Origin of the sequence: Streptomyces sp. NPDC048057 (assembly GCF_040653095.1) — a bacterium.
In the GTDB taxonomy this organism is placed as follows: Bacteria; Actinomycetota; Actinomycetes; order Streptomycetales; family Streptomycetaceae; genus Streptomyces.
Genome location: NZ_JBEZNF010000036.1, coordinates 1 through 57,671 on the forward strand (window position 1 = coordinate 1; position 57,671 = coordinate 57,671).

The window sequence follows — 57,671 nt, forward strand, 5'->3', positions numbered from 1 at the left end:
AAAACGCTCGGCTGGGAAACCCCAGCCGAGCGCCTCGCTAAGCTCCTGGCAACAGCCAGATGATCACTGTGTTGCGACGACCCCTGGAATTCGCCGCACCGGGGCGGGGCCGACCGTCTCCTACCGCTACTTCTTCGCGGACAGCTCGTCCGCGACCAGCTCCGCGATCTGGACGGCGTTCAGCGCGGCGCCCTTGCGCAGGTTGTCGCTGGAGACGAACAGCGCGAGGCCGTGCTCCACGGTGTCGTCGCGCCGGAGCCGACCCACGTACGAAGCGTCCTTGCCCGCCGCCTGGAGGGGGGTGGGGATCTCCGACAGCTCCACGCCCGGCGCCTCGGCCAGCAGCTCGTACGCGCGCTCCACGCTCAGCGGCCCGGCGAAGCGGGCGTTGATCTGGAGGGAGTGGCCGGTGAAGACCGGCACGCGCACGCAGGTGCCGGAGACCTTCAGCTCCGGCAGCTCCAGGATCTTGCGGGACTCGTTGCGGAGCTTCTGCTCCTCGTCCGTCTCGAAGGAGCCGTCGTCGACGACGTTGCCGGCCAGCGGCAGCACGTTGAAGGCGATGGTGCGCTTGTAGACGCCGGGCTCGGGGAAGGCGACCGCCTCGCCGTCGTGGGTGAGGGCCGCCGCCTCCTCCACGGTCTGCTTCACCTGGCCGTCCAGCTCGGCGACGCCGGACAGCCCGGAGCCGGACACGGCCTGGTAGGTGGTGGCGACCAGGGCGGTCAGCCCGGCTTCCTGCGCCAGCGGCTTCAGCACCGGCATCGCGGCCATGGTGGTGCAGTTCGGGTTGGCGATGATGCCCTTGGGGCGGTCCTTGACCGCGTGCGGGTTCACCTCGGAGACCACCAGGGGGACCTCGGGGTCCATCCGCCACGCGGACGAGTTGTCGATCACGACCGGGCCCTGCCCCGCGACCTTCTCCGCCAGCGCGCGCGAGGTGGCGCCACCGGCCGAGAACAGGACGATGTCGAGCCCGCTGTAGTCCGCGAGGGAGGCGTCCTCGACGGTGATCTCCCGGCCCTCCCACGTGATGGTGGAGCCGGCGGAGCGGGCGGATGCGAACAGCCGCAGCTCCTCGACGGGGAACTTCCGCTCCGCGAGGATCCTGCGCATGACCGTGCCCACCTGACCGGTGGCTCCGACGATTCCGACCCTCACGGAAGACTCCTTCGTACGTTCTGATCTGCGAGATCCACGCTGATCCGCTGGCGACGGGTGCCGCTCCATGATGCGTGTCCCCACGGCTGGCTTGTCCAGTCCATTGTCCAAGGGGCGGAATGTGTGACGAGTCGAACGTTTCGGGGGCCCGCCGCGTCCTAGGGGAAACGCGGCACGGGGCGGGCAGGGGGAGGCAGTCATTTGCTGGGCATCGGCAGCACGAGGCGCAGGGCGGACGCGGCGCGGGACGGGGAAGCCGACCCCCTCGCTCCGGCACAGGTCAGCCGGGTGCGCGCGGTCCTCGCGCTCGGCGGGGTGCCCGCGTGCGACCTGGGGGACGGGGTGCAGCAGGTCCGACTGCGGCTGCTGGAGCGCCGGGCCCGCGGGCTGGAGCCACCGGGGGACGTGGGCGCCTGGGCGGCGGTCGTCGCCTCGAACCTCGCCGCCGACTGGCACCGCACCCACAGCCGCCAGGAGCGCATCGGGGCGCGGCTGACCGAGCTGAAGCCGTGGGGGCGTGGCAACGGCGAGGACCCCGAGGCACGGCTGCTCGCCCTCGACGTCGCCGACGGCCTGGAGGCACTGCCGAAGGTGCAGCGGCAGGTGTTGGTGCTGCGGTTCTACGCGGACCTCACCGTGCCGCAGATCGCCCGGGAGCTGGGGGTGCCCGAGGGCACGGTCAAGAGTCGGCTGCACGCGGCGGCGAAGGCGATGCGCGCCCGGCTGCACGAGAGGGAGGTGGTGTGAGATGCGCGACGAGCGACCCGACAAGGGCGGGGAGGGCGCGGACCGTGCGGGGCGGGACGGTGCCACCGCCGCGGACGAGGCGCTGCGGGCGGTCCTGGCGGGGGGCTCGGCCCGGGGGAGCGACCCCGAGTGGGACCTGGCGGCGCGCGACGTGGCGACCCTGCGGGAACAGCTCCATCTGATCGGCGACGCCTTGGCGACGGCGCCGCCCGCGCCGAAGCACGGGGCCGCCGTCGCGCCCCGGCCGCGCCGCGGTCGCCGGGTGCTGGCGCTCGCCGCGTCGGTCGCGGCCCTGACGACCGTCGCGACCCTCGCGGTCGTCGTCCAGTACCGGGTGGCGGTGCCGTCCGACCGGGCCGTGTCCAATGTGCCGGCGGGACAGCGGGCGGCCGAATCCTCCGGAGAAGGGGTCGGGCTCTGCACCCGTCGGGCGGTGGCGGGCCGGGTGGTGCAGGTCGCCGAAGGCACTGAAGTGCCGAAGGCGGACGGCGGCGGCTCGGGCAGGTTCAACCTCATGGTCACGCTCGCCGTCGACCGTCATCTGACGCCTCGGGAAGGGCCGGACCAGGTGGTGCTGAAGGTGGTGGGAACGGCGGACGCCTACCCGGCCGGCCGCCGGCTGGTGGTGGTGGCCACCGCGGACGGGCGCACCGTCTCCCTGACGCCCGACAGTCCCCAAGGGCGGTCCCTGGCCGTGGAGGAGGCCATCGCGCGCGCACACGAGTGCTGATGCGAGTGACCGCGGTCGGGCCCCATGGACACGGGGGACACGGGGGACACGGGGGACACCGGGGAACGGGGGAGGGGCGGGCGCCCGCATCGGGTGCCCGCCCCTCGTTGACTCACTGCTGCGCAGTGACGGCCGTCGTTACGGAACGACCTTCCCGATCACGACGCTGCCGGCGCCCGCCGCGGTGCCGCGCGCGTTCACCAGCCGCACCTCACCGAAGAACTGCCGTCCCTCGGGAGCCGGACCGGCCACCACGACCTCCGCGCTGACCTGCGCGGACTCACCGCTGCCGAGCTTGACCGGCTTGTTCGGGTCGACCTTCAGCTCACCGAGCGACGGGGCGAAGAACACGTCCCGGTAGTCGTACTCGGTGCCGCCCGCGGCCACGGCGTAGCCGTCGACCACGATCCTGTAGGTGCCCGCCGCGGGCTTGACCAGGGTGACGGCCTCCTCGGAGTCCGCGTCAGCGGCCTGGCCGACGCGCACGCCGGCCTCGTTGTAGACCGACAGGTCCAGGTCGGCGCCGCGGTCGGAGGTGTTGCCGATCGCGATGTCCAGCCGCTCGACACCGGCACCGACGGTCACCGTGGTCTCGTGCGACTCGCCCTGCTTGATGGTGGGACGGGTCACCTTCGCCGAGCCCAGGGCGCCGCCGGCCAGCTTGCCGTCGACGGGCGCGACCTTGTTGGTGACCTTCCAGTCGACCGGGGCCGGGGTGCCGACCTTCACCTCGGGGAGCGTGGTGATCGCCGGGTCGAAGTCCGCACCCAGCAGCGTCACGTCCAGCTCGTACGGGTTGTCCAGCAGCGGCGAGGTGCGCCGCGACTCGACCTCGATCTCCCACACGCCCGGCGTCGGGTCCGCGTAGGACCGCAGGTCGGGACGGCAGGTGTTGGTCGGGCTCTCGTAGTTCGGGTAGCAGAAGATGGTGGCGCTGTCCTCCATCTGCACCCCGTACGGGTGGATGCTGATGAAGCGCGTCTGGCTGCCCTTCGCCAGTCCGCCGAGCGCGACCTCCAGGCTCTTCGCGCCCGCGGGCACGTTGATGAAGTACGAGGTCGAGCTGTTGCGCTGGACGGAGCCGGCTGCGGAGAACGCGTGCGAGGGGGCCGCCAGCGGCGTGGAGACGACGACGGTCGACATGATCTGCTTGTCGACGCCCTCGGTGCGCGGGTCGTCCGCCTCCAGGATCGCCGAGTGGACGCCGACGGACTTCGGCCGGGCCTGCACGGTCACGGTCACCGGCTGGTTCAGCGGCAGCCGCACCTTGTCACCGGTGAGGAGGCGGAAGGTGCCGTCGTTGTTCCGCCAGTCCAGCTCGTGCCACACGGAGCCCTTGGGGCCGGTGGTGCGGGTGACGGTGATGTCGTACGTCTTGGACTGGCCGACCTTCAGCCCGCCCTCGCGGTCGTACAGGCCGGTGCCGAAGCCCGGGTCCTTCAGCGCGAAGTCGATCGCGGTGTCCACGGGCGCCTTCACGGCGTACTCGTGGGCGCCGACGCCGTCGGTGATGCTCTCCCACGCCTCGACGGTGTCCATCAGACCGGCGCCCTGCTCGTGCGCCTGCACCCCGGGGATCTTCTTCGCGGTGCTGGTCAGGGCGGTCCGCAGCTTGGCCGGGGTCAGGTCGATGCCGCGCTGCTTGGCGGCGGACAGCAGCAGCGCGCTGGCGCCCGCGACCTGCGGCGAGGACATCGAGGTGCCCTGGAGCATGGAGTAGCCCGGCGGCAGCTGGTAGCCGGACTCCTTCACGGGGCCGCCCGGGGACCAGGTCTGGGTGGTCTGGATCGCCGAGCCGGGGCCGGTGATGGTGGGCGTGAAGCCGCCGTCCTCACGCGGGCCGCGCGAGGAGAAGGGCATCATCTGGTACTTCTTCTTCACCTGCGAGCCGTAGTTCGCGGCCCAGCTCTCCTTGGAGATGGACGCGCCGACGGAGATCGCCTTGGTGGTGACGCCGGGGTCCCCGAGGGTGTTGGTGCCGGGGCCGTCGTTGCCCGCGGAGATCACCAGCTGGACGCCGTAGGTGTCGATCAGCCGGTTGTACAGCTCGGCGCGGGCGTTGTTGCCGTCGTTGAGCGCCGGCAGTCCGCCGATGGAGATGTTGACGATGTCGACGCCCCGGTTGATCACCAGGTCCGCCAGGCCCTCGGTGAGGGCGATGTTGGTGCAGCCGCCGCTCCAGGTGCAGGCCCGGGAGGAGACGATCTTGGCGCCGGGCGCGGCGCCGTTCATCTTCCCGCCGAACAGGCTGTTGGCGGCGGTGATGCCGGCGACGTGGGAGCCGTGCGAACCCTCGATGACGCCGATGGAGGCGTAGTCGGCCTTGGCGCCGGTGTCGGGGTTGTAGACGACGTCCTTGCGGAGCTCGATCACGAAGGGGATCTGCTCGACGACCGGGGTCGCCGGGTCGTCCTTGCCGAAGTAGCCGACCTGGAAGCCGTCCTTGTACGGCTTCATGGCGGTGTCGTTGCCGAAGTCGGCGTCGTTGTCCAGGTCCACGCGGACCGTGCCCTGCGCCGGGTCGTACAGCATCGCCCACACGTCGGTGGTGTCGCCGTCGCGGTTCAGGTCGCCGGCCATGTCGCCGCCGCGGGTGGCGGCCTCGGCGAAGAGGTTGAACTTGTACGTGCCGGCGGGGGCGGTGTAGGCGCGGCCGTTCACGGTGAACGACGGGCCCTTCACCTCCAGCCGCATCTGCCGCCAGGTGCCGTCGCCGTCGTACACCGGGTCGGTCGCGGTGACCCAGTCGACGATCTTGCGCTCGCCGGTGGTGGTCTTCTGCAGCGCGGGGTGGGCGATGTCCACGCCGGAGTCCAGGACGCCGATGGTGACCCCGCGGCCGTCGTACTTCGGGTACTTCTTCACGAAGTCGACGGCGCCCGTCTCGAACGACGGGTTGTACGGGTTCTTCGCGGGCGTGTGCTTGCCCGGCGCCGGGTAGCTCTTGCCCTGCTTGCCGGCGGTGCCCGCGGCCTTGGTGGTGTCGCCCGCCGGGGTCGGGTCGTCCAGCTTCACCTCGTGCTTGAGGTCGATGCCGTGGACGCTGGGGAGCTTGGCGGCGGCCTTGAGGGCGGCCTCCGCCTTCGCGGTGGGCAGGGTGGCCCGCACGTAGCCGAGTGTGTCGTACGCCTTGCCGACGGACGCACCGTCGACGGCGTCCAACTGCTGCGCCACCGGCTCGGTCGAGCCGGGGGCGGTGGCCACCATCACCGTGACGTGCTTCTCGCCCTTGGCCTCGGCCTCGGCGAGCAGCTCGACGTCCGCGGCGCCGAGCTTCTGCTCGGCGGGCTGTACGGCCTTCGCCCCGGCAGCGGGGTCGGGGTCGGCCGCGGTGGTGGCGAACGCCGGTGCCGCACCGGTGGCGACCAGCGCGGTCACCAGCGACGCGGCGGCTGCGATGCGGGCCGCGCGTCTGCGCCCGGGGGTGGAGCGTCCGGATATGGAGCTCTGGGAATCGGGGGTCATCAGCATCCCTGTTGTGAAGGAGGACACGGAGAACGTCAGTCCGGTTTTCGGTGCCGGATGACCGCTCAGCCTTTCGCACGGGGCGGGGTTTTGGGGAGGGGCACCGGTGGATGTGATGTGGTCATGGCATAAACCCGCCACTGCGGGCGATGCGCCATCGGGAACGAGACGTCTGCAAACGGGAGTTAACGACATCGGGGCAGGGCGACGAGCCGGTCCGCGGGATGGCGGTCCACCGCCGCCATCAGCGCGGTGCGCACCACGACGGCCTGCTGGTCAGGGCGGTCGCGCAGCGTGTGCGGGGTGATGTGCACGACCGTGACGCCGAGCTGCTCCAGCCGCTCCCGTCGGCGCATGCACTCAGCGTCCGCGCCCTGGTGCGGCGCCCGGGTGTCCAGCTCCACCGCGACCGCCTGTTCCGGCCAGTACGCGTCCACGGGGCCCAGGCTCGGGCCCTGCGGCAGCCGCAGCTCCACGTTCCACACCGGGTCGGGCAGGCCGTACGCGTGCACCAGCGCGTACAGCCGCTCCTCGGCGAGCAGCCGGCCCTGCGCGAGCAGCGTCTCCACCGCGTCCGCGACGGGCTGGCGGTGCAGCAGCCGCGCCCGCCGCAACTCCCCGACCAGGGCGGCCGGCTCGCAGTGCCCGCCGCCGACGGCCTCCGCGAGCAGGGTCCCCACCGCGCCCTGCTCCGTGGTCTGCGCGACCGCGTCCACGACCGCGCGCACCACCGGGGCGACGGGCAGACCCAGCAGCCACTCCGGCTCGGGCAGCACCTGCGCCCGGACGATCCGCGCGTACCCCGACGACCGCAGCCGGCGGGTGCGCGGCACCAACACGTCGACGTGCTCCACGGAGCGCAGGGGCGGGGCGCCGGCGAAGTCGCGCAGTGCGAGCGCGGCGAGCCCGGTGAGCACGGCCTGCCCGTACGTGCCGTCCCCGCCGTCCGCGCCGGGTCGCGACGCGTACACGAGCGCGCCGCACAGCCGCTCCTCGCTCGTGACCGCGCCCGCGCGCAACAGGTACACCCCCGGCAACAGCACCTGCCGCTCCCCACGAATGCGCAGCGCCCGCAATTCGGCGGCGGTCAGCACGCGTTGGCGGGGGTGGGAGTGGGGCAGGGGCGGGGCAGCGTCGTGTTCCATGCGGTCCCCATTCCCGCGCGCAGCCCCCGCGCTAACCGCTGTTACACCCCTGTGGGCATCCCGCGACCTTTCCCCCGCGGGACCCCTCGCGAATGTGGGCGACCTACCTCCTGCGGAGGAGCGCGGGGAACTGCGCGACCAGCCACGTACGGTGTGCAGCCGACAACGGGCCCGCGGCCCAACGGCGAATAGTCCCGCCGACTTGGCGGCGCCCAGGACCACTCGCCGTAGGACTACCTGCCGTCCGTCACCCACAGACCGTGGATGGTTGGTCGCGCAGTTCCCCGCGCCCCTGGGTAGCCCACCCCGCGCTCCTCCGCAGGAGCCAGGTTGCACGGGCTCGCGGCCCCTGGGTTGCCCACCGCACGCCACTCCGCAGGGGGCGGGGCCCATACGGGGGCCTCGCAGGAGCGCCCCGGCGCGGGCCGGGGCGCAGCAAGGGTCACGCGCCTTCGGAAGGCGCGGCAGCCGCGTCGCAGCGTTGGGCCGACAGCGCGCGCGACAGGTCGTCGTGCGCCTCCAGCACCAGGCGGCGGAGCGCCGGCGCCGCGTCCTTACGCGCCGCCAACCACTCCGTTGCCGCCCGCTCCGCCGCCTCGCCCTGGAGCGACGGGAACAGGCCCGACACCACGTCCATCCCGATCTGGATGGTCCGCTCCCGCCACACCCGCTCGATCGCGTCGAAGTACTTCGGCGCGTACGGCGCGAGCAACTCCCGCTGCCCCGACTGCACGAAGCCCGAGATCGTCGCCTCCACCAGCGCGTTGGACAGCTCGTCCGACTCCACGACCTGCGCCCACGCCTGGTCCTTCACCGCCGCGGACGGCCGGGCCGCCAGACAGCGCACGTGGTGGCGCGTGCCGGACGCGGTGTCGTCCCGCGCCAGCTCCGCCGCGAGCGCCGCCCCGTCGGCGACGCCGTGCGACGCCAGCGGTCCGAGGAACGTCCAGCGCAGCTCCTGGTCGACGTCCAGGCCGTCGATCTTCGCGGTGCCGTCCAGCAGCCCCTTGAGGAGCTGGAGGTCCGCCGCGGAGTCGGCGACGGAGCCGAAGAACCGCGCCCAGGCGAGCTGGTGCTCGCTCCCGGGCTCGGCCAGCCGCAGCTCCCGCAGCGCGCCCTCCGCCAGCAGCCGTCCGCCCTCCGTGCGCCACGTCGGCGCCGCGTAGTGGACCAGCGCGGTGCGCGCCCAGGCGTGCAGCATCTGGAGCACCCCGATGTCGGACTCCCGCCCGGCGAACCGCAGCACCAGGTCGACGAAGTCGCGCGCCGGCATCAGCGCGTCCCGGGTGAGGTTCCACAGCGCCGACCAGCACAGCGCCCGCGCCAGCGGGTCCGTGACGTCGCCCAGGTGGGCGCGGAGCGTGGTCAGCGAGCCCTCGTCGAAACGGATCTTGCAGTACGTCAGGTCCTCGTCGTTGACGAGCACGAACGCCGGCCGCTCCGCGCCCGCCAGCTCCGGCACCGCGGTCCGCGCGCCGTCGACGTCGACCTCGGCCGACGCGTACCGCACCAGCTCCGTGCCCTCGCGCCGGTACAGCCCCACCGCGACCCGGTGCGGCCGGAGCGCCTCCCCGTCCTGGACGACGGCGAGTTCGGTGATCCGGTCGCCGGAGTCGTAGGTGAGCTGCGGGGCGAGCGAGTTCACCCCGGAGGTCTGGAGCCAGGACCGCGACCACGCGGCCAGGTCGCGCCCGGAGGTCTCCGCCAGCGCCGACAACAGGTCGTCGAGGCGGGTGTTGCCGTACGCGTGCCGCTGGAAGTAGCGCCGCGAGCCCTCCAGGAACGCGTCCTCGCCGACGTACGCCACCAGCTGCTTCAGCACGCTGGCGCCCTTGGCGTAGGTGATGCCGTCGAAGTTCAGCTTGGCGTCCTCCAGGTCGCGGATGTCGGCCGTGACCGGGTGCGTGGAGGGGAGCTGGTCGGCCCGGTAGGCCCACGCCTTGCGGTTGTTGGCGAAGGTGGTCCAGCCGTTGGTGAAGCGGGTGGCGCCGACCATCGCGTACGACCCCATGAAGTCGGCGAAGGACTCCTTCAGCCACAGGTCGTCCCACCACACCATGGTGACCAGGTCGCCGAACCACATGTGCGCCATCTCGTGCAGGATGACGTTGGCCCGCCGCTCGTACGCCGCCTGCGTCACCTTGCCGCGGAAGATGAACTCCTCCCGGAAGGTGACGCACCCCGGGTTCTCCATCGCGCCGATGTTGTACTCCGGCACGAACGCCTGGTCGTACTTCCCGAAGGGGTACGGGAAGTCGAAGCGGTCGTGGAAGAAGTCCAGGCCCTGCTTGGTGACGAGGAAGACGTCTCCTGCGTCGAAGTGCCGGGCCAGGCCCTTGCGGCACATCGCGCCCAGCGGGACCTCCAGCACCGTGCCGTCGTCGAACGTCCGGGTGTAGAGGTCGGTCTCGTAGTGGTACGGGCCGGCGACGACGGCGGTGATGTACGTCGAGATCGGCTTCGTCTCGGCGAACCGCCACACCCCGTCCGCGCCCTGCTCCCCGGCGCCGTTGCTCCACGCCGTCCACCCCTCGGGCGCGGTCACCTCGAAGCGGAACGGCGCCTTCAGGTCGGGCTGCTCGAAGTTCGCGAAGACGCGGCGGGCGTCCGCCGGCTCGTACTGGGTGTACAGGTACACCTCGCCGTCCTCGGGGTCGACGAAGCGGTGCAGCCCCTCGCCGGTGCGGCTGTAGGCGCACTGCGCGTCCACCACGAGCACGTTCTCCGCCGCGAGGTCCGCGAGCGCGATGCGCGCGCCGTCGAAGACCTCGGCCGGGTCCAGCGCCACGCCGTTCAGGCTCACCGCGGTCACCCGCGGCGCGATCAGGTCGACGAAGGTGGCGGCCCCCGGCCGGGCGGCGCGGAACCGGATCGTGGTCACCGACCGGAACGTCCGCGGCGCGGCCTTCTCGCGCCCCTCCGCGCCGGGGGCGTCGATCGCGGAACGGACGTCGAGGGCCACCTCGTAGCCGTCGACGGACAGCAGCTCGGCCCGCTCGCGGGCTTCGTCGCGGGACAGATTCTCACCCGGCACGGGCACTCCTTCGTGTCTCATGTGAACGGCACCGATCCTGCCACGGGCGCTGCGCGCCCCGTTCGGCACGTGATCGGGGAATCGGCCGGTGACGGCCGTGGTTGACGGAAACAGACTTTCACGTCCCTGAGGAGACACATGTCCGAGAACGCCAGAACCCCGGTGGACTTCTGGTTCGACCCCCTGTGCCCCTGGGCCTGGATGACCTCCCGCTGGATGCTGGAGGTGGAGAAGGTGCGCGACGTCGAGGTCCGCTGGCACGTGATGAGCCTCAGCGTGCTGAACGAGGACAAGTTGGACCAGCTCCCCGAGGAGTACCGGGAGGCCCTGAAGGACGCCCTCGCGCCGGTCCGGGTCGTCACCGCCGCCCGCGAGCTGCACGGGGACGCGGTCGTCGGCCCCCTCTACACCGCGCTCGGCACCCGCTTCCACAACGAGGGCGCCGGCGCCACCCGGGAGGCCGTCGCCGCCGCCCTCGCGGACGTCGACCTGCCGGCCGACCTCATCGCGTACGCCGACCGGGACACCTACGACGCCGAGCTGCGCGCCTCCCACCGGGAGGGCATCGAGAAGGTCGGCCAGGAGGTCGGCACCCCCGTCATCGCGGTCCCCGGCGCCGACGGCGAGCAGATCGCCTTCTTCGGCCCGGTCGTCACCCCCGCGCCCCAGGGCGAGGCCGCGGCCCGGCTGTGGGACGGCACGCTGCTGGTGGCCGCCACCCCCGGCTTCTACGAGATCAAGCGCACCCGTACGGCGGGCCCGGACTTCTCCAACCTCTGACCCCGGGCCCCGAAACGCCGCACCAACGGAAGGACCCCCGCGAGTCACGTCCTCGCGGGGGTCCTTCTTCTTTACGCCCGCACGTGAAGGGTGAGAAGACGATCACGAGCAGGACGGGCGTGGGCGCCGGGCCGGATCGGGCCGGGCCGGCGCCGTCGGCGTCAGGGGGCGATCAGCGGGGTGCGACTCTTGGCCTCGGCGTAGCGCTTGGCCACGTCCTGCCAGTTCACGACCTTCCACATGGCCTCGATGAAGTCCACCTTCTGGTTCTTGTACTGGAGGTAGAAGGCGTGCTCCCAGGCGTCGAAGACGAGGATCGGCACCGAGCCCTGGCCGACGTTGCCCTGGTGGTCGTAGATCTGCTCGACGATCAGCCGGCCGCTCACCGGCTCGTAGGCGAGGACGCCCCAGCCGGAGCCCTGCGTGGTCGCGGACGCCTTCGTCAGCTGGGCCTTGAAGCCGGCGAACGAGCCGAACGACTCGGCGATCGCGTCCGCCAGCTCGCCCACGCCGTCCTTGTCCAGCGGCTCGCCGCCGCCGTCGCCGGTCATGTTGTGCCAGTAGATGCTGTGCAGGATGTGCCCGGAGAGGTGGAACGCGAGGTTCTTCTCCAGCCCGTTGATCGAGCCCCACGACTCCTTGTCGCGGGCCTCCGCGAGCTGCTCCAGGGTGTCGTTGGCGCCCTTGACATAGGCCGCGTGGTGCTTGTCGTGGTGCAGCTCGATGATCTCCGGGCTGATGACCGGTTCGAGCTCGGCGTAGTCGTAGGGAAGTTCAGGAAGCGTGTAGACGGCCATGTCCGGGGTCCCTCCGGGCTGCTGCTTATTGCACATCTTATGCATCTGCACGTTAGCAGCAGTTATTGCGCCCCAACGGCCCGGCAGGGTCGTGCGTTGGTCCTAGGACCGGGGTCGGTGCGAAGCCCCGGACGCGCCCTGGGTCCGGCCCTCGGCCCACTCCCTACGGGCAGCCGCCGCCAGGTCCGGAAAGTCCGTCACCACCGCGTCCACCCCCATGGCGTAGTGCTGTGCGTACTCCGTGAGGGCTGCGCCGAAGGAGTGCGGGTCCGTTCCACGGCGCAGCTCCGCCGGCAGGTACTGGTTCTCCGCCCGGAAGGTGTACGCGCCCACCCGCAGGCCCGCCGCGTGCGCGTCGGCGAGCAGCGGTGACGGCGCGACGAGCGAGGACTTGTCGGGCCCGATCCACTGCGCGTACGCGGCGATCCGTGCCAGCCCCTCGGGGGTGCGCATCTGCGCGTACGTCTCGTCGTGGCCGTAGGGGCCGCCACCGGTGCCGAGCGCCTGCCACAGCGGCACCCGCAGCCCGGCCGCCGCCACCCGACGCAGGCTCGACGGCTCGAAGGACTGCACCACGCACCCGCCGGCGCCGACCGCGCCGCGCCGCAGGACCCGGACCAACTCGGGCTCCAGGGGCAGGCCGATCGAGCGGAAGTAGGTGGGGTGCTTGGTCTCGGGGAAGACGACGATCCGCCGCCGGTGCATGCGCGACAGGGCCCGCGCCAGGTCCACCACCTCCTGGAACGTCATGATCCGCTGCACCCCGTCGAAGACGGTGTTCCGGTCGCGCACCAGCGGCAGCCGCTCGACCGCGCGCAGGGTGCGCAGCTCGGCGAGGCCGAAGTCCTCGGTGAACCAGCCCGTCACCCGGCGTCCGTCCACCGTCTTGGTGGTGCGCCGGGCGGCGAACTCGGGGCGGCGGGCGACGTCCGTGGTGCCGGAGATCTCGTTCTCGTGCCGGACGACGAGTACCCCGTCGCCGCTCATCACCAGATCGGGCTCGATCCAGTCCGCGCCCGTCTGCACGGCGAGTTCGTACGACGCCCGGGTGTGCTCGGGGCGCCAGCCGGCGGCGCCCCGGTGCCCGATGACCAGCGGCCCGCGGCCGGTGTCGTGGTCCGCCGCCGCGGTGGAGCCGGCGGCGCCGGTGACGGCCGCGCCCGCCGCCAAGGTCACGGCACTGCGTCGCGTCATCCCACCCGCATCACCCATGCCCCCGATGTGCCCGCGGACCGGTGCCGCCATGCGGGTGATGGCGCATCACCCGCATGGCGGCGGGCGGTCGCGGGCCCGGCGTCACACCAGCGCGTGGGCGAGGCGCTCGCCGCGGGCGTAGCGGCCGACCTCCGCCGCGATGAACGCCGCCGCCTTCTGCGCCACCGCCCGGCTCGCCCCGCCCACGTGCGGGGTCAGCACCAGGTTCGGGGTGGAGAACAGCCGGGAGCCCGGCCGCGGCGGCTCCTCCTCGTAGACGTCCAGCGCCGCCGCGGCGAGATGGCCGCTGTCCAGCGCGTCGCACAGGGCGTGGGTGTCGACCAGCCCGCCGCGGGCGGTGTTCACCAGCACCGCGCCGCGCGGCATCAGCGACAGCTCGTGCGGCCCGATCATGCCGCGGGTCTCCGGGGTCAGCCGGGCGTGCAGGGTGAGCACCCGGGAACGGCTGAGCATGGCCTCCAGCGTCGGCGCCCGCACGCCGTGCACGTCGCCGCGGACGTACGGGTCGTACACCTCGACCTGCGCGCCGAACGCGCCCAGCACCCGGGCGACCCGGCTGCCGACCGCCCCGTACCCGAGGACCCCGACGGGCGCGTCCTCCAGTTCGGTGCCGCTGTGTTCGTAGGTGTAGTACGAACCGTCCCAGTGGCCCTTGCCGGTGAGGGAGTTGTGCGCGTCCGGGATGCGGCGCAGCGCGGCCAGCATCACCCCGAGGGTGAACTCCGCGGTCGCCGCCGCGTTGCGGCCGGGCGCACAGCACACCCGCACGCCCCGCTCCCGCGCGGCGGCCACGTTGATGTTGACCGGCCAACTGCGGCAGACCGCGATCATCTTCAGCGCGGGGGCCGCGTCCAGGACGCGTTCGGTGAAGGGCGCCATCTGGGTGACGCAGACCTCCACCCCGTCGAGCGCGGCGATCAGCGCGTCCTCGCTGTCGCTCGCCTCCTCCACCTCCGCGACCCGCCCGAACGGCTCCAGCGGCCAGGGCAACGTCAACTCGGTGAGGTCCAAGGACGCGTCCGTGATGTCGTGCCGCAGGGCCTCGGCGATCAGGGAGTTGCGCACGAAGTGGTCACCGGCAGCCAGAACTCGCATTCGCTCGCCTCCGTGTGTGGGGGCGAGGGGCCGCCGTCCCTGACCCGACTACCCGGCCGCCCGACCTCCGTAGATGGCACAGCAGCTTGCGACCGCGGGCCGGGGGCGTCAATCCCGTGTGCGCGACTTTCTCGTCCACGTCTGCCGGGCGTACCCCGTCGCGGCGAGCGCCAGCGTCAGACCGCCCGTGTAGTAGAGCTGGGTGCGGGTGCCGTCGTCGCGGGCCATCAGGACGAACACGGCCAGCATCCCGGCGAGCGCCACCCAGGTCAGCCCGGGGTACAGCCACATCCGTACCACCAGCCGGGACGGGTCCTCGCGCTCGGTGCGGCGGCGCAGCACCAGCTGCGAGACCGCGATGAAGATCCAGACGACGAGGATGATCGCGCCGACCATGTTGAGCAGCCACATGAAGACGTCGTCGGGCCGCCAGTAGCTGAGCAGCACGCAGCCGAAGCCGAAGACGGAGGAGGCGAGCACCGCGGTGCGCGGCACGCCGTTGTGCGTCTTGCCCATGAACGTCGGGCCCTGGCCGCGGGCGACCAGCGAGCAGGCGATCCGGGACGCGCCGTAGATGTTCGCGTTCATCGCGGAGAGCAGGGCGATGAGCACGACCACGTTCATGATCTCGCCGGCGGCGGGGATGCCGATGTGGTTCAGGGTGGCGACGTACGGGCCCTTCTCGGCGACCTCGGGGGCGTCCCACGGCACCAGCGTCACGATCACCGCCATGGAGCCGATGTAGAAGATCGCGATCCGCCACATCGCGGTGCGCACCGCCTTCGCGACGCCGCGCACCGGGTTCTCCGACTCGGCCGCGGCGATGGTGACGGTCTCCAGACCGCCGTACGCGAAGACGGAGGCGAGCAGGCCGATGATCAACCCGTCGGCACCGTTCGGCAGGAACCCGCCCTCGCCGGTGAGGTTGGCGGTGCCGGGCGCGTCGGTGTCGGGCAGCAGCCCGAAGATCGCGAGCCCGCCGATCACCAGGAAGAGCACGATCGCGGCGACCTTCAAAGCGGCGAACCAGAACTCGAACTCGCCGAAATTGCGGACCGCGGCCAGGTTCGTGGCGCAGAACGCCAGCATGAAGAGGGCGACCCAGGCCCACTCCGGCGTACCGGGCATCCAACCGCTCATGATCTTCGCGGCGCCGATGCCCTCGATGCCGACGGCGACGCAGAGCAGGGTCCAGAACGCCCACCCGCTGGTGAAGCCGGCCCACGGGCCGATCGCGCGTTCCGCGTGGACGGAGAACGAGCCGGACGCCGGGTTCGCCGCGGACATCTCCCCGAGCATCCGCATCACCAACATGACGAGCAGCCCGGAGAGGGCGTACGCCACGACGATGGACGGGCCGGCGGCGGCGATGCCCGCGCCGGAGCCGACGAACAGCCCGGCGCCGATCACCCCGCCGAGGGCGATCATCGACAGATGTCGCTGCTTGAGTCCGTGGGAGAGGACGACGTCGTCCGGGCGGCGCTCGACGGGGCCGCCGGAGCCGGCGGGCTTCGCCGGTTCGGCGGACGCGGAGGTTCGGGACATGGGCGCCCTCTATCGCTAGCGGTCGGAAGGCGCCCAGTGTGAGTGCAGCATCCGCTCAGTGGGAACGGCTGTCCGCTATACGGTCACGAGGCTCACACATGGTGTACACGCGCCTACGGGGCGCCGGGCGTCCGAGCGATCGCTCTCCGTTGGTGGGACCCTACAGACCGGCCGTTGGCGCACCTCCCCATGGAACGGCCCCGGGAACCGTCCCGTGCACGTGACGAGGGTCACGTACGGGGCGGGGTGCGGTGGGGTTGGGGGTGCCCCTTTGTTGATTCCCCATCAACGGCCTTCCTCTGCCTTTGTCGACGCTTGATGGTGTTCCGGTGAAAGCCCGTGGGCTACGGTCGCGTTGTTTGCCTTGTTTCTTTGTTTCCTTCCTGTCCCTTCTCCTTCGTCCCCGCGGAGACCCGATGAGCACTGCCACCGTCACCACACGCCCCCGCGCGGTCCTCGCGGACCTGCTGCCCGCCTCCCGCACCCGCGACGTCCTGCTCGTCGCCGGCGGCGCGGCGCTCACCGGCCTCGCGGCGCAGATCGCGGTGCCGGTGCCAGGCTCGCCCGTCCCGGTCTCCGGCCAGACCTTCGCCGCGCTCCTCGTCGGCACGGCGCTCGGCGCCCGCCGCGGCTTCCTCTCGCTCGCGCTGTACGCGGTGGCGGGCATGGCGGGCATGCCGTGGTTCGCCGAGGGCGAGGCGGGCTGGGGCATGCCGTCGTTCGGCTACATCCTCGGCATGCTCCTCGCGGCGACGGTCGTGGGCGCGCTGGCGCGGCGGGGCGCGGACCGTTCCGTCCTGCGGATGGCCGGGGCGATGGTGGTGGGCTCGGTGATCATCTACGGCATCGGCGTCCCGTACCTCGCGCTGTCCACCGGCATGTCGATGACCCAGGCGGTGGCGGCGGGCCTGACCCCCTTCCTCATCGGCGACGCGCTCAAGGCGGCGCTGGCCATGGGCGCGCTCCCCACTGCGTGGAAGCTCCTCTCCCGCTAGGGCCTGTCTTACGGATCTTGCTGGGCTCGCGTGCCCTGGCACCGTTCCCCCTGGGCCTTCGGCCCGGGAGGTGCCCCCACTCCGCGTTGTCGTCGGTCGCGAATGGCCCCCTGTGCCCTGCGGGCACGGGCGGGGGTGCCCCCACGCGAGGCGGTGGGGGAGTACCCCCTCCGCATTGGCTCTCCCCCTGGGCCTGGCGGCCCGGGTGGGGGTGCCCCCACGCGTAGCCGTGGGGGAGTGCCCCCGTCCTCCGCCTTGCGATCCACGGGACCAGACCCCTCCCCCTACGCCCGGAGGGCGTGGGGGGGACCCCCACCCTGATCCAGCCTGATCCGTAAGACAGGCCCTAGGACCCGCCGCGGCGGTGGGCCGGTCGCGCAGTTCCTCCCCCTGTGCCCTGCGGGCACGGGGGCACCCCCAGCGCCCCTGAGTCCCCACGCCCTACGGGCGTTGGGGACTTGCGGCTTCGGCCGGGAGGGCGACCAGAGGTCACCCGCCGGAGGCGGGACCTCGCGCCCGCAGGGCGTGGGTTCTGGGGGCGCGGGGAACTGCGCGACCGGCCACAGACGGACCGCAGGCGGCGTGCTGGCAGTGGGTGCTGCTCGGGTTTCCGCGGAGAGCGCGGGCCTCGCCTGGACTTTCTGGGCTCAGGCCGGGGAATCGGCACAGGGGGAGGAACTGCGCGACCAGCCCGCCACCGGGCCGCGGGCGGCACACGGCCCGTGCTCCCGCGGCGGGAGGCCGCCGCGCAGGGTCAGAAGACGTCGCCCGCGTCGTAGCGGCGCTTCGTCAGGGACAGCCGCGCCGCGATCTCCGCGTCGTGGAGGCCCGATAGCTCGTCGCCGCCGCCGAAGGAGAAGTTGGCCGCCCGGCCCAGCACCTGCTCGCCGAGGAGGGCGAAGGCCTCGCGGTGGAGGGCGCGGACGCGGGGGACGTCCACCTCCGGGGTGAGGGCGGACAGCATCCGGACGGCATACGCCGCCGAGCGGTACGGGACCGAGTCCGGTCCGCCGCCGCCCGCGGCTCCGCGGGCCAGCGCGCCGCCCAAGTGGCTGATCTGGGTCACCGACCACACCGGCTGCCCCGGCCCCGTCGCCTTCAGCACTCGCACCGCCGTGTCCGCGTCCAGGTCCCGCACCATCGCGTTGTCGCCGTAGTACGCGTGGGGCTGGTCCGGCTCCGCGTACACCGTCGCGTTCTCCGCGTACGGAAGCTCCCGCAGGGTGTCCTCCACCACCGGCGCCGCCGCCCGCAGCGGGGCGACCAGCCGCGCCCCCGCGGCGGCGTCGCCTGCGTACGCCACCGAGACCGACGCGACGTACCGGCCCCGCAGGTGCTCCGGGAGGCCGGGCGCGTCGGGGTAGACCATCACCGCGAACCCGGACGCCATCTCGTCGGGCACGCCGCGGGTCCACTCCAGATACGCCCGCACCGCCGCCTCCACGGACTCCTCGCCGTACCGCAGGTACCCCCCGTACAGCAGGGAGACGGGGAAGAGGTCGATCTCCATCGCGGTGACCACGCCCAGCCGGACCACGTTGCCCCCGCCCAGCAGCGCCCGCCACAGGTCGCCGTCCGGGCCCTCGGGGGTGAGCCGTCGCAGTGCGCCGTCGGCCGTCACGACTTCCAACGCCCGCACGTGGTCCGAGGCGTAACCGAACCGTCGGCCCAGCAGCCCGATCCCGCCGCCGAGGACGTACGAGACCGCGCCGACGCCCGGCGAGGAGCCGCTGAGCGGTGCGAGCCCGTGCGGGGACGCCGCCGCCACGACCTGCGCCCAGCGCACCCCCGCGCCGATGCGGGCGGTCCGGGCCGCGGGGTCGATGTGCACCTCGTCCATCCGGTGCGTGGTGATCAGCAGCCCGCCCTCCCGCGCGCCGGGCATCCCGTGTCCGGTGGCCTGCACGGACACGGACAGGCCGCGGCCGGCCGCGTACGTCACCGCCCGCCGCACCTCGTCGGCGTCCGCCGCGCCGACCACCAGCTCCGGGCGCTGGCGGAAGCCCGTCTGGAAGCCGGACGCCTCCTCTTCGTAACCGGGGTCCGCGGGGGTGTGGACGACCCGGGCGACTTGCTGGATGTCGTTCATGTGCTCCATGCGCCGCAGCCTGCCCGGTATACCTGACAAGGAGCGTCAAGTTTCCCGGCGGCCCCGCGAACGGCCTTCCCGGCCTTCCGGCCGCCCGACGCCGCCGCGCCCGCGCACCCGTGCCACACTTCCGTCCATGCGCGTGTACCTCGGTTCCGACCATGCCGGATACGAACTCAAGAACCACCTCGTCGAGTGGCTGAAGGCCAACGGGCACGAGCCCGTCGACTGCGGTCCCCACATCTACGACGCCCTCGACGACTACCCGCCCTTCTGCCTGCGCGCCGCCGAGCGCACCGCGGCCGACGCCGACTCCCTCGGCGTCGTCATCGGCGGCTCCGGCAACGGCGAGCAGATCGCCGCGAACAAGGTCAAGGGCGTCCGGGCCGCGCTGGCGTGGAGCGAGCAGACCGCGGCGCTGGGCCGGGAGCACAACGACGCGAACGTGATCGCCGTCGGCGGCCGGATGCACAGCCTGGAGGAGGCCACCCGCTTCGTGGAGATCTTCCTCGACACCCCGTACTCCGGCGAGGAGCGGCACACCCGCCGCATCGAGATGCTGAGCCGCTACGAGTCGACGGGCGAGCTGCCGCCGATCCCCGAGGGCCACCCCCAGCCCTGACCCCCGCGCCCGCCCCCGTCCCCGTCCCCACGCACGTCACCAGCGCCCCCGCCTCCCGTCCGCACCGGGAGCGGGGGCGCGGCACACCCCAGGAGTCCCCGTGCCCGAAGGGCATACGATCCACCGGCTCGCCGCCGACCACCGCGCGCGCTTCGTCGGCCGCACCGTCGCCGTCCGGAGCCCGCAGGGCAGGTTCGCCGACTCCGCGGCCCTGTTGGACGGTCGGGAGCTGGAGGAGGCGGAGGCGCACGGCAAGCACCTCTTCCTCGGGTTCGGGCCGCTCGGCTGGGTCCACATCCACCTCGGGCTCTTCGGCAAGGTGGGCTTCGGTGCGACCCCGGCCCCGCCGGCCACCGACACGGTCCGGCTGCGACTGGCCTCCGCCGGCGCGTACATGGACCTGCGCGGCCCGACGACCTGCGCGCTGATCACGGACGCCGAGAAGGACGCGATACACGACCGGCTGGGTCCCGACCCGCTGCGGGCGGCCGACGACCCGGGCCGCGCCTGGGCGAGGATCAGCCGCTCGCGCACCACGGTCGCCGCGCTGCTGCTGGACCAGAAGGTCATCGCGGGCGTCGGGAACGTGTACCGCGCGGAGGTGCTGTTCCGGCACGGCATTGACCCGTACCTCCCCGGCCGGGACCTCACACGCGCGCAGTGGGACGCCGTCTGGACCGATCTGGTGGAGCTGATGCGCGAGGGCGTGCGGAACAACCGCATCGACACCGTGCGCCCGGAGCACACGCCGGAGGCGATGGGACGCCCGCCGAGGGTCGACGACCACGGGGGCGAGGTGTACGTGTACCGGCGCGCGAACCTCCCGTGCCACGTCTGCGACGCCGAGATCCGCACGGCGGACCTCGCTGCCCGCAACCTCTTCTGGTGCCCGCGCTGCCAGCCCCGCGCGGCCGGCAGTCACTGACGCGCGGACGGACCCGGGGCCCCGGGCGTCGCCCCGAGGGGGCGCCCGAACCCGCGCATCCGCCCTGCGCCCGTCCCGTACCTCAGCAGTCGCAGACGGACCACGCGTTTCCTCCGGTCACACCCACCCCGGCGGAGGTCCTGTCATATGCCATGATGACCGGACGATATGTCGACAGTGCGATCCGATTTCGACTGCATTGTCTGAGGGATCCCCCTGCACGAAACATCGATGGATCGATAGGGTCACACGTCAATGGCCCACGGCAGCGCAGCAGATTCGCTCAGGGCCCGGATGCGCAAGACCGTGCACCGGGTCCGCATCGCGCTGCGCAAGTCCATGGTCGACTACTTCCGTGGCGACGGCTCCGACACCCTCGCCCTCGCCGGACTCTTCCTCACCGTCCCCCTGCTGACCTGGGGCACGACCTGGAACTCCGAGTGGATCTCGCCCGCCGCCCTCGTCCTGCCCATCGTGGCGGGCGCGCTGTTGTTGCGGCCCGCGAGCCTGCTCGGGCTGTACGCGGCCTGCGCGGCCGGGTTGATCGTGGAGACCTTCACCCTCGGCCCGTACGCGGACGGCCCCGCCCGGGTCACCCCGGGCACCGTCCTCGTGGTCGCCTCCTGCGGCTTCTTCGGGTTGCTGATCGCGCAGTTCCGGGCCCGTGTCGGGGTGCCCTGGCGGCGCGGCGGCACCATGCTCTTCGACCTGCGCGAACGCATCCGGGTCCAGAGCGCCCTGCCCCGGCTGCCCAAGGGCTGGCACCGGGAGATGGCGCTGCGCCCGGCCGGCGGCCAGTCCTTCTCCGGCGACTTCGTCGTCGCGGCGCGCACCAACGGCGGCCGGACCCTGGAGGTCGTCCTCACCGACGTCTCCGGCAAGGGCATGGACGCGGCGTCCCGGGCGCTGCTGCTCTCCGGCGCCTTCGGCGGGCTCCTCGGCTCGCTGCCGCCGCACGGCTTCCTGCCCGCCGCCAACGGCTACCTGCTCCGCCAGGACTGGGACGAGGGCTTCGCCACCTCCATCCACCTCGTCCTCGACCTGGACTCGGGGGACTACGAACTCTTCTCCGCCGGACACCTGCCCGCGCTCCAACTGAACGCCGGCAGCGGCCTGTGGGAGGAGAAGGGCGCCGAAGGCCCCCTCCTCGGGGTGTACGAAGGGGCGCAGTTCGACCCGGTGAAGGGTGCGCTGCGCCCCGGCGACGTCCTGATGCTCTTCACGGACGGCCTGGTGGAGGCGTCGGACCGGGACCTGAGCGAGGGCATGGACCGGCTCACCGGCGAGGCCGACCGGTACGTGCACTCCGGCTTCGAGGGCGCCGCCTGGCACCTGATCGAGGCGGTCGCCAAGGACGTCAACGACGACCGCGCGCTACTGCTGCTCTGCCGCGGGGTCTGACGGCTCCCGCGCCGTTCAGGCCGTACGCCTGCGGTACAGCGCGGCGACCGCCGACACCCACACCATCGCGGGGATCGCCCCGACCGCCAGGGTGAGCGAACCGCCCGTGCCCCCGGTCATCGCCCAGCCGTTGCCGAGCACCAGGGCCGTGGCGGCGATCCGGGAGGCGACCGCGGGCCCGCGCTCGCCGGCGCGGGAGAAGTGCCGGGCGAGGACGAAGTTCGCGGCGATCAGCGCGACGAAGGAGAGGGACCCGGCCGCCAAGTGCCCGTAGCTGGCGCCCGACAGCGACTCCGGCGGTCCGGCGGGCGTACCGGCGAAGCCGTCCCCCGGGTCGACGACGAACACTCCGGCGAGGACGGTGCAGACGCCGTTGACCCACATCAGCCGGGGGGCCCAAGTGCCGCCGGCCCGGCCGCGCATGACCCGGCGCAGCCCGGTCGCGCCGAGGACCGTCAGCACGCCGGCGACGACGAAGTTGGCTATCTGGAGCCAGCCGAGGGAGCCGTTGCTGAGCATGCTCAGCGGATGGCGGGTGAGGTCGTAGCCGTCGCGGGTCGCGGCCTGGGCCAACGACACGACCGCCCACAGCGGGGCGGCGACGGCCCCGGCGGCGAGCAACGCCCGGGTGGCGGAGGCGGAGTGAGGGCGGGCGGCGGGGACGGCGGACGTGGTGGCGTGAGCGGTGGTCATGGTCGGGGTGCCCTTCGGTTCGCGTTCGGCTGGGTGGTTCCGCCGATGCGTCGTGCGGGCATGTGACAGGGAACGGTGGCCGTTCCCTGTCACATAGGCTTTTCGACGTCTGGGCAGAGCGAGGCGAACGGGTCGCCGAGCACCACAGGAGAGAGCGAGACCCCGATGCGCTACATGATGCTGACCAAGGCCACGGACACCACCCCCGCCGCCGACGAGAAGATGTTCGCGGAGATGTCCGCCTTCATCGAAGAGCTGACCGCGTCCGGCGCGCTGCTGGCCACGGGGGGCCTCGCGCCCGGCGGCACCCTCGTCAGCTCCGTCGGCGGCGAGATCACCGTCACCGACGGCCCGTTCACCGAGGCCAAGGAAGCGGTCGTCGGCTTCGCGCTGGTCGAGGCGCGCAGCAAGGAGGAGGCGGTCGAACTCGCCCGCCGCTTCCGCCGCATCGTCGGTGACGGCGAGAGCATCATCCAGCAGGTCTTCACCGGCTGACCCCCACCGGACCGCGGGCCCCGTCCGTGCGTCGTGCCCGCGGCCGCGTGGGTCCCCGCCGGCCCGGTGGGAACTGCGCGAACAGCCACGGACGGGGCGCGGGCGGCACGCATGCGCAACACCCCGCGGCGGGAGGTCGCCAGGAGCACCGGGCGCGGGGCGCGCCGCCACCCCACTCACCCAGCCTGGTCCGCAGGACAGGCCCGAGCCCACGAGGACGCGCACCGTGCTGGACGTCCGACGCACCGTCGACGCGGTCTGGAAGCAGGAGTCCGCCCGGATCGTCGCCGGACTCACGCGACTGGTCCGCGACGTCGGCCTGGCCGAGGAGTTCGCCCAGGACGCCCTCGTGTCCGCGCTGGAGACGTGGCCGCGGTCGGGCGTCCCGGAGAATCCGGGCGCCTGGCTGACGGCCGTCGCCAAGCGGCGCGCGGTCGACGAGATCCGGCGCGCGCGGACCCGGGAGCGGGCCGCGGACCTGCTGGCGCACGAGGCCCGCGAGGAGGTCCGGCAACAGACCGACGGCGACGGCGTTTTCGACGCGCACGACGACCCCGATCCGTACGACGTCCCCGACGGTACCGCCCCGCCGGACGAAGGCGCGGGCCGGGACGACGTCCTGCGGCTGATGTTCGTCTCCTGCCACCCCGTCCTGTCCACCGACGCCCGCGTCGCCCTCACCCTGCGCCTGCTCGGCGGGCTGACGGCCGCCGAGATCGCCCGCGCCTTCCTCACCACCGAGACGACGGTCGCCCGGCGCATCGCCGCCGCCAAGCGCACCCTCGCCAGCGAGCACGTCCCCTTCGAGCTGCCCGACGCCACGGCGCTGGCCGACCGGCTCTCGGCCGTCCTGGAGGTCGTGTACCTGATCTTCAACGAGGGATACGCGGCCACCGGCGGCGACGACCTGATGCGCCCCGGCCTCACCCTCGAAGCCCTCCGACTCGGCCGGCTCCTCGCCCGGTTGGCGCCCGCGGAGCCCGAAGTCCACGGCCTGGTCGCGCTGATGGAGATCCAGGAGTCCCGCTCGGCCGCCCGCACCGGACCCGCCGGCGAACCCGTCCCGCTGCACGAGCAGAACCGCGGATGCTGGGACCGTCTGCTGATCCGCCGCGGGTTCGCCGCCATGCTGCAAGCCCGCGACGTCGCCCGGGCCCGGGGCGGTGCGCCGCCCGGCCCGTACGTCCTCCAGGCCGCCATCGCGATCACCCACGCCCAGGCGCCCACCGCGGCCGACACCGACTGGGCGGGCATCGCGGGTCTTTACGAGGCGCTGGAGCGGCTGGTGCCCACCCCGGTCGTCCGGTTGAACAGGGCCGTCGCCGTCGGGCACGCCCTCGGTCCGGAGGCCGGTCTCGCCCTCGTGGCCGACCTCGACGCCGACCCCGCCCTGCGCGACTACCACCTGCTGCCGGGCGTCCGCGGCGATCTGCTCGTCCGCATCGGACGGTACGAAGAGGCCCGGCTGGACTTCGAACGGGCCGCCGGGCTGACGGCGAACGCGGCCGAGCGCGCGTTCCTGCGCCGCAGGGCGGACGCCGCCGCCCTCGCGTCCGCCCACACCGGACGGCCCGAGCCGCGTGCGGACGGGCCAGCCCTCGGTGCTGCCGCGGCCGAGTTCCTCGCCCGTGACGGCCTCGACCCCGCCAGCGTCCGCTCGTACGGCCAGACGCTGGGCCGGCTGCGCCGCTCGCTGGGGGACGCGTTCCCGCTGGCGGCGCTGACCGCGGAGACCGTCGACCGGGTGTTCACCACCGCGTGGGCGCAGGCCGCGCCCGCCACGTGGAACCGCCACCGCTCGGCGTTCCGCTCCTTCGCCTCCTGGGCCGGGCTCGCCCCGGCGGTGGCCGCGGGCCCCGGGCGGCGCGCCGGGACGCCGACGCCGACCCGCCCGCTCGCCCCGGCCGACCTCGACGCCCTCTTCGCCCGCGACGGCGTACCGCTGCGGGAACGCACCCTGTGGCGGCTGTTGTACGAGTCGGGCGCACCGGTCACGGCCGTGCTCGCGCTGAACGTGACGGACCTGGACGCGGACGCCCTGGCGGACCGCAGGGCCAGGGTGGGGGAGCGCTGGATCAGTTGGCGCGCGGGCACCGCTCGACTGCTGCCGGAACTGCTCGCGGGCCGCCGGGGCGGGCCCCTCTTCCGCACCGACCGCCGCCCCGGCCCGGCCCGGCGCCGTGAGTCGGCCGCGGACGTCTGCCCGGACTCGGGCCGCGCCCGGCTGAGTTACGAGCGGGCCGAGCACCTCTTCAAGCAGTCGACGAAGTCGCTGGACGCGGACGGCGCGGGGTGGACGCTGCGGCGGCTCAGAGGGGAGTGACGCATCAGAGGCGCGGCAGCGCCGGCGCCGGCACCGTACGCCGGTAGATCTGGCGGGAACCGCCCTCGGGGCCGGGCTCGGTGGGCTCGCCGGGGGTGAAGCCGAGTCCTTCGTAGAAGGTCCGCGCCCCGCTGGTGACGGCGCCGGGGTGGTCCGCGCCGAAGGTGACCACCTCGATGGTGCCCGGACCGGTCACGTACCGCTCGACGGCGTCGGCCATCAGCGCCCGGCCGACGCCCCGGCCGCGGGCCCGCTGGGCGACCACGAGCCAGTCGACGTGGTGGAGCGGGGCGTGGACGTGGTCGAAGAGGAGGCCGCCGAGCACCGTCCCATCGGACGAGGGGTCTTCGGCCACGAGCGCGGTGCCGCGGCGGACGTGTTCGGCGAGGGCCTGGTGGAACCCCGGCTCGTCGACCATCGGGCCGAACCAGTGCTCGACCTCGGCCGCGAGGTCGAGGAGGCCGGACACGTCGTGCTCGTTCGCGCTGCGGATCGTCATCCGCCCAGTCTCGCAGCGTCGACAGGGGCCGGCGCCCACGGCGGCCGGCCCCCCACTGCTTCGGTGCGGCGACATCAGCGCTGCGTCGTCCCTAGCGCCGCTGTGCGTCGCGCCGCGTCAGCACTGTACGGACGACGCGGTGTCGTTCTCGCTCGCGAGCACGTTGACCCGGTAGCGGTTGTACATGATGTGGGAGTTGCCGCCCCGGTAGGCGTCCGTCCACCACCAACAGGTCACGCCGGTGTCGTTGGACCACGACGACATCTTGTCGTTGAAGCCGTAGTCGCCGAGGAAGCCGACGTAATCACCGGCCTTGATGGCGACGCCCCCACCGGTGAAGTTGTAGTCCCGGTAGAGGCAGAGACTGTTGGATGGGCAGTTCGAGCCGGAGAAGTAGGTGACGGCTGCCGCGGCGCGCTCGGTGGCCGTGGGCGCCGCGGGCGTGGCGGCGGAGGGCGTTGCGGCGAGACCCGCGGTGAGCGCGGCGGCGGCGGCGAGCAGAGCGATCGGGCGCATGGTGAAACCTCCTGGTTTGGGCTGGAAGCACCGGGTTCTCCCGGTGTAGTGGGGAGGTTGTCCACGCCCGTACGCCGCCAATCGCGACCCTCACCCGGATGGCGAGGGCGCACGGTGGTGCGGGCGGCAGTGCGCGACGACGACGGAGCGCGGCGGTCCCGTGGCCGGAACTGCCGCGCCCCGTAGCGCTGTTGGGGAAGCCGGCTCAGCCGGCGGTGCCCACCGGCTGTTTCTGCGGCAGCATCCGGGCGAGCAGATGCGAGCGCCCGGCCGCCAGCGGCCCGAGTACCGCCAGGATCAGCACGTATCCCGCGATGAAGGGGGAGAGCCGGTCGTCCAGTCCGGCCGACGCGGCCATCGTGGCGAGGATCAGCGCGAACTCGCCGCGGGCCAGCAGGGTGGTGGAGATGTTCGCGGCGGGTTTCGACCCGAAGTCGTACAGCCGTGCGGCGGCGATGCCGGCCAGCACGTTCATCGCCAGGGTCACGGCGACGGCGGCGAGCACGGGCCACAGGACGGTCGGCAGGTCGCCCGGGTCGATGGAGAGCCCGAAGGCGAAGAAGAAGATCGCGCCGAAGGCGTCCCGCAGGGGGTGGACCAGCTTGCGGATCCGGTCGCCGGAGGTGGTGCTGCCGAGCATCAGGCCGACCATGAACGCGCCGATGGCGTCGGCGACGCCGAACCACTCGGAGACGCCGGCGAGGAAGACGGCCGCGCCGAGGAAGGAGATGACGAGGAGTTCGTCGTCCCGGGTGTTGATCAGCCGGCCGATGACCTTGATGCCGAACCGGGCGACCAGCGCCAGCGCCAGCAGGAAGCCGAACGCCTTGCCCGCGTCCATCACGGCGGCCGAGAGGCTGTCCGCGCCGGAGAGGATGGGCTGGAGCGCGGCCAGGTAGAGGGCGAGGAAGATGTCCTCGACGACGATGATGCCGAGGATCGGCTTGGTCTCCTCGTTGCCGATCCGACCGAGGTCGACGAGGACCTTCGTCACGATCGCGGACGAGGAGATGCCGAGCACACCGGCGAGCACCAGCGCTTCGGAGGTGCCCCAGCCGAGCGCGAAGCCGAAGCCGAGGCCGGCGCCGACGTTCAGCAGCAGGTAGATGCCGCCGGCCATCGCCATGCGGCGGCCACCGGCTTTGAGGTCGTCGAGGTGGAATTCGAGACCCAGGTAGAACAGGAGCAGGACCAGGCCGAGGGCGGAGAGCATCTCCAGCTCGTGCGGGTCCGAGACCAGCACGATGCCGGGGGTGTGCGGCCCCAGGAGGATGCCGGCCAGGATGAAGAGCGGGATCGTGGGGAGACCTATGCGTCCGCCGACGCGGGCGAGAAAGGCGGCTGCCAGGAAGGCGCCGCCCATGGCTATGAGGGTGTCTGCGTGTCCGATGGCTCAATCCTTCGGCTGTTGGGTCGACCGGGCGGCGTCCCATGAAGGACTGCGGACGACTGGGGACGAGTCAAAAGGGTGTGCTGAGTCAAAAGGGCGTCAAGGAACCGTCAGTAATTAGTTTACCAAATGATTGATATCCGCAAGTATGTGGCCGGGGGAGGCCGCTCGGGGGTGGGGTTGTCCCCACCCCCGATCCGCCGGTAGCCGCCATGGCCGCAGGATCCCTGCGATCCGTAGCGTCAACACCGTTGACCTGCACGGACGTGAATGGGGTGGCGGAGAAGATGAAGGACGTCGCAGCGGTGGAACTCCGCGGCGTACGACGCCGGTACGGACGCGGCGCGAGCACGGTGCACGCCCTGCGCGGCATCGACCTGAACCTGCCGCACGGCACCTTCACCGCGGTGATGGGCCCCTCCGGCTCCGGCAAGTCCACCTTCCTCCAGTGCGCGGCCGGACTCGACCGCCCGACCGAGGGGTCCGTACGCCTCGCCGGCACCGAGATCACCGGACTGAACGAGCAGAAGCTGACCGTGCTGCGCCGCACCCGGCTCGGCTTCGTCTTCCAGGCGTTCAACCTGCTGCCGTCCCTCACCGTCGAGCAGAACGTGCTGCTGCCGCTGCGGCTCGCCGGACGCCGCCCGGACCGCGCCCGCGCCGCGGACGTCCTGGCCCGCGTCGGCCTGGCCGACAAGGCGCGCCGCCGCCCGACCGAACTCTCCGGCGGCCAGCAGCAGCGCGTCGCCCTCGCCCGCGCCCTGGTCACCCGACCCGACGTGATCTTCGCCGACGAGCCCACCGGCGCCCTGGACACCACCACCGCGGGCGAAGTGCTCGCCCTGCTGCGCTCCGCCGTGGACGACCTCGGCGCCACCGTCGTCATGGTCACCCACGACCCCGCCGCGGCGGTCCACGCGGACCGGGTCCTCTTCCTCGCCGACGGCGCGATCCACACCAGCCTCGCCGGCGCCGACCCCGCGACGATCGCCGCCCACATGACGGCACTCACCCCGGGCACCGCCCGCACCGGTGCTCCGCACCCCGGCCACGCGACGGCGGCTGCCTGATGTTCGTGCCCAACGGCCTCGCCCGCGCCGCCGTCCGCTTCCGCCCCTCCGCCTTCGCCGGCACCTTCGTCGCCCTGCTGCTCACCGCCGCGATCGTCTCCGCCTGCGGCATCATGCTGGAGACCGGCCTGCGGGTCTCCCTGCCCGCGCAGCGGTACGCGGGCGCGCCCGTCGTCGTCGCGCCCGACCCGCTCGCCCGCATCACCGTCGGCAGCGGAGCCGACCAGTACGACGACACCTCCCACGTCCCCGGCACCCCCCGCCTCGACCGCTCCCTCGTCGAGCGCACCGCCGCCGTGCCGGGCGTCGCCTCCGCCGTCGGCGACGTCACCTATCCCGTACGCGTCGACGGCGCAACGCTCACCGCCCAGGGCTTCGGCACGGCCGGGTTCACCGGGGTCGAACTCACCGCCGGCCGTGCGCCCGGCGCCGACGGCGTGGTCATCGGCGGCCCGGGCGCACGCCCGCGCCCCGGCGACCGGATCACCCTCGAAACCCCCGCGGGGCCGCGCGCCCTCACCGTCTCCGGACGCACCGACACCCCCGGCGCCTGGCTCGCCGACCCGACGGCCGTCGCCCTGTCCGGGCACCCGAAGACGGTTGACGCGATCGCCGTCCAGCCCGCCCCCGGCACCTCCACGGCCCAGGTCAAGAAGCAGCTCGCCGCGGTGTACGGCACGGCCGACGGCGCGCCCCGCGTCCTGACCGGCGACGCCCGGCGCACCGCCGAGGACGCCTCGGTCACCGAGGCCCGCGGCGTGCTCGAAGGCATCGGCGGCTCCTTCGGCGGCGTCGCCACCATGGTCGCGGTCTTCACCGCCTCCGGCACCGTCGCCCTCTCCGTGGGGCTGCGCCGCCGGGAGTTCGCCCTGCTCCGGGCGATCGGTGCCACTCCGCGGCAGATCCGGCGCAGCATCGCCACCGAAGCGATGCTCGTCGCCCCGCTCGCCGGCGCCCTCGGCTGTCTGCCCGGCATCGCCCTCGCCTCCTGGTGGTTCGGCCAGCTCCGCGACCGCGGCGCCGTCCCCGGCGGCCTGGAGCTGACGATCTCCGCGGTGCCGCTCGCCGTCGCCGCCGGCGCCGCCGTCGTCACCGCCCTGATCGCCGGGTACGCCGCCGCCCGCCGCCCCTCGAAGATCGCCCCCGGACAGGCGCTCGCCGACGCCTCCGTGGAGCGCCTGGGCTTCGGCTGGATCCGTACGCCGTTGGGCCTCGGCGCGCTCGCCGGCGGCGTGGTCTTCTCCTCCGTGGCCGCCCGCGAGTCCGGCGAGGACGCGGCGAACGCCGCACTCGGCGTCGTGATGCTCTTCCTGCTCGCGGTCGCCTTCCTCGGCCCTTACCTGGCCAAGGGCTGTGCCGCGCTGGTCGGGCTGCCGCTGCGCGCCGGCGGCGCCGCCGCGTCCCTGGCCGCCGCCAACGCCCTCGCCAACGCACGGCGGATGGCGTCCGCCATCACCCCCATCGCGCTGGCGATGGCCTTCTCGTCCGTCCTGGTCTTCCTGCACACCAGCACCGACCGGGCCACCGAGGACCAACAGCGCGCCGGCGTCCTGGCCGATCTGGTCGTCACCGGCGACGACGGGGGAGTGCTCCCCGCGGACGCCACCGACCGCGCCGCCGCCGTCCCCGGAGTGTCCGCCGCCGTGTCCCTGCTGCGCACCTCCGTGCTGGTGCCGGTCCACTCCGACGGGCTGTACCTGTCCACCGCGACCGCGCAGGGCGTCGACGGCCGCCCCGCCGACCTGGCCCGGGTGCAGGACCTCGGCGTACGGGAGGGCTCGCTGGCAGCCCTCGCCCCCGGCACCGTCGCCGTGGACGCGTCGCTGGCCGACTCGGCGCGCCGGGGCGTCGGCGACGACCTGACGTACCGCCTCCCCGACGGCACCCCGGCCACCGCCCGGATCGTCGCCGTCTACGGACGCGGGCTCGGCCTCTCCCAGGTGACGCTGCCCGCCGCCGCGCTGCGGGAGCACGTCCCCGCCGCGTACCCCACCGAACTGCTGGTGCGGGCCGAGCCGGCCGCGGCCGGCCCCCTCGCGGCCCTGGGCGCCGTCCAGGACCGGGCCGGCTACGCCACGGCTCAGGACCTCGACCGCGAGCTGAACGCCTGGGCGAACACCACCATGGCGGCCGTCCTCGGCGGCTTCGCCGCGGTCGCCGCCGCGAACACGCTGGTGATGACCGTCCTGGACCGCCGCCGCGAGCTGCGGGTGCTGCATCTGATCGGCTCCACCCGCCGCCAGGTGCTGCGGATGGTCCGCTGGGAGGCCCTGCTGGTCACCGGCATCGGCACCGCCCTGGGCACCGCCATCGCCCTGGCCACCCTGATCCCCATGGTCAAGGGCATCACCGGCGGGTCTCCGCACGTGCCGCCGCTGGTGTACGGCTCCTTCGTGGCCGGCGTGGTGCTCCTGGGCCTGGCGGCCACCGCCCTCCCGGCCCGTGCCGCGCTGCCCCGCGGCCCGCGCGCCGTCAGCCCCCGTCGGCCGGTGCCGCGTCCGCTGCGTCGACGCGGTGCGTACGACTGAAGACGTGCGCCCTGCGCATCCGGCCGTCCGGCGCGAAGCGCCCGAAGAAGTGCACGTCGCTCACGGTGTCGCCCTTCCTGCCGGTCACGTGCAGGGTGTAGCGCGCGGCGAGCAGATCGCCGTCCACCAGGGCGTCGTGCACCTCCATCCGGCCCGAGACCGCGTTCTTGCGCACCGGCCGCAGATGCGCCATCAGCTTCTCCCGGTCGATGACGTTGCCGTCGGCGACCTGGACGAAGCCGGGCTCGTGGAAGCGGTCGACGATCGCGCCCGGCTCGTCTCCGCTGTGCAGGATCTCCTCGGTGAAGGAGGTGTAGAAGTCGGCGATGAACTTCTTCGGGTCGTTCTGGAAGTCGTCCTGGAAGGGGGGCATCACGGCTCCTGTCGACACGGGGACGCCGGCGGTCCCGCGGCGGGGGTACGGTAGGCAGCCCGGCAGAACTCTGACAAGGCTGTAAGAGATGACGGACTCCTCCCCGACCGCACACCGACCACCGGCGCAGCGCGCCGAGCGCACCACCGCCCCCGCGGGCATCCGCCCCCGGCGCGCGGACGCCCGGCGCAGCAGGGCCGCCGTGCTGGACGCGGCGGTCCGGGTGCTGGGCGAGCGCCCCGAGGCCGGCCTCGGGGCCGTCGCCGCCGCGGCGGGGGTCACCCGGCAGACGATCTACGCCCACTTCGCCTCGCGCGAGGGCCTGCTCACGGCCGTCGTCGACCACGTCACCGACGAGGCCGTCGCCGCCGTGGACGCCGTCGACCTCGATCGGGGCCCGGCCGCCGACGCGCTGCTGCGGCTGCTGGACGCCGCGGCCCGGGCCACCGGACGCCACCCCGAGCTGATCCGCGTGATCAACTCCCTGCCGACGAGCCCCGAGGAGGACCGCGACCGGCACGTCCCCGTGGTGGACCGCATCGCCCGGGTCGTCCGGCGCGGACAGGACGGCGGGGAGTTCACGCCGGACCTGCCGACCGCCTGGCTCACCACCGTCGTGATCGCCCTGGCGCACGCTGCCCACGGGGAAGCCGAGGGTGGCGGGATGACGGCGGACGAGGCGAACGCCGCCCTGCACGTCACGGTCCTCCGCGCCCTCGGCGCTGACCGTAACTCCCCACCGGCTTCCACTCCTTCGCGAAACGGCCGGCCCAACCCTGCCTGAAGCAGAAGTGGATGGCTTGGTTCCGATTCCGCTCGGTTGTCAGCGGGCGGCATACACAACGCCGTTGGTGGCACGATGTCCCTGAGGCGGAGGCGTGCGTTCCGGTGCGACCCGAGCCGGCAAGGCGGACCGACCGAGGGTGTGATCAGTTGTGGCCATTTCGCTGTCCGTGGTGCTCTTGTTGGGCATCGTCCTGGTGGTGCTGATGCGGTCGGGCTCGCTGCGGGCGGGACCGGCCGTCATGGCGGTCCTCTTCGGCTTCTTCCTCGCCTCCACCGGCATGGCCCCGTCGATACAACGCTTCCTGGACTCCCTCGCGAACAGCATCAGCGACCTCCAGTTCTGAGCCCGGAGCCCCGGAGGCACGCAGAACGGCCCGGGGCCCGGTCGCAGATCGCGAACCGGGCCCCGGGCCGTTCCATCATGGAGCGGGCGACGGGAATCGAACCCGCGTAGCTAGTTTGGAAGACTAGGGCTCTACCATTGAGCTACGCCCGCAAGCACCGCGTACGGTGCGACGTCCCGCAGGTCCGCGGCACGAAGAGCATCGTAGCGGGTCGCGGGCGGCGGACGCACACCCGATTCCCGCACACCCGGGCGCCCACCGCGTGCAGTCATTAACCGGCAGCCGTACTGCCTGCGAACATGTACCCTACGTGTCGCACCGACGGGGTGTGGCGCAGCTTGGTAGCGCGTCCGCTTTGGGAGCGGAAGGTCGTCGGTTCGAATCCGGCCACCCCGACCACGGTCCTCACCGCCCCACAAGATCGCGTTGTGGGGCGCATCCTGCATACAGCTACTATGCAAGCTGCGTGCCCGCGTGTCCGCACACGGAAGAGCGGCCTAGGCGCCGCAGCCGATGGGGACAGGACGTGGAGCGGGCCGATTGGCCGGCCCGCGCCTGCGTGCAGGTACGCAGCATGACCCCAGTATTCAGCCACCAAGGAGACCGAACCGTGAAGAGCGCCGTGGAGACCCTGAACCCGACCCGGGTTCGGCTCACTGTCGAGGTGCCCTTCGAGGAGCTCAAGGACAGCCTCGACGCGGCGTACAAGAAGATCAACCAGCAGGTCACGGTCAAGGGCTTCCGCAAGGGCAAGATCCCGGCCCGCGTGATCGACCAGCGGTTCGGCCGTGGTGCGGTGCTGGAGGAGGCCGTCAACGACGCGCTGCCGAAGTTCTACACCGAGGCGATCAACGAGGCGGAGATCAACCCGCTCGGTCAGCCCGAGGTCGACATCACGGAGCTGAAGGACGGCGAGACGCTGAACTTCACCGCCGAGGTCGACGTCCGCCCCGAGATCGAGATCCCGGACTACTCCGGCATCGAGGTCGAGGTCGACGCGGTCACGGTCAGCGACGAGGACGTCGACCAGTCGGTCGAGCAGCTCCGTGAGCGGTTCGTCACCACGAACCCGGTCGAGCGCGCCGCCGAAGACGGCGACGTCATCACCGTCGACCTGCAGGCCAAGGTCGAGGGCGAGGTCCTGGAGGACGGCGTCGCCGACGGCGTCTCCTACACCATCGGCTCCGGCGAGCTGCTCGACGGCATCGACGACGCCGTGAAGGGCCTGGAGGCCGGTGGCGAGGCCACCTTCACCTCCCAGCTCAAGGGCGGCTCCGCCGCGGGCAAGGACGCCGAGGTCACCGTGAAGGTCACCGCGGTCGCCGCCCGTGAGCTCCCCGAGCTCGACGACGACTTCGCCCAGCTCGCCAGCGAGTTCGACACGCTGGAGGAGCTGCGTGCCGACAGCCGCAAGCGCCTGGAGAACATGAAGGCGTACGACCAGGCCACCCAGGCGCAGGAGCGCGTCCTGGAGGAGCTGCTGAAGCTGGTCGAGATCCCGATGCCCGAGAAGCTTCTCGAGGACGAGATCAACACCCGCAAGCACAACCTGGAGCACCACCAGCTCGGCCAGATGGGCCTCGACCTCGCGAAGTACCTGGAGATCCAGGGCAAGACCGAGGAGGAGTTCGACGCCGAGACCCGCGAGCAGGCGGTCAAGGGCATCAAGACCCAGTTCGTCCTCGACGAGCTGGTCAACAAGGAGAAGCTGAACGTCAACCAGGAGGAGCTCACCGAGCACCTCATGCGGCGCGCCGCCTCCTCCGGCATGAGCCCGGACCAGTTCGCCAAGGCCGTCGTCGAGGGCAACCAGGTCCCGATGCTGGTCGGCGAGGTCGCCCGCGGCAAGGCGCTGGCCCTGGTCGTCGAGGCCGCCAAGGTCCTCGACACCAACGGTGAGGTCGTCGACCTCGACGACGACGCCGACGAGGCCGCCGAGGGCGAGGCCGTCGAGGCCGCCGCCGAGGAGAAGGCCGACGAGAAGGCCGCTGACAAGGCCGACGAGAAGCCCGAGGCGTAAGGCACCCGGACCGGCCCCGGGCCGGCCCGCCGCACGCCAGCAAAGGCCCGGACGCACCCGCGTCCGGGCCTTCGCCGTACCCGATCCCCGGCCATGACCTTGCGCTCCGAGCGAACAGTTCGGGAACCGGGATGGCGTTGTCCGACCTGCGCGTTAGGGTCCATGAATACGAGGGCAGGCAGTACCCGCCCCCGGCTACGAAGACGCTGAGACGGCGGGCAGCCGTCAGAGACGAGCAGGTGGACACGTGACGAATCTGATGCCTCAAGCCGCCAGTGAGCCGTCCCTCGGTGGCCTGGGTGACCATGTCTACAACCGGCTGCTCGGCGAGCGGATCATCTACCTCGGCCAGCAGGTCGACGATGACATCGCCAACAAGATCACCGCGCAGATGCTGCTTCTCGCCGCCGACCCGGAGAAGGACATCTACCTGTACATCAACAGCCCCGGCGGCTCGGTGACCGCCGGCATGGCGGTGTACGACACGATGCAGTTCATCCCGAACGACGTCGTCACCATCGGCATGGGCATGGCGGCCTCGATGGGCCAGTTCCTGCTCACCGGCGGCACCGCCGGCAAGCGCTTCGCCCTGCCGAACACCGACATCCTCATGCACCAGGGCTCCGCCGGCCTCGGCGGCACCGCGTCCGACATCAAGATCCAGGCCCAGTACCTGCTCCGCACCAAGCAGCGCATGGCGGAGATCACCGCCCGCCACTCCGGCCAGACCGTCGAGGCGATCCTCCGCGACGGCGACCGCGACCGCTGGTTCACCGCGGAGGAGGCCAAGGAGTACGGCCTCATCGACGACATCATGTCGTCCGCGTCGCACGTTCCCGGCGGCGGCGGCACCGGCGCCTGAGCTCCGGTGAGCTCCCCGGCCCCGCAGGGCCCCGACCGGGCCCACCCCGACAGCGAACCGTTGTGCAGTAAGCCACCAGGATGGTGAACACCCCCATGACCAACTTCTCCGCCAGCGGCCTCTACACCGGCCCGCAGCCGGACAACCGCTACGTCGTCCCCCGCTTCGTCGAGCGCACCTCCCAGGGCGTGCGCGAGTACGACCCGTACGCCAAGCTCTTCGAGGAGCGCGTGATCTTCCTCGGCGTGCAGATCGACGACGCCTCGGCCAACGACGTGATGGCGCAGCTGCTGTGCCTGGAGTCGATGGACCCCGACCGGGACATCTCGATCTACATCAACAGCCCCGGCGGCTCCTTCACGGCGCTGACCGCGATCTACGACACCATGCAGTTCGTGAAGCCCGACATCCAGACGGTCTGCATGGGCCAGGCGGCCTCCGCCGCGGCCGTGCTGCTCGCCGCCGGCACCCCCGGCAAGCGGATGGCCCTGCCGCACGCCCGCGTGCTGATCCACCAGCCCTCCTCCCAGACCGGCCGCGAGCAGCTGTCGGACCTGGAGATCGCGGCCAACGAGATCCTGCGCATGCGTCAGCAGCTGGAGGAGATGCTGGCCAAGCACTCCACCACGCCGCTGGACAAGGTCCGCGACGACATCGAGCGTGACAAGATCCTCACTGCGGAAGACGCCCTGCAGTACGGTCTCATCGACCAGATCGTTTCCACCCGCAAGAGCACGGCGGCAGCTGCCGCCTGACCCGGTGCCGCCCGGCTTGGCGCGGTCCACGACAATGTGAACCGCGCCAAGAGGGGCCCGAACGAGGGCTCCGGCAAGGTACCGTCGGATATGAGGCACCAGGAGCAGGCTGCACCAAGCCGCTCCCAGGCGAAGGGGAAGCACCTCGTGGCACGCATCGGTGATGGCGGCGATCTGCTCAAGTGCTCGTTCTGCGGAAAGAGCCAGAAGCAGGTGAAGAAGCTCATCGCAGGCCCCGGTGTGTACATCTGCGACGAGTGCATCGAGCTCTGTAACGAGATCATCGAGGAAGAGCTCGCGGAGACCTCCGAGGTGCGTTGGGAAGAACTTCCCAAGCCCCGTGAGATCTACGAGTTCCTGGAGGGGTACGTCGTCGGGCAGGAGCCCGCGAAGCGCGCCCTCTCCGTCGCGGTCTACAACCACTACAAGCGCGTCCAGGCCGGCGAGAACGGCGGCGTGCAGGGCCGGGACGACGCGATCGAGCTGGGCAAGTCGAACATCCTCCTGCTCGGCCCCACCGGCTCCGGCAAGACCCTGCTCGCGCAGACGCTCGCCCGGATGCTGAACGTCCCCTTCGCGATCGCCGACGCCACGGCGCTCACCGAGGCCGGGTACGTCGGCGAGGACGTCGAGAACATCCTGCTGAAGCTCATTCAGGCGGCCGACTACGACGTCAAGAAGGCCGAAACCGGGATCATCTACATCGACGAGATCGACAAGGTCGCCCGTAAGAGCGAAAACCCGTCGATCACCCGTGACGTCAGCGGCGAGGGCGTCCAGCAGGCGCTGTTGAAGATCCTGGAGGGCACCACCGCTTCGGTACCGCCGCAGGGTGGACGCAAGCACCCGCACCAGGAGTTCATCCAGATCGACACGACGAACGTGCTGTTCATCGTGGGCGGCGCGTTCGCCGGCCTGGAGAAGATCATCGAGTCCCGCGCCGGTGCCAAGGGCATCGGCTTCGGGGCCACGATCCGCTCCAAGCGCGAGATCGAGGCGAGCGACCAGTTCCAGGAGGTCATGCCGGAGGACCTGGTGAAGTTCGGGATGATCCCCGAGTTCATCGGCCGGCTCCCGGTCATCACCTCCGTGCACAACCTCGACCGCGAGGCGCTGCTGAAGATCCTGGTCGAGCCGCGCAACGCCCTCGTCAAGCAGTACCAGCGGCTGTTCGAACTCGACGGCGTGGAGCTGGACTTCGACCGCCCCGCCCTGGAGGCCATCGCCGACCAGGCGATCCTGCGCGGCACCGGCGCCCGAGGCCTGCGCGCCATCATGGAGGAAGTCCTCCAGTCCGTGATGTACGAGGTCCCGTCCCGCAAGGACGTCGCCCGCGTCGTCATCACCGCGGACGTGGTCCGCGACAACGTGAACCCGACCCTGGTGCCCCGGATCGTGAAGAACGACGGCCGGCACGAGAAGTCGGCGTAGGACACCGCCCGTAGCACGTGAAGGAGGGGGCGCCCCGCACGGGGCGCCCCCTCCTTCACGCGTACCCGATCTGGGTCACCCGGGGTCAGGAAACCTTGGTGCGCGAGGTGTTGTAGAGCTTCGCGGCCAGGTCGGCGAGCTTGTCCTGGGCCAGCGGCGCGCCCGGCTTCTTGCCCTCTTCCAGCTGGGACATCGCGGACATGTCCATGTGCATCACGACCACGAGGGTGCTGTAGTCGGCCCACACGCACATCGGGACCTCGAAGGGCTCCTTCTGCGAGGAGTCCTTGGCGTTCTGGCACTTCATGACCGCGCCCTTGAAGCCCGACGGCTTGTACGACTTGGCGCTGCCCTGGAGCTGCACGTCGTCCTCGCCGCCGTTGCTGGCTTCCTTGCGCACGATGTCGAAGAAGCCGTCGACGGCCTTCTCCGGGTCCTCGACCTCGCCCCAGAAGCCGGTCATGACGAGCGTCTTGCCGGTGCTCGGGTCGTCCCCGCTGCGATAGGCGGCGCCGGCCTGGTTGGGGTTCTTGATCCCCATGGCCTCGGCGTCCTTCTTGTCGCTGTCCTTCATCTCCTTGTCGTCCGACTCGCCGCCCATGCGCTTGAAGTCGCCGACGGAGGCGGGCGGGGTGAGCTTGTAGCCCTTGGTGCTGTCGGCGACGCCGGAGCTGGAGTCGTCCCCGCTGAACAGCAGGTAGCCGCCGCCGGCTATGACCGCGAGGGCCACCACTGCGGCGCCGACGATCAGACCGGTCTTCTTCTTCGACCCGCCGGGCGGGGGCGGCACGTGGCCGGGGTGCGCCGGCTGCTGGCCGTACGGGCCCGGCTGCTGGGGCTGGCCCCACTGGCCCGGCTGCTGCGGCTGACCGGCCGGCGGGTAGCCCGGCTGCTGACCGGGCTGCGGCGGCTGCCCGTACGGTCCGGGCTGCTGGCCCTGCTGCGGGACGCCGTAACCCGGCTGTCCCGGCTGGCCGCCCTGGGGGTCCGCCTGCGGATACCCGTAACCCGGGGCGCCGGGCTGACCGGGCGGCTGCTGCGGGAAGCCGTAGCCGGGCTGCGGCTGCTGACCCGGCTGCGGCGGCTGCCCGTAAGGACCCGGCTGCTGTCCGTACGGTCCGGGCTGCTGGGGCTGCCCGTCGTACGGGCCCGGCTGGTTGTGGCTCATTCCTCAGTTCCCCCTTGAAGGCTTTATCTGGCTCTGACATCCTCACCCACGGTCCTCCGCGGCGGGGCGACGGGGGTCACAACCGTTACCGAACCTTCCCGTTTCAATACGGGCCCGTGACACCCCTAAACTGAGGCGCGTGACCGAGAACACTCAGCAGCAGACAGCCACCACCCCCGAACTGCCGACCCAGTACGCGCCGGCCGAGGTAGAGGGGAAGCTGTACGAGCGCTGGGTAGGACGCGGTTACTTCGAGGCGGATGCGAAGAGCGAGAAGCCGGCGTACACCGTCGTCATCCCGCCGCCGAACGTCACCGGCTCGCTCCACATGGGCCACGCCTTCGAGCACACCCTGATCGACGCCCTCACCCGCCGCAAGCGCATGCAGGGCTTCGAGACCCTGTGGCAGCCCGGCATGGACCACGCCGGCATCGCCACCCAGAACGTCGTCGAGCGCGAACTCGCCAAGGAGGGCAAGTCCCGCCACGACCTCGGGCGCGAGGCGTTCGTGGAGCGCGTGTGGCAGTGGAAGGCGGAGTCCGGCGGCCAGATCCAGGGCCAGATGCGCCGCCTCGGCGAGGGCGTCGCCTGGAACCGCGACCGCTTCACCATGGACGAGGGCCTGTCCCGCGCCGTGCAGACCGTCTTCAAGCGGATGTACGACGAGGAGCTGATCTACCGCGCCGAGCGCATCATCAACTGGTGCCCGCGCTGTCTGACCGCCATCTCCGACATCGAGGTCGACTACCAGGACGACGAGGGCGAGCTCGTCTCGCTGAAGTACGGCGACGGCGACGAGACCCTCGTGGTCGCCACCACCCGCGCCGAGACGATGCTGGGCGACACCGCGGTCGCGGTCCACCCCGACGACGAGCGGTACGCGCACCTGATCGGCAAGCGGATCAAGCTCCCGCTGACGGACCGTTCCATCCCGGTCGTCGCCGACACCCACGTCGACCCCGAGTTCGGCACCGGCGCGGTCAAGGTGACCCCCGCGCACGACCCGAACGACTTCGCCATCGGCCAGCGCCACGGCCTGGAGTCGATCGAGGTCCTCAACGAGCGCGGCATCATCACCGTGCACGGCCCCTTCGAGGGCCTGGACCGCTTCGAGGCGCGCTCCGCGATCGTCGCCGCGCTGCGCGCCGAGGGCCGCATCGTCGCCGAGAAGCGCCCGTACACCCACTCCGTCGGCCACTGCTCGCGCTGCCGCACCACGCTGGAGCCGCGCGTGTCGCTCCAGTGGTGGGTGAAGGTCGCCCCGCTCGCACAGGCGGCGGGCGACGCGGTCCGGGACGGGCGGGTCGCCATCCACCCCGCCGACATGACCCAGCGCTACTACGACTGGGTCGACAACATGCACGACTGGTGCATCTCCCGGCAGCTGTGGTGGGGCCACCGCATCCCGGTCTGGCACGGCCCGAACGGCGAGATGGTCGCCGTCGGCCCGGACGAGCAGCCCCCGACCGGCGAGGGCTGGTCGCAGGACCCCGACGTCCTCGACACCTGGTTCTCCTCCGGCCTGTGGCCCTTCTCCACCCTCGGCTGGCCCGAGCAGACCCCGGACCTGGAGAAGTTCTACTCCACGGACGTCCTCGTCACCGGCTACGACCTGATGTTCTTCTGGGTCGCCCGGATGATGATGTTCGGCCTCTACACCATGGACGGCCAGCCGCCGTTCCGCACGGTCGCCTTCCACGGCATGGTCCGCGACGAGTTCGGCAAGAAGATGTCGAAGTCGGCCGGGAACACGGTCAACCCGCTCGACTGGATGGACGCGTACGGCTCCGACGCCGTCCGCTTCACCCTGGCCCGCGGCGCGAACCCGGGCACGGACGTGCCGATCGGCGAGGACTGGGTCCAGGCGTCCCGCAACTTCGCCAACAAGATCTGGAACGCCACCCGCTTCGCGCTGATGAACGGCGCGACCGTGGAGGGCGACCTGCCCGCGCCGGAGCAGCTCACGGCGGTGGACCGGTGGATCCTGTCCCGGCTGAACAAGACCGTGGCCGAGGTCGACGCGCACTACGACGACTACCAGTTCGCGAAGCTCTCGGACGCGCTGTACCACTTCGCGTGGGACGAGGTCTTCGACTGGTACGTCGAGCTGTCCAAGACCACGTACTTCGCCGGCGGCGAGCAGGCGAAGGTCTCCGCGCGCGTCCTCGGCGAGGTGCTGGACGTCACCCTGCGGCTGCTGCACCCGGTGATGCCGTTCGTCACCGAGGAGCTGTGGACGACGCTCACCGGGCGCGAGTCCGTCGTCGTCACCCAGTGGCCCTCGGACAGCGGCTTCCGCGACGAGGCGGCGGAGCGCGAGATCGAGCTGGTCCAGCGGGTCGTCACCGAGGTCCGCCGGTTCCGCTCCGACCAGGGCCTCCAGCCGGGCCAGAAGGTCCCGGCGCGCCTCGACCTGACCGGTACGGCGCTCGCCCCGCACGAGCCGGCGATCCGCCAGCTCCTGCGGCTCCAGCCGGCGGACGACGGCTTCCAGGCGACGGCGACGCTGCCGGTCGCGGGCGCGAGCGTGGCGCTCGACCTCTCCGGCGCGATCGACGTGGCGGCGGAGCGGAAGCGGCTGGCGAAGGACCTGGCCGCGGCGGAGAAGGAGAAGGCGCAGGCGGAGGCGAAGCTGGGCAACGAGGCGTTCCTGGCGAAGGCGCCGGAGCAGGTGGTGGGGAAGATCCGCGCGCGGCTGTCCGCGGCGGAGTCCGACATCACCCGCATCTCGGGCCAGCTGAGCACCCTCCCGCCGGCGTAGCCCCCTGCGGGTCGCGTTGCGGAGGGCCTACGCGCCGTTTCCCCGCAGGAGCGTTGGTCCCTGCGGTCCGGTGGTGGGCTGGTCGCGCAGTTCCGCCCCCTACGCCCGAAGGGCGTGGTGGTACCCCCAGCGCCACCTGTTTCGCTGCCCCCGTCACATATCTGCGGGCCGAGGGCGGAGGTTTTCAGGGGCGCGGGGAACTGCGTGAACAAGCCCCACCGGGCCGCGGAGACCAATGCACCCCAGGGGGACGGCGAGGGTGTCTCGGGTGCGGGGCACCGCGGGAGGTGGCCTGCGTCGACCCCCGCTCCACCCGCCCGGAGGGCCCCCGCATCATGGGGGGATGCTCGCGCCCGCACGGTACGCCGTACTCCGCCTCCTCACGGCGGCCCGTCAGCGCACCCGGCGCTGGCCCGGCTCCCCCCGCGCCCTCGACGGCGTCGCCGCGCTGAGCTGCTTCTCCCTCATGGTGCTCGACGTGCCGGGGCTCGCCGACGCCGACAACTCGCTCACCGGGCTGACCGCCACCCTCGTGCTTGCCGCCGGTGCGGCGACGCTCGTGGTGCGGCGGCGGGCGCCCTGGGTGCCGTACCTCGTCGCGCTCGTCCTCCTCGGCTGGCTGCACGAGCTGACGCTGATCCAGTTCGCGCTGTACTCCCTGGGCCGCTTCCGCGGGCGCGCGGCCGGCGTCGCCGCGACCGTGGGGTACGTCGCCTGGTCGTACGCGATGTTCCACCTGCCGGGCTGGCCCGAGCACCGCGCCGACACCCTCAGCGGCTTCCTGGGGCTGATCGTGCCCATCGGGGTGCTCGCCGCCGCCGTCGGCATCGCCGCCTACCGCCAGGACCTGGTGCGCGAACTCGCGTCGCAGCGGGCGCGCGCCGCCGTGTTCCAGGCCGTGCAGGAGGAGCGGATCTCCGTCGCGCGCGACGTGCACGACCTCGTCGGGCGGGAGCTGACCGTGCTCGCGGTGCGCGCGGAGGTGCTCGCCGCGAGGGCCCGCGGCGGGCCCCACCTCAAGGACTTCGAGGAGCTCGCGGACACCGCCCGCCGGGCCCATCTGATGCTGAACGACACCATCGTGCACCGCGCCGACGAGCGCACCGCGACCCCGGGCCTCGAAGGGCTGACCGCGCTCGCCGCCGAGAGCGAGCGGATGGGCAGCCCGGTGACGCTGGAGATCTGCCTGGCGGCGCACCGGCTGTCGCCGCTGCGGCAGACCGCGGTCTACCGGGTGGTGCAGGAGTGCCTGACGAACGCCGCCAAGCACGCCCCGGGGGAACGCGTCAGCGTCGCGATCGGCCTCGACGGCACCCGGCTGCGGGTGACCGTGCGCAACGCGCTGCCCGCCGCGGTCCCGGTGACGGAGCCGGTCTCCAGCGGCACCGGCACGTCCTCGATGCGGGAGCGGGTCACCGCGATGGGGGGCACGCTGACCGCCGGCGCGCACGACGGCGCGTACGAGGTCGTCGCCCACCTCCCCGCGGGCCGGCTCCCGAGCCGACCGTGAGCCCCCGGGCGACGGCCGCGGGCCGGACTCTAGACTGGGTCCGTGAGTGAGCACCCCGCCGAGCCGAACGGGCCCGAGCCCGAACCGCACGAGCGTGACGTGGCCGACGAGTTCCACGAGATCGTCGACGCCGAGACCGACCGTGACCCCGACCTGGCGGTGATCGAGGCCGGGAGCCGTACGCTGCGCACCCAGGGCGGCCCGCCACAGGCCGACTCCCTGCCCGCCCGCCCCGCCGACCCCGAGGTCGACGCGGCGCTGCGCGCGGTGGAGGAGGACCTGGCGACCAGGTGGGGCGAGACCAAGCTGGAGCCCTCGGTGCGGCGCATCGCCGCACTGATGGACGTGTTGGGCGAGCCCCAGCGGGCGTACCCCTCGATCCACATCACGGGCACCAACGGCAAGACGTCCACGGCCCGCATGATCGAGGCCCTGCTCTCCGCCTTCGAGCTGCGCACCGGCCGCTACACCTCGCCGCACGTGCAGTCGATCACCGAGCGCATCAGCCTGGACGGCGCGCCGATCTCCGCCGAGCGCTTCATCTCGACGTACGAGGACGTCAAGCCGTACGTGGAGATGGTGGACGCGGCCGAGGAGTTCCGGCTGTCCTTCTTCGAGGTGCTGACGGGCATGGCGTACGCGGCCTTCGCGGACGCGCCCGTGGACGTCGCCGTCGTCGAGGTCGGCATGGGCGGCGAGTGGGACGCGACGAACGTGATCGACGCGTCCGTCGCGGTGGTCACCCCGATAGACCTGGACCACACCGACCGCCTGGGCACCACTCCCGGCGCGATCGCCACCGAGAAGGCGGGCATCGTCAAGCAGGGCGCGACGGTGATCCTGGCCCAGCAGCCGGTGGACGCGGCGCAGGTGATGCTCAAGAAGGCCGTGGAGGTGGACGCCACGGTGGCCCGCGAGGGCATGGAGTTCGGCGTCGTGACGCGCGAGGTCGCGGTCGGCGGCCAGCTGCTGACCCTGCGCGGACTCGGCGGCGAGTACCCGGACGTCTTCCTCCCGCTGTACGGCGCCCACCAGGCGCACAACGCGGCGGTGGCGCTGGCGGCCGTGGAGGCGTTCTTCGGCGTCGGCGCGGAGCACGCGCGCGTGCTGGACCTGGACACGATCCGTTCGGCGTTCGCCGCGGTCACCACCCCGGGGCGGCTGGAGGTGGTCCGCCGCAGCCCGACGATCGTGCTGGACGCGGCGCACAACCCGGCCGGCGCCCGGGCGACGGCGGAGGCGGTCACCGAGGCGTTCGGCTTCACCCGGCTGATCGGGGTGGTGAGCACCAGCGCCGACAAGGACGTGCGCGGGGTGCTGGAGGCGTTCGAGCCGGTCTTCGCGGAGATCGTCGTGACGCAGAACTCGCAGCCCCGTGCGATGGACGCCGACGAGCTCGCGGCGATCGCCGTGGAGGTCTTCGGTGACGAGCGCGTCGTGGTCGAGCCGCGGCTGGACGGCGCGCTGGAGGCGGCGGTCACCCTCGCGGAGGAGGAGGCCGAGTACGCGGGCGCCGGTGTCCTGGTGACGGGCTCGGTGTTCACCGTCGGCGACGCCCGCCTGCTGTTGAGGAAAGGCTGAGAACTGATGCGTACGCTCGCCGCTTCCACCCTGATCGGGGAGTTCTTCGTCATCGGCTTCGCCGGTCTGGTGGCGATGAAGGACGACTCCCTGACGGTGGGCACCGTCTGGACGGTCTGCGGGGTCGCGATGGTGCTGTCCCTGCTGCTGTGCGGCATGCTCTCCCGGCCCGGCGGCGTCCAGCTCGGCTGGGCGCTCCAGATCGGGCTGGTCGTCAGCGGCTTCTTCGTGCCGATGATGTTCTTCCTGGGGGCCTGCTTCGCCGGCCTGTGGTGGGCGTCGATCCACTACGGGCGCAAGATCGACGAGGCGAAGGCCCGCTGGGCCGCGCAGGCGGAGGCCGAACCTTCGTAGTCCTTCGTGGCCCACGGGTGCACGGGACAGGTCCAGGTGCCGCCGTGCGGGTGACGGCCTGTAACCTCACACCACCGCATTCGAATGCCTTGCAAGGAGCCGTACACATGACCCAGCGCACGCTCGTCCTCCTGAAGCCGGACGCGGTCCGCCGCAAGCTGGTCGGCGAGATCGTCGGCCGCATCGAGGCCAAGGCGGGCTGGACCGTCACCGCGCTGGAGCTGCGGCAGCTGGACCGGGAGACCCTGGAGCAGCACTACGCCGAGCACGTGGGCAAGCCGTTCTACGAGCCCCTGGTGGAGTTCATGCTCTCCGGTCCGGTCGTCGCGCTCGTGGTCGACGGCGAGCGGGTCATCGAGGGCGTACGCCGACTGGCCGGTCCCACCGACCCGATCGCCGCGGAGCCCGGCTCCATCCGGGGCGACTTCGGCACCATCGTCCGGGAGAACCTGATTCACGCCTCGGACTCCGAGGAGTCCGCCATTCGAGAGCTGAAGATTTTCTTCCCCGGTCTTTCCTGACCTGTCGTCAGCCATACAGCGCCAAACGACGTGCGTGACCTGGGGCGACCGATGTAATTCGGTCGCCCTCCGGCATATGCGGACACTTTTCGGGAACGGATCGCAGCGACACGACGTCACCTATACAGAGGCGGTCCACCGCGCCGCTCAGTCTGCGGCGGCACTACGATGGAAGCCGCCACGCCACAGAATCCACCACCGCGCCTTCCTGAATAGCCGTCATGGCTCCATTCGGGAAGGGCGGACGCATCCTCTTGGGGAAGAACATGTCGTTCATCGGCCGTGATATGGCTGTCGACCTCGGGACCGCCAACACGCTGGTGTACGTCAGGGGCCGGGGGATCGTTCTGAACGAACCGTCCGTCGTCGCCATCAACACCAACACGGGCGGCATTCTCGCCGTCGGCGCCGAGGCGAAGAAGATGATCGGTCGGACGCCGGGCAACATCGTCGCCGTCCGACCGCTGAAGGACGGCGTCATCGCCGACTTCGAGATCACCGAGCGGATGCTCCGGTACTTCATCTTGAAGATCCACAAGCGGCGGTACCTGGCCCGACCGCGCGTCGTCGTCTGCGTGCCCTCGGGCATCACCGGCGTCGAGCGCCGCGCCGTCATCGAGGCGTCCACGCAGGCCGGCGCCCGCCAGGTGCACATCATCGAAGAGCCCATGGCCGCGGCCATCGGCTCCGGCCTCCCGGTCCACGAGGCCACCGGCAACATGGTCGTGGACATCGGCGGCGGCACCACCGAAGTCGCCGTCATCTCCCTCGGCGGAATCGTCACGGCACAGTCCATCCGGGTCGCCGGCGACGAGTTGGACAACGCGATCATCCAGCACATCAAGAAGGAGTACTCGCTCCTCCTCGGCGAGCGGACCGCGGAATCCATCAAGCTCACGATCGGCTCCGCCTACGACCTCGAACAGGACGAGCACACCGAAATCCGCGGCCGTGACCTGGTCTCCGGACTCCCGAAGACCGTCGTCATCTCCGCCGCCGAAGTCCGCAAGGCGATCGAAGAGCCGGTCAACGCCATTGTCGACGCCGTGAAGACCACCCTCGACAAGTGCCCGCCGGAGCTGTCCGGCGACGTCATGGACCGGGGCATCGTGCTCACCGGCGGCGGGGCGCTGCTGCGCGGCCTCGACGAGCGGCTGCGCCGGGAGACCGGCATGCCGATCCACATCGCCGAGGACCCGCTGGACTCCGTGGCGCTGGGCTCCGGCAAGTGCGTGGAGGAGTTCGAGGCGCTCCAGCAGGTCCTGGACGCCCAGCCCCGCCGTTAGCGTCCCCGCGCCGGACCCGTTCCGGCGCGGGTGCCCGCCGACGCGCGCACCGGACGGTCCCCCGTACGGCTGCCTGCCGACCCGTACGGCCGATCGTCGACACACACAACTGAGATTCCGAGATTCCTACGAGGAAGGCACGGCCGCCGCACGTGAGGGACACACGAGAGAGCCGGCTGCTCTTGGTGCTGCTGATCGCCATCGCGTTCGCACTGATCACGGTGGACATCCGCGGCGGGGAGGACTCACCGGTCGACGGCGCCCGGCAGGCCGCCGCCACCGTCTTCGGGCCGATTCAGAACGGCGTCGCCACCGCCGTCGACCCGGTCGGCAACGCCATCGGCGCGGTGCGCGACTCGGGCGAACGCCACGACCGCATCAGCGTGCTGGAGCGGGAGAACGCGGAGCTGAAGGCGCGACTCGGCAGCGACGACCGCAACCGCAGCCGGGCGCGCGAGCTGGACAAGATGCTCAAGACCGCCGGCGCCGGACAGTACGGAGTCAAGGGAGCCCAGGTCATCGCCATAGGAGCGGCCCAGGGCTTCTCCTGGACCGTCACCATCGACATCGGCTCGCGCGACGGCATCAAGCGGGACATGACCGTGCTCAACGGCGACGGGCTGGTCGGCCGGGTCACCACCGTCGGTCCGAACACCGCCACCGTGCTGCTCGCCAACGACCCCGACTTCACCGTCGGCACGCGCATGGAGAAGACCGACGAACTCGGCTTCGCCACCGGCCAGGGCGACCGTCCGCTCTCCGTCCAGCTCCTCAACGGGAAGTCCAAGGTGAAGCAGGGGGACCGGCTGGTCACCTTCGGCTCGCAGGCGTCCCGGCCGTTCGTCGCGGGCGTGCCGATCGGCGAGGTGGTCCGCGTCGACCCCGCCCGCGGTGACCTGACCCGCACCATCTACGTCCGGCCGTACGTCGGCTTCAGCCGGCTCGACATCGTCGGCGTCGTGGTCGAGGCGCCCAGGACCGATCCGCGCGACGCCGTGCTGCCGCCCAAGGCGAAGCCCGTGCCCACGCCGACGGTGACCGTCACCGTCACCCCGTCCGCGCCCGCGGGCGAGCAGCCCCAGGGCGAGAGCCAGGAGCTGGATCCGGGCGCGGCCCCGGACCCGGGCGAGACGCCCGATCCGAACCAGCCGCCCAACCAGCCCCCGGACCAGGGCGCCGCCACCCCCGCCGCCCCCGGCGTCCGCACCGACGAGCAGCAGTAGGAGCTGATCCGTACATGCGTGTCAACCGGATCCTTCTCTCCACGGCCCTGGTCGTGGTCGCGCTCGTGGTCCAGGTCTCCGTCCTCGCCCGGCTCCAGCTCCCGGGCGCCGTGCCCGACCTGCTGCTGCTCACGGTCCTCGGACTGGCCTTCGTCTACGGGCACCTGGCCGGCGCCTTCATCGGCTTCGGCGCCGGGCTGCTGGCCGACCTGGCGCCGCCCGCCGACCACGCGCTCGGCCGGTACGCCCTGGTGCTGTGCGTCATCGGCTACCTCGCCGGTCTCGCCCGCCCCCAGGACGGCAAGCTGCGCTCCGCCACCGGCCCGATGGCCGTGGTGGTCGCCGCCGCCATCGGCTCCACGCTGCTGTACGCGGGCGTCGGCGCCCTCGTCGGCGACACCGCCGCCCGCCACGTCGGCCTGGGCGGCCTGCTGTTCACCGCGGCGGTCTACGACCTGCTGCTGGCGCCGTTCACGGTGCCGTTCATCATGGCCCTCGCCCGCAGGACGGACCACGATCCGCTCGCCGATTCCCAGAGCGGCGGCGACGTGGCCTCCGGCTGGCTTGCCTCCGGCACCGGTCTGCGGATCGGCAGCCAGCGCGGCGGGCTGCGGGTGAAGACGGCGCGGACCAGGGCGAACCGCGCCGGCCGCATCAAGGGCGTCAAGCGACTGTGAGCGAGGGAGGGGAACGCGCAGCATGAGCAACATCCCGGAGACCGGGCGGACCCCCCGGGTCCAGATCCGGCTCGTCATCATCCAGATCCTGGTCTTCTCCCTCCTGCTCACCCTCGGCGGGCGCCTGTGGTACCTCCAGATCCGCAACGGTCAGGAGTACACCGACGAGGCGAAGAACAACGGCGTCCAGCGCGTCGTCCAACCCGCCGTGCGCGGCTCCATCCTGGACGCCCGCGGAGTGGCCCTCGCCGACAACGAGACCCGGCTCGTGGTCTCCGCCTCGCGCACCGAGCTGATGAAGATGAAGGACGACGGCAAGGCCGTCCTGACCCGGCTCGCCGAAGTCCTCGGCATGCAGCCGAAGGAGGTCATGGACAAGGTCCGGCTGTGCGACGCGAAGACGCCCAAGCCCTGCTGGAACGGGTCGCCCTACCAGCCGATCCCGGTCACCGACGAGGCCACCACCCAGCAGGCGCTCCAGATCCGCGAGCGCGCCGAGGACTTCGTCGGCATCACCGCCGAGCCCACCGCCGTACGCCGCTACACCGCGCCCGGCAAGGCCAACGCCGCCCAGGTGCTCGGCTACCTCTCGCCCGTGACGGACGGCGAGATCGAGAAGGCCAAGGACTCCGAATCGCCCTACCTCCGCTCCGACCAGGTCGGCCGCTCGGGTCTTGAGCGCACCTACGACAAGGCGCTGCGCGGCAAGGCCGGCGTGACCCGCTACGAGGTCGACAACCTCGGCCGGGTCATCGGCGAGTCCGACCGCGACGAGGCGCAGGCCGGTTCCAACCTGGTCACCTCCATCGACGCCCGGGTGCAGGCCGTCGCCGAGTACGAGCTGAACTGGGCGATGAAGGAGGCCCGCAAGACGTTCGACCGCAACACCCAGCGCACCTACAAGGCCGACGCGGGCGCGGTCGTCGTCATGGAGAACAAGACCGGCCGGGTCGTCGCCATGGCCTCGCAGCCCACGTACGACCCCAACGCCTGGGTCGGTGGCATCTCGGCCAAGGACTACGCCGCGCTGACCAGCAACGACTCCAACTATCCGCTGCTGAACCGGGTGATCCAGGGCCAGGCGGCCCCCGGCTCCATCTTCAAGGTGGTCTCCTCGGCCGCCGCGGTGCGCGCGGGCTACGACTTCGACGACAACTACCCCTGCCCCTCGTCGCTGAGCTTCGGCGGCCGGGAGTTCAAGAACTTCGAGTCCAAGGGGTACGGCTCCATCAGCCTGGGCCGTGCGCTGGAGGTCTCCTGCGACACCGTCTACTACGGCCTCGCGTACAACGAGTGGCAGAAGGACGGCGGCATCAAGCCGAAGAAGGACAGCAAGGACTGGTTCTACCGGACCGCGCACGACTTCGGCCTCGGCAAGGAGACCGGGATCGACCTGCCCAACGAGGTCAAGGGCCGGGTCCCGGACCGCGAGTGGAAGCAGAAGTTCTGGGAGGCCAACAAGGAGTCCTGGTGCAAGACGGGGAAGAAGGGCGGCGACTACGCCGAGCAGGTCGCGTACGAGAACTGCCTCGAAGGCAACCAGATGCGCGCCGGTGACTCCGTCAACTACTCCATCGGCCAGGGCGACATCCTCGTCACGCCGATACAGATGGCGACGATCTACAGCGCCATCGCCAACGGCGGCACCCTCTACGACCCCACCATCGGCAAGGCGATCATCAGCCCCGACGGCAAGTCCGTGCAGGAGATCAAGCCCAAGGCGCACGGCAAGCTGCCGATGGACCGCAAGACCAGGGACAAGATAAACGAGGCCCTCGCGGGAGTCGTGACGAACGGTTCGGCCAACTGGCGGTTCATCGGCTGGCCGCACGACAAGATCCCGATGCACGCCAAGACGGGCACCGCCGAGGTCTTCGGCAAGCAGACGACCTCCTGGTTCTCCACGTACACCGACGACTTCACCATCGTGATGACGATCTCCCAGGGCGGCACCGGTTCCGGCGCCTCGGGACCGGCCGTCCGCAACATCTACGAGGCGATGTACGGCCTCAACGAAAAGGGCGAGCAGGACCTCAAGCGGGCGCTGCTGCCCAAGCCGCAGACGTCGCTGCCCAAGGTCGAGACCGACGGCACCATCGAGGCGCCGGAGGTCAAGCCGTACGAGCCGCCGAAGCCGGAGGAGGAGACCGGCGAGCCGCTCGGCGACCAGCAGGACCAGAACCAGAACCAGAACCAGCAACAAGACCAGCAGGACCGGGACACCGACCAGCTCGCGGGCCCGCCCGCTCGGAGGGACTAAGAGGCATGGCCGGCACCAATGGCTTCTCCGTCTCCGGCTACGGCCCGCAGCGCGGCGGCCTGTGGGCCCAGCTCAGCTCCCGCGACTCGATGGTCCGGCGACTGGACTGGCCGCTGCTCTTCTCCGCGCTCGCGCTCTCGGCCATCGGCTCCCTGCTGGTCTGGTCCGCCACGCGCAACCGCACCGAGCTGAACCAAGGCGACCCGTACTACTTCCTCTTCCGCCACCTGCTCAACACCGGCATCGGGGTCGCCCTGATGGTCGGCACCATCTGGCTCGGCCACCGCACCCTGCGCGGCGCCGTGCCGGTGCTGTACGGGATCTCCGTACTGCTGATCATGCTGGTGCTGACCCCGGTCGGCGCCACCATCAACGGCGCCCACGCCTGGATCGTGATCGGCGGCGGCTTCACCATCCAGCCGTCCGAGTTCGTGAAGATCACCATCATCCTGGGGATGGCGATGCTGCTCGCGGCGCGGGTGGACGCCGGCGACACCCTCCACCCCGACCACCGCACGGTCGCCAAGTCGCTGGTGATCGCCGCCGTGCCCATGGCCATCGTGATGCTGATGCCCGACCTCGGCTCCGTGATGGTCATGGCGGTGATCGTGCTCGGCGTGCTGCTGGCCTCCGGCGCCCCCAACCGCTGGGTCCTCGGCCTGATCGGCAGCGGAGTCGTCGGCGCCGTCCTCGTCGCCGCGCTCGGCCTGCTCGACGAGTACCAGATCAACCGCTTCGCGGCCTTCGCCAACCCGGCACTGGACCCCGCCGGCGTCGGCTACAACACCAACCAGGCGCGCATCGCGATCGGCTCCGGCGGACTGACCGGCACCGGCCTGTTCAAGGGCTCCCAGACCACCGGCCAGTTCGTCCCCGAGCAGCAGACCGACTTCGTCTTCACCGTCGCCGGCGAGGAACTGGGCTTCCTCGGCGCCGCGCTGATACTGGTCCTGCTCGGCGTGGTGCTCTGGCGCGCCTGCCGCATCGCCCGGGAGACCACCGAGCTGTACGGCACGATCGTCGCGGCCGGCATCATCGCCTGGTTCGCCTTCCAGTCCTTCGAGAACATCGGCATGACCCTCGGGATCATGCCGGTCGCCGGGCTGCCGCTGCCCTTCGTGTCGTACGGCGGCTCCTCGATGTTCGCCGTCTGGGTGGCGATCGGACTGCTCCAGTCCATCAGGGTCCAGCGGCCCATAACGGCGTAGGGGCCGGCCGTCGGAGTGACACCGGGGCCGTCCTCGCACTGCCGTGTCGAATCATCCCGAACTAGATTCGATACATGGCGGACACGAAGCGCGAGATCGAGCGGAAGTACGAAGCCACCCCCGAGACCCGACTGCCGGACCTGACCCGGGTGGGCGGGGTCTCGACCGTCCACGACCAGGGCGTCCAGGAACTCGACGCCGTCTACTACGACACCACCGACCTGCGGCTCGCCGCCGCGTCCATCACCCTGCGGCGGCGCACCGGTGGCGACGACGCCGGCTGGCACCTCAAGCTGCCGGTCGCACCGGGCGTGCGGGACGAGATCCGGGCGCCCCTCTCGCCGGGCGTGCCGCGCAACCTGAAGACGCTGGTGCGGGCCCGCACCCGGGACGCCGAACTGGTCCCCGTCGTACGACTGCTCTCCTCGCGGCAGGTGACGCAGCTGCTGGCCGAGGACGGCACCCCACTGGCCGAGCTGAGCCGGGACGCGGTGCGCGCCGAGCGCCTGGACGACGGGCGCACCGCCGCCTGGGACGAGATCGAGGTCGAGCTGGCCGACGACGGCGACCCCGCCCTGCTCGCCAAGGTCGACAAGAAGTTCCGCAAGGCCGGGATCCCGGCCGCCGCGTCGCCCTCCAAGCTCGCCCGCGCGCTGGCCGAGACCGGGCTGAGCGTGCCGCCGGACGCCACCGCGCCGGCCGACGCACCCGAGGACGCCGGCTCGGGCGACGCGGGTGCGCACGTCCTCGTCTACGTGCGCGAGCAGGTCGCGGCCCTGCTGGCGTACGACCCGGGGGTACGGCGCGACCTCCCCGACGCGGTCCACCAGATGCGGGTCTCCACCCGCCGGCTGCGCAGCGCGTTCCGCACGTACCGCAAGGTGCTGGACCGGGCCGTCACCGACCCCGTGGGCGAAGAGCTGAAGTGGCTCGCCGGCGAGTTGGGCGTGGCCCGGGACACCGAAGTGCTGGCCGAGCGGCTGCGGGGCCGGATCGACGCCATGCCCAGGACCCTGCTGCTCGGGCCGGTGCGCGGGCGGTTGCGCCGATGGACCGCGGCCCGCGGCTCCGGCTCGCGCCGTCGCGCCGTCGCCGCCCTCGACGGCAAGCGCTACCTCGCCCTGCTGGGCTCCCTGGACGCCCTGCTCGCCGATCCGCCGCGGCTGAAGCAGGCCGGCGGCGCCCCCGACGTCGTCCTGCCCCGGGCGGTGATCAGGGACTACGAGCGGCTGGCGGGCCGCGTCGAGCACGCCCTGGCGCTGCCGGCGGGCCACGAGCGGGACCTCGCGATGCACGACGCCCGCAAGGCGGCCAAGCGCGCCCGCTACGCCGGTGAGGCGGCCACCGCGGCGCTCGGCCGGCCCGCCCGCCGCTTCGCCAAGCGGATGAAGGCCGTGCAGTCCGTGCTGGGCGACCACCAGGACAGCGTGGTGGCCCGTGACACCCTGCGCGACATCGGCGTCCAGGCGCACGCCGCGGGGGAGTCGGCGTTCACCTGGGGCCTGCTGTACGGGCAGGAGCAGCGGGCCGCCGCCGACCGGGAGCGGGAGCTGCCGCAGGTGTGGGCCGAGGCCGCGGACGAGAAGCTGCGGGCGGCGCTCGTCAGCTAGGGCCTTTCTCCCACCGGGCCCGCCCCGCCCCGTCGCGGGCGGGCCCGGTGCGGCTGAGGGGCCGGCCGCCGTCGGTTAGGCTGGATGGTCACCCCTGCCAGCTCACGAAAGCTCTGAGATCCCTGAGATGTCTGCTGCCGAGTCGGTCTTCCCACAGCTCGAAGCACTGCTCCCGCACGTGCAGAAGCCGATCCAGTACGTCGGCGGAGAGCTGAACTCCACCGTCAAGCCGTGGGAGTCGTGCGACGTCCGCTGGGCGCTGATGTACCCGGACGCGTACGAGGTCGGACTGCCCAACCAGGGCGTCATGATCCTGTACGAGGTGCTGAACGAGCGCGAGGGCGTGCTCGCGGAGCGCACGTACAGCGTGTGGCCGGACATGGAGGAGCTGATGCGCGAGCACGGCGTCCCCCAGTTCACCGTGGACTCCCACCGCCCCGTCGGCGCCTTCGACGTCTTCGGCCTGAGCTTCTCCACCGAGCTGGGCTACACCAACATGCTCACCGCCCTGGACCTCGCGGGCGTCCCGCTGGAGGCCAGGGACCGCGGCGTGGACCACCCGATCGTGCTCGCCGGCGGCCACGCCGCCTTCAACCCCGAGCCGATCGCCGACTTCATCGACTGCGCCGTCATCGGCGACGGCGAGCAGGCGGTCCTCGACATCACCGAGATCGTCCGAGCCTGGAAGGCGGAGGGCCGGCCCGGTGGCCGCGAGGAGGTGCTGCTGCGCCTGGCGAAGACCGGCGGGGTGTACGTCCCGCGCTTCTACGACGTCGAGTACCTGCCCGACGGCCGCATCGGCCGCGTCGTGCCCAACCGCTCCGGCGTGCCGTGGCGGGTGTCCAAGCACACCGTCATGGACCTGGACGAGTGGCCGTACCCGAAGCAGCCGCTGGTCCCGCTCGCCGAGACGGTGCACGAGCGGATGTCGGTGGAGATCTTCCGCGGCTGCACCCGCGGCTGCCGCTTCTGCCAGGCCGGCATGATCACCCGCCCCGTGCGGGAGCGCAGCATCACCGGCATCGGCGAGATGGTCGACAAGGGCCTGAAGGCGACCGGCTTCGAGGAGGTCGGCCTGCTGTCGCTGTCCAGCGCCGACCACTCCGAGATCGGCGACGTCGCCAAGGGCCTCGCCGACCGGTACGAGCAGGACAAGATCGGGCTGTCCCTCCCGTCCACCCGCGTCGACGCGTTCAACGTCGACCTGGCGAACGAACTCACCCGCAACGGCCGCCGCTCCGGCCTCACCTTCGCCCCCGAAGGCGGCTCCGAGCGGATGCGCAAGGTCATCAACAAGATGGTCTCGGAGGAGGACCTGATCCGCACGGTCGCCACCGCCTACGGCAACGGCTGGCGCCAGGTGAAGCTGTACTTCATGTGCGGTCTGCCCACCGAGACCGACGAGGACGTCCTCCAGATCGGCGACATGGCGGTCAACGTCATCGCCAAGGGCCGTGAGGTCTCCCGCTCCAACGACATCCGCTGCACGGTCTCCATCGGCGGTTTCGTGCCCAAGCCGCACACCCCCTTCCAGTGGGCGCCGCAGCTGTCCGCCGAGGCCACCGACGCCCGGCTGGAGAAGCTGCGCGACAAGATCCGCGGCGACAAGAAGTACGGCCGCTCCATCGGCTTCCGCTACCACGACGGCAAGCCCGGCATCGTCGAGGGCCTGCTCTCGCGCGGCGACCGTCGCGTCGGCGCCGTCATCCGCGCCGTCTACGAGGACGGCGGACGCTTCGACGGCTGGCGCGAGCACTTCTCGTACGACCGCTGGATGGCGTGCGCGGACAAGGCGCTGCCGGAGTTCGGCGTGGACGTCGACTGGTACACCACCCGTGAGCGCACCTACGAGGAGGTCCTGCCCTGGGACCACCTGGACTCCGGTCTCGACAAGGACTGGCTCTGGGAGGACTGGCAGGACGCGCTCGACGAGACCGAGGTCGAGGACTGCCGCTGGACCCCGTGCTTCGACTGCGGCGTCTGCCCGCAGATGGGCACCGAGATCCAGATCGGCCCCACCGGCAAGAAGCTGCTGCCGCTGACGGTGGTCAAGTAGCCTTCGCGGGCCGGCGCGGTCGCCCCGGCGGACGCACTCCCGCCGTGGGCACGTAGCCGACCGCGGCGACCTCGGCCCCGTGGGTGGCTTGTCGCGCAGTTCCCCGCGCCCCTGTTTCGCTCGCCTTGTCGTTCGCCTGCGGGACAGGGGGTTCACGGGGTTCCCCCTGTGCCCACAGGGCACAGGGGGGAACTGCGCGACAAGCCACGGACGGTCCGCGGGTAGACGCTGGTGCAGCGGACCAGGGGCGCGGGGAACTGTGCGAGCAACCCGCAACCGGGCCGCAGACGTCATTGCCGCCGACGCATCACGGTGCCACCGCTCCCGTCGCGGCGGTGGCAGGGGAACCAGCTGTGGTTGCTGCGCGTACTCTGGGTAGGAGAACGACTGTCGCCCGAGCGGCGGCCGGGCCCGAGGTCTCCCCGCGCACGCGGGTGTGAGCCGGGCCGGCCCCTGGGCGCGACACCCGCATTCCGAGGGCGGCGCCCACCCGCGCCCGCCCCGCACCGAGGAGAAGAACCACTGGGCAAGCGACAGCCCGAAGGCCCGCCGCCCGCACCCGCGGTCCAGCGCATCCGTCTGCGCTACACCAAGCGCGGTCGCCTCCGGTTCACCAGTCATCGCGACTTCCAGCGCGCCTTCGAGCGCGCGCTGCGCCGGGCCGAGGTGCCCATGGCGTATTCCGCGGGCTTCACCCCGCACCCGAAGGTCTCGTACGCCAACGCCGCACCCACCGGTACGGGCAGCGAGGCCGAGTACCTGGAGATCGCCCTCGTCGAGCACCGCGACCCCGACACCCTGCGGGAGCTGCTGAACGGTTCGCTGCCGGACGGGCTCGACGTCGTGGACGCCGTCGAGGTGCGGACCTCCGGGTTCGCCGACCGGCTCACCGCCTCCGAGTGGGAGCTGCGGCTCGACGGGGTCCCCGTCGAGGACGCCGAGAAGGCCGTCGCGGCCTTCCTCGCGGCCGACGCCGTCGAGGTCGAGCGGCGCACCAAGAACGGCATGCGCGCCTTCGACGCCCGCGGCCCCGTCGCGGGGCTCGACGTGCACGCTCCGCTGCCTGATAGGCCGACGCAGGGGCCCTGTGCGATACTGCGGCTGGTGGTACGGCACGTGACACCTGCCGTACGACCCGACGACGTCCTGTCCGGTCTCCGCGCTGTGGCCGACCTGGCGCCGCCGGTCCCCGCAGCGGTGACCAGGCTGGCGCAGGGGCTCTTCGACGAGGAGTCCGGCACGGTGACCGACCCGCTCGCGCTCGACCGCGAGGCAGCTCCGACCGCTTGACCAAGGCCGTCGGGGCCGCCGCCCCCAGGCTCACGCCGGGGGGACTTCGCGACGGCGCCCGAAGGTCCCGCCGCTCAGGCAGTCGTTGCAGCGCGGCCCTCGTACTCGGAAGCCACCTGGGTCGGGCCGCGGCACCACACAAAAGACTTTCGCCAGGCCGTACGCACCAGGCGTACGGAACCGGCGAGCCAGACACAACAGCTCCCGTGCGGCGGCCCCGCCCCGGACGGCAACACCGCGCACAGCGCGGACGAAGGCCGGACCGCGAGCGCGTCCGCCCGGGAGCGTGACGGGAGAACCGCCCGCATGCACGAGTCGAACGAACCCGGCACCGC

47 protein-coding genes and 2 tRNA genes (1 of these 49 running past the window's edge) are annotated in these 57,671 nt (G+C 72.0%); 33 read left to right on the forward strand and 16 right to left on the reverse strand.

The features are described from left to right. Positions 1–126: 126 nt before the first annotated feature. On the reverse strand, positions 127–1,161 hold the full coding sequence (locus AB0E05_RS31935; protein WP_361970276.1) for an aspartate-semialdehyde dehydrogenase: 1,035 nt from the start codon (positions 1,159–1,161) through the stop codon (positions 127–129). 201 nt (positions 1,162–1,362) lie between these two features. Between AB0E05_RS31935 and AB0E05_RS31940 the strand changes: the two genes are divergently transcribed. Continuing rightward, positions 1,363–1,908 (forward strand): sigma-70 family RNA polymerase sigma factor, encoded by a 546-nt coding sequence (locus AB0E05_RS31940; protein ID WP_361970278.1) that lies wholly within the window; start codon positions 1,363–1,365, stop codon positions 1,906–1,908. A 1-nt stretch (position 1,909) separates the two neighbouring features. After that, on the forward strand, positions 1,910–2,638 hold the full coding sequence (locus AB0E05_RS31945) for a hypothetical protein (protein ID WP_361970280.1): 729 nt from the start codon (positions 1,910–1,912) through the stop codon (positions 2,636–2,638). 138 nt (positions 2,639–2,776) lie between these two features. Here the strand turns inward: AB0E05_RS31945 and AB0E05_RS31950 are convergent, their stop codons facing one another. The 3 genes from AB0E05_RS31950 to pepN all read right to left on the reverse strand — a co-directional run bounded on the left by AB0E05_RS31950 (position 2,777) and on the right by pepN (position 10,282). Next, entirely contained in the window at positions 2,777–6,103 is a 3,327-nt protein-coding gene (locus AB0E05_RS31950; protein ID WP_361970281.1) for a S8 family serine peptidase, read from the reverse strand. Between the two features lie 185 nt (positions 6,104–6,288). Continuing rightward, positions 6,289–7,248: a hypothetical protein gene (locus tag AB0E05_RS31955; protein WP_361970283.1), complete on the reverse strand. Its 960-nt coding sequence runs from the start codon at positions 7,246–7,248 to the stop codon at positions 6,289–6,291. 442 nt (positions 7,249–7,690) lie between these two features. Next, positions 7,691–10,282 carry an aminopeptidase N gene (gene pepN, locus AB0E05_RS31960; protein WP_361970284.1) on the reverse strand — a complete coding sequence of 864 codons (2,592 nt, stop codon included), beginning with the start codon at positions 10,280–10,282 and terminating at the stop codon, positions 7,691–7,693. Between the two features lie 138 nt (positions 10,283–10,420). Between pepN and AB0E05_RS31965 the strand changes: the two genes are divergently transcribed. Next, complete coding sequence (locus AB0E05_RS31965) at positions 10,421–11,062, forward strand: DsbA family protein (RefSeq protein ID WP_361970286.1); 642 nt, start codon at positions 10,421–10,423, stop codon at positions 11,060–11,062. 161 nt (positions 11,063–11,223) lie between these two features. Here AB0E05_RS31965 and AB0E05_RS31970 read toward each other — a convergent pair whose 3' ends face one another. The 4 genes from AB0E05_RS31970 to AB0E05_RS31985 form a co-directional block, all read right to left on the reverse strand. Beyond that, positions 11,224–11,859, reverse strand: coding sequence for a superoxide dismutase (locus tag AB0E05_RS31970; protein ID WP_361970288.1), 636 nt, complete (start codon positions 11,857–11,859; stop codon positions 11,224–11,226). A gap of 102 nt (positions 11,860–11,961) precedes the next feature. Next, positions 11,962–13,053, reverse strand: a complete 1,092-nt coding sequence (locus AB0E05_RS31975) for a glycerophosphodiester phosphodiesterase family protein (protein ID WP_361970290.1) — start codon at positions 13,051–13,053, stop codon at positions 11,962–11,964. Positions 13,054–13,155: 102 nt separating this feature from the next. Continuing rightward, positions 13,156–14,169: a 2-hydroxyacid dehydrogenase gene (locus tag AB0E05_RS31980; protein WP_361970292.1), complete on the reverse strand. Its 1,014-nt coding sequence runs from the start codon at positions 14,167–14,169 to the stop codon at positions 13,156–13,158. A gap of 108 nt (positions 14,170–14,277) precedes the next feature. Beyond that, positions 14,278–15,714 carry an amino acid permease gene (locus AB0E05_RS31985; RefSeq protein ID WP_361970294.1) on the reverse strand — a complete coding sequence of 479 codons (1,437 nt, stop codon included), beginning with the start codon at positions 15,712–15,714 and terminating at the stop codon, positions 14,278–14,280. 416 nt (positions 15,715–16,130) lie between these two features. Here AB0E05_RS31985 and AB0E05_RS31990 point away from each other — a divergent pair, with 416 nt between their 5' ends. After that, positions 16,131–16,709 (forward strand): biotin transporter BioY, encoded by a 579-nt coding sequence (locus AB0E05_RS31990; RefSeq protein ID WP_361970295.1) that lies wholly within the window; start codon positions 16,131–16,133, stop codon positions 16,707–16,709. 754 nt (positions 16,710–17,463) lie between these two features. On the opposite strand, the gene AB0E05_RS31995 is transcribed toward AB0E05_RS31990, so the two are convergent. Continuing rightward, positions 17,464–18,807: an FAD-binding oxidoreductase gene (locus AB0E05_RS31995; protein WP_361970297.1), complete on the reverse strand. Its 1,344-nt coding sequence runs from the start codon at positions 18,805–18,807 to the stop codon at positions 17,464–17,466. A 127-nt stretch (positions 18,808–18,934) separates the two neighbouring features. Here AB0E05_RS31995 and AB0E05_RS32000 point away from each other — a divergent pair, with 127 nt between their 5' ends. From AB0E05_RS32000 to AB0E05_RS32010, 3 genes are all read left to right on the forward strand, one after another. Beyond that, positions 18,935–19,420, forward strand: coding sequence for a ribose-5-phosphate isomerase (locus tag AB0E05_RS32000; RefSeq protein WP_361970299.1), 486 nt, complete (start codon positions 18,935–18,937; stop codon positions 19,418–19,420). A gap of 100 nt (positions 19,421–19,520) precedes the next feature. Then, on the forward strand, positions 19,521–20,345 hold the full coding sequence (locus tag AB0E05_RS32005; protein ID WP_361970301.1) for a DNA-formamidopyrimidine glycosylase family protein: 825 nt from the start codon (positions 19,521–19,523) through the stop codon (positions 20,343–20,345). Between the two features lie 255 nt (positions 20,346–20,600). Then, complete coding sequence (locus tag AB0E05_RS32010; RefSeq protein WP_361970303.1) at positions 20,601–21,746, forward strand: PP2C family protein-serine/threonine phosphatase; 1,146 nt, start codon at positions 20,601–20,603, stop codon at positions 21,744–21,746. Positions 21,747–21,761: 15 nt separating this feature from the next. On the opposite strand, the gene AB0E05_RS32015 is transcribed toward AB0E05_RS32010, so the two are convergent. Continuing rightward, positions 21,762–22,439: a DUF998 domain-containing protein gene (locus AB0E05_RS32015; RefSeq protein ID WP_361970305.1), complete on the reverse strand. Its 678-nt coding sequence runs from the start codon at positions 22,437–22,439 to the stop codon at positions 21,762–21,764. A 165-nt stretch (positions 22,440–22,604) separates the two neighbouring features. Between AB0E05_RS32015 and AB0E05_RS32020 the strand changes: the two genes are divergently transcribed. Together AB0E05_RS32020 and AB0E05_RS32025 are read left to right on the forward strand one after the other, a co-directional pair. Then, positions 22,605–22,934 (forward strand): YciI family protein, encoded by a 330-nt coding sequence (locus AB0E05_RS32020; RefSeq protein WP_361970307.1) that lies wholly within the window; start codon positions 22,605–22,607, stop codon positions 22,932–22,934. A 226-nt stretch (positions 22,935–23,160) separates the two neighbouring features. Next, positions 23,161–25,257 carry a DUF6596 domain-containing protein gene (locus AB0E05_RS32025; protein ID WP_361970309.1) on the forward strand — a complete coding sequence of 699 codons (2,097 nt, stop codon included), beginning with the start codon at positions 23,161–23,163 and terminating at the stop codon, positions 25,255–25,257. Positions 25,258–25,261: 4 nt separating this feature from the next. Here AB0E05_RS32025 and AB0E05_RS32030 read toward each other — a convergent pair whose 3' ends face one another. From AB0E05_RS32030 to AB0E05_RS32040, 3 genes are all read right to left on the reverse strand, one after another. Further along, entirely contained in the window at positions 25,262–25,756 is a 495-nt protein-coding gene (locus tag AB0E05_RS32030; RefSeq protein ID WP_361970311.1) for a GNAT family N-acetyltransferase, read from the reverse strand. A 117-nt stretch (positions 25,757–25,873) separates the two neighbouring features. Then, complete coding sequence (locus AB0E05_RS32035) at positions 25,874–26,272, reverse strand: peptidase inhibitor family I36 protein (protein ID WP_361970313.1); 399 nt, start codon at positions 26,270–26,272, stop codon at positions 25,874–25,876. 205 nt (positions 26,273–26,477) lie between these two features. Further along, complete coding sequence (locus AB0E05_RS32040) at positions 26,478–27,635, reverse strand: cation:proton antiporter (protein ID WP_361970315.1); 1,158 nt, start codon at positions 27,633–27,635, stop codon at positions 26,478–26,480. A gap of 314 nt (positions 27,636–27,949) precedes the next feature. Between AB0E05_RS32040 and AB0E05_RS32045 the strand changes: the two genes are divergently transcribed. After that, positions 27,950–28,732: an ABC transporter ATP-binding protein gene (locus AB0E05_RS32045; RefSeq protein WP_361970316.1), complete on the forward strand. Its 783-nt coding sequence runs from the start codon at positions 27,950–27,952 to the stop codon at positions 28,730–28,732. Further along, on the forward strand, positions 28,732–31,260 hold the full coding sequence (locus AB0E05_RS32050; protein WP_361970317.1) for an FtsX-like permease family protein: 2,529 nt from the start codon (positions 28,732–28,734) through the stop codon (positions 31,258–31,260). The genes AB0E05_RS32045 and AB0E05_RS32050 overlap by 1 nt, the downstream gene beginning before the upstream one ends. Here the strand turns inward: AB0E05_RS32050 and AB0E05_RS32055 are convergent. Then, on the reverse strand, positions 31,205–31,633 hold the full coding sequence (locus AB0E05_RS32055; RefSeq protein WP_361970319.1) for a nuclear transport factor 2 family protein: 429 nt from the start codon (positions 31,631–31,633) through the stop codon (positions 31,205–31,207). The genes AB0E05_RS32050 and AB0E05_RS32055 overlap by 56 nt on opposite strands. Positions 31,634–31,721: 88 nt before the next feature. Between AB0E05_RS32055 and AB0E05_RS32060 the strand changes: the two genes are divergently transcribed. Both AB0E05_RS32060 and AB0E05_RS32065 read left to right on the forward strand, forming a co-directional pair. Further along, the gene (locus AB0E05_RS32060; RefSeq protein WP_361970322.1) at positions 31,722–32,417 is read left to right on the forward strand and encodes a TetR/AcrR family transcriptional regulator; all 696 of its coding nucleotides are present in this window, start codon (positions 31,722–31,724) and stop codon (positions 32,415–32,417) included. Between the two features lie 151 nt (positions 32,418–32,568). Beyond that, the gene (locus tag AB0E05_RS32065) at positions 32,569–32,763 is read left to right on the forward strand and encodes a hypothetical protein (protein WP_361970324.1); all 195 of its coding nucleotides are present in this window, start codon (positions 32,569–32,571) and stop codon (positions 32,761–32,763) included. A gap of 78 nt (positions 32,764–32,841) precedes the next feature. Here AB0E05_RS32065 and AB0E05_RS32070 read toward each other — a convergent pair. Next, positions 32,842–32,915 (reverse strand) — tRNA-Gly (locus AB0E05_RS32070). A gap of 170 nt (positions 32,916–33,085) precedes the next feature. Between AB0E05_RS32070 and AB0E05_RS32075 the strand changes: the two genes are divergently transcribed. The 5 genes from AB0E05_RS32075 to clpX all read left to right on the forward strand — a co-directional run bounded on the left by AB0E05_RS32075 (position 33,086) and on the right by clpX (position 37,831). Further along, positions 33,086–33,162 (forward strand) — tRNA-Pro (locus tag AB0E05_RS32075). Between the two features lie 211 nt (positions 33,163–33,373). After that, on the forward strand, positions 33,374–34,783 hold the full coding sequence (gene tig / locus AB0E05_RS32080) for a trigger factor (protein ID WP_361970326.1): 1,410 nt from the start codon (positions 33,374–33,376) through the stop codon (positions 34,781–34,783). Positions 34,784–35,030: 247 nt separating this feature from the next. Next, positions 35,031–35,645: an ATP-dependent Clp protease proteolytic subunit gene (locus AB0E05_RS32085; RefSeq protein WP_361970328.1), complete on the forward strand. Its 615-nt coding sequence runs from the start codon at positions 35,031–35,033 to the stop codon at positions 35,643–35,645. A gap of 80 nt (positions 35,646–35,725) precedes the next feature. After that, complete coding sequence (locus tag AB0E05_RS32090) at positions 35,726–36,400, forward strand: ATP-dependent Clp protease proteolytic subunit (RefSeq protein ID WP_361970330.1); 675 nt, start codon at positions 35,726–35,728, stop codon at positions 36,398–36,400. 147 nt (positions 36,401–36,547) lie between these two features. Beyond that, complete coding sequence (gene clpX, locus AB0E05_RS32095) at positions 36,548–37,831, forward strand: ATP-dependent Clp protease ATP-binding subunit ClpX (RefSeq protein ID WP_361970332.1); 1,284 nt, start codon at positions 36,548–36,550, stop codon at positions 37,829–37,831. Between the two features lie 85 nt (positions 37,832–37,916). On the opposite strand, the gene AB0E05_RS32100 is transcribed toward clpX, so the two are convergent. Continuing rightward, positions 37,917–38,621, reverse strand: coding sequence for a hypothetical protein (locus tag AB0E05_RS32100; protein ID WP_361970334.1), 705 nt, complete (start codon positions 38,619–38,621; stop codon positions 37,917–37,919). On the opposite strand from AB0E05_RS32100, the gene AB0E05_RS32105 reads away from it, so the two are divergent. The 15 genes from AB0E05_RS32105 to AB0E05_RS32175 form a co-directional block, all read left to right on the forward strand. After that, positions 38,622–39,017, forward strand: a complete 396-nt coding sequence (locus AB0E05_RS32105; protein WP_361970336.1) for a hypothetical protein — start codon at positions 38,622–38,624, stop codon at positions 39,015–39,017. Between the two features lie 121 nt (positions 39,018–39,138). Continuing rightward, positions 39,139–41,760 carry a valine--tRNA ligase gene (locus AB0E05_RS32110; RefSeq protein ID WP_361970338.1) on the forward strand — a complete coding sequence of 874 codons (2,622 nt, stop codon included), beginning with the start codon at positions 39,139–39,141 and terminating at the stop codon, positions 41,758–41,760. A gap of 343 nt (positions 41,761–42,103) precedes the next feature. After that, positions 42,104–43,270 carry an ATP-binding protein gene (locus AB0E05_RS32115; RefSeq protein ID WP_361970339.1) on the forward strand — a complete coding sequence of 389 codons (1,167 nt, stop codon included), beginning with the start codon at positions 42,104–42,106 and terminating at the stop codon, positions 43,268–43,270. A 42-nt stretch (positions 43,271–43,312) separates the two neighbouring features. Further along, positions 43,313–44,851, forward strand: coding sequence for a folylpolyglutamate synthase/dihydrofolate synthase family protein (locus AB0E05_RS32120; protein ID WP_361970341.1), 1,539 nt, complete (start codon positions 43,313–43,315; stop codon positions 44,849–44,851). A gap of 6 nt (positions 44,852–44,857) precedes the next feature. After that, complete coding sequence (locus AB0E05_RS32125) at positions 44,858–45,205, forward strand: DUF4233 domain-containing protein (RefSeq protein WP_361970343.1); 348 nt, start codon at positions 44,858–44,860, stop codon at positions 45,203–45,205. A 107-nt stretch (positions 45,206–45,312) separates the two neighbouring features. Next, complete coding sequence (gene ndk, locus AB0E05_RS32130; RefSeq protein ID WP_361970345.1) at positions 45,313–45,726, forward strand: nucleoside-diphosphate kinase; 414 nt, start codon at positions 45,313–45,315, stop codon at positions 45,724–45,726. A gap of 266 nt (positions 45,727–45,992) precedes the next feature. Continuing rightward, positions 45,993–47,012, forward strand: coding sequence for a rod shape-determining protein (locus AB0E05_RS32135; RefSeq protein ID WP_361532234.1), 1,020 nt, complete (start codon positions 45,993–45,995; stop codon positions 47,010–47,012). A 152-nt stretch (positions 47,013–47,164) separates the two neighbouring features. After that, complete coding sequence (gene mreC / locus AB0E05_RS32140) at positions 47,165–48,235, forward strand: rod shape-determining protein MreC (protein WP_361970346.1); 1,071 nt, start codon at positions 47,165–47,167, stop codon at positions 48,233–48,235. A gap of 14 nt (positions 48,236–48,249) precedes the next feature. After that, positions 48,250–48,912, forward strand: coding sequence for a rod shape-determining protein MreD (gene mreD, locus AB0E05_RS32145; RefSeq protein ID WP_361970348.1), 663 nt, complete (start codon positions 48,250–48,252; stop codon positions 48,910–48,912). A gap of 22 nt (positions 48,913–48,934) precedes the next feature. Further along, positions 48,935–51,172, forward strand: coding sequence for a penicillin-binding protein 2 (mrdA, locus tag AB0E05_RS32150; protein ID WP_361970350.1), 2,238 nt, complete (start codon positions 48,935–48,937; stop codon positions 51,170–51,172). A gap of 5 nt (positions 51,173–51,177) precedes the next feature. After that, positions 51,178–52,380: a rod shape-determining protein RodA gene (rodA, locus tag AB0E05_RS32155; RefSeq protein ID WP_361970352.1), complete on the forward strand. Its 1,203-nt coding sequence runs from the start codon at positions 51,178–51,180 to the stop codon at positions 52,378–52,380. 74 nt (positions 52,381–52,454) lie between these two features. Beyond that, complete coding sequence (locus tag AB0E05_RS32160) at positions 52,455–53,990, forward strand: CYTH and CHAD domain-containing protein (protein ID WP_361970354.1); 1,536 nt, start codon at positions 52,455–52,457, stop codon at positions 53,988–53,990. A gap of 127 nt (positions 53,991–54,117) precedes the next feature. Beyond that, on the forward strand, positions 54,118–56,046 hold the full coding sequence (locus AB0E05_RS32165; RefSeq protein WP_361970356.1) for a TIGR03960 family B12-binding radical SAM protein: 1,929 nt from the start codon (positions 54,118–54,120) through the stop codon (positions 56,044–56,046). A gap of 522 nt (positions 56,047–56,568) precedes the next feature. Continuing rightward, positions 56,569–57,336 (forward strand): TIGR03936 family radical SAM-associated protein, encoded by a 768-nt coding sequence (locus AB0E05_RS32170; protein ID WP_361970375.1) that lies wholly within the window; start codon positions 56,569–56,571, stop codon positions 57,334–57,336. 306 nt (positions 57,337–57,642) lie between these two features. Beyond that, positions 57,643–57,671: the start of an Rne/Rng family ribonuclease gene (locus AB0E05_RS32175; protein WP_361970358.1), read on the forward strand. 4,045 nt of this gene lie beyond the right edge of the window; only the first 29 of its 4,074 coding nucleotides appear in the window; its start codon is at positions 57,643–57,645; the stop codon falls past the right edge of the window.

What these genes read in the sequence shown, in the direction of transcription:
- AB0E05_RS31945 (WP_361970280.1), top strand. Translation starts at nt 1,910, where the DNA reads ATGCGCGACGAGCGACCCGACAAGGGCGGGGAGGGCGCGGACCGTGCG.
- AB0E05_RS31950 (WP_361970281.1), bottom strand. Translation starts at nt 6,103, where the DNA reads ATGACCCCCGATTCCCAGAGCTCCATATCCGGACGCTCCACCCCCGGG.
- AB0E05_RS31955 (WP_361970283.1), bottom strand. Translation starts at nt 7,248, where the DNA reads ATGGAACACGACGCTGCCCCGCCCCTGCCCCACTCCCACCCCCGCCAA.
- AB0E05_RS31965 (WP_361970286.1), top strand. Translation starts at nt 10,421, where the DNA reads ATGTCCGAGAACGCCAGAACCCCGGTGGACTTCTGGTTCGACCCCCTG.
- AB0E05_RS31970 (WP_361970288.1), bottom strand. Translation starts at nt 11,859, where the DNA reads ATGGCCGTCTACACGCTTCCTGAACTTCCCTACGACTACGCCGAGCTC.
- AB0E05_RS31975 (WP_361970290.1), bottom strand. Translation starts at nt 13,053, where the DNA reads ATGACGCGACGCAGTGCCGTGACCTTGGCGGCGGGCGCGGCCGTCACC.
- AB0E05_RS31980 (WP_361970292.1), bottom strand. Translation starts at nt 14,169, where the DNA reads ATGCGAGTTCTGGCTGCCGGTGACCACTTCGTGCGCAACTCCCTGATC.
- AB0E05_RS31985 (WP_361970294.1), bottom strand. Translation starts at nt 15,714, where the DNA reads ATGTCCCGAACCTCCGCGTCCGCCGAACCGGCGAAGCCCGCCGGCTCC.
- AB0E05_RS31990 (WP_361970295.1), top strand. Translation starts at nt 16,131, where the DNA reads ATGAGCACTGCCACCGTCACCACACGCCCCCGCGCGGTCCTCGCGGAC.
- AB0E05_RS31995 (WP_361970297.1), bottom strand. Translation starts at nt 18,807, where the DNA reads ATGGAGCACATGAACGACATCCAGCAAGTCGCCCGGGTCGTCCACACC.
- AB0E05_RS32000 (WP_361970299.1), top strand. Translation starts at nt 18,935, where the DNA reads ATGCGCGTGTACCTCGGTTCCGACCATGCCGGATACGAACTCAAGAAC.
- AB0E05_RS32010 (WP_361970303.1), top strand. Translation starts at nt 20,601, where the DNA reads ATGGCCCACGGCAGCGCAGCAGATTCGCTCAGGGCCCGGATGCGCAAG.
- AB0E05_RS32015 (WP_361970305.1), bottom strand. Translation starts at nt 22,439, where the DNA reads ATGACCACCGCTCACGCCACCACGTCCGCCGTCCCCGCCGCCCGCCCT.
- AB0E05_RS32020 (WP_361970307.1), top strand. Translation starts at nt 22,605, where the DNA reads ATGCGCTACATGATGCTGACCAAGGCCACGGACACCACCCCCGCCGCC.
- AB0E05_RS32030 (WP_361970311.1), bottom strand. Translation starts at nt 25,756, where the DNA reads ATGACGATCCGCAGCGCGAACGAGCACGACGTGTCCGGCCTCCTCGAC.
- AB0E05_RS32035 (WP_361970313.1), bottom strand. Translation starts at nt 26,272, where the DNA reads ATGCGCCCGATCGCTCTGCTCGCCGCCGCCGCCGCGCTCACCGCGGGT.
- AB0E05_RS32040 (WP_361970315.1), bottom strand. Translation starts at nt 27,635, where the DNA reads ATGGGCGGCGCCTTCCTGGCAGCCGCCTTTCTCGCCCGCGTCGGCGGA.
- AB0E05_RS32045 (WP_361970316.1), top strand. Translation starts at nt 27,950, where the DNA reads ATGAAGGACGTCGCAGCGGTGGAACTCCGCGGCGTACGACGCCGGTAC.
- AB0E05_RS32050 (WP_361970317.1), top strand. Translation starts at nt 28,732, where the DNA reads ATGTTCGTGCCCAACGGCCTCGCCCGCGCCGCCGTCCGCTTCCGCCCC.
- AB0E05_RS32055 (WP_361970319.1), bottom strand. Translation starts at nt 31,633, where the DNA reads ATGCCCCCCTTCCAGGACGACTTCCAGAACGACCCGAAGAAGTTCATC.
- AB0E05_RS32060 (WP_361970322.1), top strand. Translation starts at nt 31,722, where the DNA reads ATGACGGACTCCTCCCCGACCGCACACCGACCACCGGCGCAGCGCGCC.
- AB0E05_RS32090 (WP_361970330.1), top strand. Translation starts at nt 35,726, where the DNA reads ATGGTGAACACCCCCATGACCAACTTCTCCGCCAGCGGCCTCTACACC.
- AB0E05_RS32115 (WP_361970339.1), top strand. Translation starts at nt 42,104, where the DNA reads ATGCTCGCGCCCGCACGGTACGCCGTACTCCGCCTCCTCACGGCGGCC.
- AB0E05_RS32125 (WP_361970343.1), top strand. Translation starts at nt 44,858, where the DNA reads ATGCGTACGCTCGCCGCTTCCACCCTGATCGGGGAGTTCTTCGTCATC.
- ndk (WP_361970345.1), top strand. Translation starts at nt 45,313, where the DNA reads ATGACCCAGCGCACGCTCGTCCTCCTGAAGCCGGACGCGGTCCGCCGC.
- AB0E05_RS32135 (WP_361532234.1), top strand. Translation starts at nt 45,993, where the DNA reads ATGTCGTTCATCGGCCGTGATATGGCTGTCGACCTCGGGACCGCCAAC.
- mreD (WP_361970348.1), top strand. Translation starts at nt 48,250, where the DNA reads ATGCGTGTCAACCGGATCCTTCTCTCCACGGCCCTGGTCGTGGTCGCG.
- mrdA (WP_361970350.1), top strand. Translation starts at nt 48,935, where the DNA reads ATGAGCAACATCCCGGAGACCGGGCGGACCCCCCGGGTCCAGATCCGG.
- rodA (WP_361970352.1), top strand. Translation starts at nt 51,178, where the DNA reads ATGGCCGGCACCAATGGCTTCTCCGTCTCCGGCTACGGCCCGCAGCGC.
- AB0E05_RS32160 (WP_361970354.1), top strand. Translation starts at nt 52,455, where the DNA reads ATGGCGGACACGAAGCGCGAGATCGAGCGGAAGTACGAAGCCACCCCC.
- AB0E05_RS32165 (WP_361970356.1), top strand. Translation starts at nt 54,118, where the DNA reads ATGTCTGCTGCCGAGTCGGTCTTCCCACAGCTCGAAGCACTGCTCCCG.